This window comes from Bythopirellula sp. (assembly GCF_041737835.1).
Classification (GTDB): Bacteria; Planctomycetota; Planctomycetia; order Pirellulales; family Lacipirellulaceae; genus Bythopirellula.
This window is the reverse complement of sequence record NZ_JBGSQY010000021.1, coordinates 288,358-346,028: the sequence shown is the minus strand read 5'-3', so window position 1 is coordinate 346,028 and position 57,671 is coordinate 288,358. Positions and strand designations below refer to the sequence as shown.

41 protein-coding genes and 2 tRNA genes (2 of these 43 only partly in view) are annotated in these 57,671 nt (G+C 54.9%); 29 read left to right on the top strand and 14 right to left on the bottom strand.

The annotated features are described in order from the left end of the window. The 5 genes from nuoL to AC6T8Q_RS06065 form a co-directional block, all read left to right on the top strand. Positions 1–2,045, top strand: partial view of an NADH-quinone oxidoreductase subunit L gene (gene nuoL / locus AC6T8Q_RS06085; protein ID WP_500678218.1) — the 3' portion only. The gene continues 394 nt to the left of window position 1, outside the view; only the last 2,045 of its 2,439 coding nucleotides appear in the window; its start codon lies beyond the left edge, outside the window; its stop codon occupies positions 2,043–2,045. Positions 2,046–2,147: 102 nt separating this feature from the next. Then, positions 2,148–3,962 carry a complex I subunit 4 family protein gene (locus AC6T8Q_RS06080; RefSeq protein ID WP_500678217.1) on the top strand — a complete coding sequence of 605 codons (1,815 nt, stop codon included), beginning with the start codon at positions 2,148–2,150 and terminating at the stop codon, positions 3,960–3,962. Between the two features lie 43 nt (positions 3,963–4,005). Beyond that, the gene (locus tag AC6T8Q_RS06075) at positions 4,006–5,733 is read left to right on the top strand and encodes an NADH-quinone oxidoreductase subunit N (protein ID WP_500678216.1); all 1,728 of its coding nucleotides are present in this window, start codon (positions 4,006–4,008) and stop codon (positions 5,731–5,733) included. Between the two features lie 31 nt (positions 5,734–5,764). Beyond that, on the top strand, positions 5,765–6,199 hold the full coding sequence (locus AC6T8Q_RS06070; RefSeq protein WP_500678215.1) for a hypothetical protein: 435 nt from the start codon (positions 5,765–5,767) through the stop codon (positions 6,197–6,199). A gap of 45 nt (positions 6,200–6,244) precedes the next feature. Then, positions 6,245–7,018 carry a TatD family hydrolase gene (locus AC6T8Q_RS06065; protein ID WP_500678214.1) on the top strand — a complete coding sequence of 258 codons (774 nt, stop codon included), beginning with the start codon at positions 6,245–6,247 and terminating at the stop codon, positions 7,016–7,018. Between the two features lie 109 nt (positions 7,019–7,127). Here the strand turns inward: AC6T8Q_RS06065 and AC6T8Q_RS06060 are convergent, their stop codons facing one another. After that, entirely contained in the window at positions 7,128–7,454 is a 327-nt protein-coding gene (locus AC6T8Q_RS06060) for a hypothetical protein (protein ID WP_500678213.1), read from the bottom strand. A 389-nt stretch (positions 7,455–7,843) separates the two neighbouring features. Here AC6T8Q_RS06060 and AC6T8Q_RS06055 point away from each other — a divergent pair, with 389 nt between their 5' ends. Together AC6T8Q_RS06055 and AC6T8Q_RS06050 are read left to right on the top strand one after the other, a co-directional pair. Further along, a complete protein-coding gene (locus AC6T8Q_RS06055; protein ID WP_500678212.1) occupies positions 7,844–8,257 on the top strand; it encodes a VOC family protein in 414 nt (137 codons plus the stop codon). A 2-nt stretch (positions 8,258–8,259) separates the two neighbouring features. Beyond that, positions 8,260–9,321 (top strand): M42 family metallopeptidase, encoded by a 1,062-nt coding sequence (locus AC6T8Q_RS06050; protein ID WP_500678211.1) that lies wholly within the window; start codon positions 8,260–8,262, stop codon positions 9,319–9,321. Positions 9,322–9,345: 24 nt separating this feature from the next. On the opposite strand, the gene rsgA is transcribed toward AC6T8Q_RS06050, so the two are convergent. Both rsgA and AC6T8Q_RS06040 read right to left on the bottom strand, forming a co-directional pair. Beyond that, positions 9,346–10,479, bottom strand: a complete 1,134-nt coding sequence (rsgA, locus tag AC6T8Q_RS06045) for a ribosome small subunit-dependent GTPase A (RefSeq protein WP_500678210.1) — start codon at positions 10,477–10,479, stop codon at positions 9,346–9,348. A gap of 81 nt (positions 10,480–10,560) precedes the next feature. Next, on the bottom strand, positions 10,561–11,055 hold the full coding sequence (locus tag AC6T8Q_RS06040; RefSeq protein ID WP_500678209.1) for an FHA domain-containing protein: 495 nt from the start codon (positions 11,053–11,055) through the stop codon (positions 10,561–10,563). A 158-nt stretch (positions 11,056–11,213) separates the two neighbouring features. Here AC6T8Q_RS06040 and mnmL point away from each other — a divergent pair, with 158 nt between their 5' ends. Next, positions 11,214–12,191, top strand: a complete 978-nt coding sequence (gene mnmL / locus AC6T8Q_RS06035) for a tRNA modification radical SAM protein MnmL/YtqA (RefSeq protein WP_500678280.1) — start codon at positions 11,214–11,216, stop codon at positions 12,189–12,191. Positions 12,192–12,244: 53 nt separating this feature from the next. Here mnmL and AC6T8Q_RS06030 read toward each other — a convergent pair. The 3 genes from AC6T8Q_RS06030 to AC6T8Q_RS06020 form a co-directional block, all read right to left on the bottom strand. Continuing rightward, positions 12,245–12,328: transfer RNA gene (locus tag AC6T8Q_RS06030), tRNA-Leu, on the bottom strand. A 95-nt stretch (positions 12,329–12,423) separates the two neighbouring features. Continuing rightward, entirely contained in the window at positions 12,424–12,756 is a 333-nt protein-coding gene (locus AC6T8Q_RS06025) for a rhodanese-like domain-containing protein (RefSeq protein ID WP_500678208.1), read from the bottom strand. A gap of 90 nt (positions 12,757–12,846) precedes the next feature. Continuing rightward, complete coding sequence (locus AC6T8Q_RS06020; RefSeq protein ID WP_500678207.1) at positions 12,847–14,187, bottom strand: DUF1559 family PulG-like putative transporter; 1,341 nt, start codon at positions 14,185–14,187, stop codon at positions 12,847–12,849. A gap of 459 nt (positions 14,188–14,646) precedes the next feature. Here AC6T8Q_RS06020 and AC6T8Q_RS06015 point away from each other — a divergent pair, with 459 nt between their 5' ends. From AC6T8Q_RS06015 to AC6T8Q_RS05995, 5 genes are all read left to right on the top strand, one after another. After that, complete coding sequence (locus AC6T8Q_RS06015) at positions 14,647–17,943, top strand: PD-(D/E)XK nuclease family protein (RefSeq protein ID WP_500678206.1); 3,297 nt, start codon at positions 14,647–14,649, stop codon at positions 17,941–17,943. 28 nt (positions 17,944–17,971) lie between these two features. Then, complete coding sequence (locus tag AC6T8Q_RS06010) at positions 17,972–21,445, top strand: UvrD-helicase domain-containing protein (RefSeq protein WP_500678205.1); 3,474 nt, start codon at positions 17,972–17,974, stop codon at positions 21,443–21,445. Between the two features lie 84 nt (positions 21,446–21,529). Next, on the top strand, positions 21,530–22,795 hold the full coding sequence (locus AC6T8Q_RS06005; RefSeq protein WP_500678204.1) for a CCA tRNA nucleotidyltransferase: 1,266 nt from the start codon (positions 21,530–21,532) through the stop codon (positions 22,793–22,795). Positions 22,796–22,955: 160 nt separating this feature from the next. Beyond that, positions 22,956–23,480, top strand: coding sequence for a hypothetical protein (locus AC6T8Q_RS06000; RefSeq protein WP_500678203.1), 525 nt, complete (start codon positions 22,956–22,958; stop codon positions 23,478–23,480). Positions 23,481–23,510: 30 nt separating this feature from the next. Then, positions 23,511–23,681, top strand: coding sequence for a hypothetical protein (locus tag AC6T8Q_RS05995; RefSeq protein ID WP_496919436.1), 171 nt, complete (start codon positions 23,511–23,513; stop codon positions 23,679–23,681). A gap of 97 nt (positions 23,682–23,778) precedes the next feature. On the opposite strand, the gene AC6T8Q_RS05990 is transcribed toward AC6T8Q_RS05995, so the two are convergent. The 3 genes from AC6T8Q_RS05990 to AC6T8Q_RS05980 all read right to left on the bottom strand — a co-directional run bounded on the left by AC6T8Q_RS05990 (position 23,779) and on the right by AC6T8Q_RS05980 (position 28,269). Further along, positions 23,779–25,482, bottom strand: coding sequence for a hypothetical protein (locus AC6T8Q_RS05990; protein ID WP_500678202.1), 1,704 nt, complete (start codon positions 25,480–25,482; stop codon positions 23,779–23,781). Continuing rightward, positions 25,479–27,299: an ABC transporter permease gene (locus tag AC6T8Q_RS05985; protein ID WP_500678201.1), complete on the bottom strand. Its 1,821-nt coding sequence runs from the start codon at positions 27,297–27,299 to the stop codon at positions 25,479–25,481. The genes AC6T8Q_RS05990 and AC6T8Q_RS05985 overlap by 4 nt, the downstream gene beginning before the upstream one ends. 73 nt (positions 27,300–27,372) lie before the next feature. Next, complete coding sequence (locus tag AC6T8Q_RS05980; RefSeq protein WP_496919439.1) at positions 27,373–28,269, bottom strand: ABC transporter ATP-binding protein; 897 nt, start codon at positions 28,267–28,269, stop codon at positions 27,373–27,375. A gap of 386 nt (positions 28,270–28,655) precedes the next feature. Here AC6T8Q_RS05980 and AC6T8Q_RS05975 point away from each other — a divergent pair, with 386 nt between their 5' ends. Continuing rightward, entirely contained in the window at positions 28,656–29,003 is a 348-nt protein-coding gene (locus AC6T8Q_RS05975) for a hypothetical protein (protein ID WP_500678200.1), read from the top strand. 277 nt (positions 29,004–29,280) lie between these two features. Further along, a complete protein-coding gene (locus tag AC6T8Q_RS05970) occupies positions 29,281–30,915 on the top strand; it encodes a PQQ-dependent sugar dehydrogenase (protein ID WP_500678199.1) in 1,635 nt (544 codons plus the stop codon). A gap of 32 nt (positions 30,916–30,947) precedes the next feature. On the opposite strand, the gene AC6T8Q_RS05965 is transcribed toward AC6T8Q_RS05970, so the two are convergent. From AC6T8Q_RS05965 to AC6T8Q_RS05955, 3 genes are all read right to left on the bottom strand, one after another. Further along, the gene (locus tag AC6T8Q_RS05965; protein WP_500678198.1) at positions 30,948–31,772 is read right to left on the bottom strand and encodes a hypothetical protein; all 825 of its coding nucleotides are present in this window, start codon (positions 31,770–31,772) and stop codon (positions 30,948–30,950) included. 537 nt (positions 31,773–32,309) lie between these two features. Continuing rightward, positions 32,310–33,269, bottom strand: a complete 960-nt coding sequence (locus AC6T8Q_RS05960) for an outer membrane beta-barrel protein (RefSeq protein ID WP_500678197.1) — start codon at positions 33,267–33,269, stop codon at positions 32,310–32,312. Positions 33,270–33,347: 78 nt separating this feature from the next. Further along, positions 33,348–34,433: a DUF1573 domain-containing protein gene (locus AC6T8Q_RS05955; RefSeq protein ID WP_500678196.1), complete on the bottom strand. Its 1,086-nt coding sequence runs from the start codon at positions 34,431–34,433 to the stop codon at positions 33,348–33,350. A 293-nt stretch (positions 34,434–34,726) separates the two neighbouring features. Here AC6T8Q_RS05955 and AC6T8Q_RS05950 point away from each other — a divergent pair, with 293 nt between their 5' ends. Genes AC6T8Q_RS05950 through purQ form a run of 3 tightly spaced genes read left to right on the top strand, consistent with a single transcriptional unit; the run spans position 34,727 to position 39,390 of the window. Next, on the top strand, positions 34,727–35,710 hold the full coding sequence (locus AC6T8Q_RS05950) for a prephenate dehydrogenase (protein ID WP_500678195.1): 984 nt from the start codon (positions 34,727–34,729) through the stop codon (positions 35,708–35,710). Next, complete coding sequence (purL, locus tag AC6T8Q_RS05945) at positions 35,694–38,618, top strand: phosphoribosylformylglycinamidine synthase subunit PurL (protein WP_500678194.1); 2,925 nt, start codon at positions 35,694–35,696, stop codon at positions 38,616–38,618. Before AC6T8Q_RS05950 ends, purL begins: the two co-directional genes overlap by 17 nt. Positions 38,619–38,625: 7 nt before the next feature. After that, the gene (gene purQ / locus AC6T8Q_RS05940; protein ID WP_500678193.1) at positions 38,626–39,390 is read left to right on the top strand and encodes a phosphoribosylformylglycinamidine synthase I; all 765 of its coding nucleotides are present in this window, start codon (positions 38,626–38,628) and stop codon (positions 39,388–39,390) included. A 2-nt stretch (positions 39,391–39,392) separates the two neighbouring features. On the opposite strand, the gene AC6T8Q_RS05935 is transcribed toward purQ, so the two are convergent. Continuing rightward, positions 39,393–40,832, bottom strand: a complete 1,440-nt coding sequence (locus tag AC6T8Q_RS05935; RefSeq protein ID WP_500678192.1) for a hypothetical protein — start codon at positions 40,830–40,832, stop codon at positions 39,393–39,395. 98 nt (positions 40,833–40,930) lie between these two features. Here AC6T8Q_RS05935 and AC6T8Q_RS05930 point away from each other — a divergent pair, with 98 nt between their 5' ends. From AC6T8Q_RS05930 to AC6T8Q_RS05920, 3 genes are all read left to right on the top strand, one after another. Next, positions 40,931–41,968, top strand: a complete 1,038-nt coding sequence (locus tag AC6T8Q_RS05930; RefSeq protein WP_500678191.1) for a DNA polymerase III subunit — start codon at positions 40,931–40,933, stop codon at positions 41,966–41,968. Between the two features lie 302 nt (positions 41,969–42,270). Beyond that, a complete protein-coding gene (locus tag AC6T8Q_RS05925) occupies positions 42,271–44,754 on the top strand; it encodes a sodium-translocating pyrophosphatase (protein ID WP_500678190.1) in 2,484 nt (827 codons plus the stop codon). Positions 44,755–44,849: 95 nt separating this feature from the next. Next, positions 44,850–44,938 (top strand) — tRNA-Ser (locus AC6T8Q_RS05920). 415 nt (positions 44,939–45,353) lie between these two features. Here AC6T8Q_RS05920 and AC6T8Q_RS05915 read toward each other — a convergent pair. Next, positions 45,354–46,370: a peroxiredoxin family protein gene (locus tag AC6T8Q_RS05915; RefSeq protein WP_500678189.1), complete on the bottom strand. Its 1,017-nt coding sequence runs from the start codon at positions 46,368–46,370 to the stop codon at positions 45,354–45,356. 330 nt (positions 46,371–46,700) lie between these two features. Here AC6T8Q_RS05915 and AC6T8Q_RS05910 point away from each other — a divergent pair, with 330 nt between their 5' ends. From AC6T8Q_RS05910 to hemG, 8 genes are all read left to right on the top strand, one after another. Further along, positions 46,701–49,667 carry a TolC family protein gene (locus AC6T8Q_RS05910; protein WP_500678188.1) on the top strand — a complete coding sequence of 989 codons (2,967 nt, stop codon included), beginning with the start codon at positions 46,701–46,703 and terminating at the stop codon, positions 49,665–49,667. Positions 49,668–49,828: 161 nt separating this feature from the next. Continuing rightward, positions 49,829–51,304 carry an efflux RND transporter periplasmic adaptor subunit gene (locus AC6T8Q_RS05905; RefSeq protein WP_500678187.1) on the top strand — a complete coding sequence of 492 codons (1,476 nt, stop codon included), beginning with the start codon at positions 49,829–49,831 and terminating at the stop codon, positions 51,302–51,304. A gap of 19 nt (positions 51,305–51,323) precedes the next feature. Beyond that, the gene (locus AC6T8Q_RS05900; protein WP_500678279.1) at positions 51,324–52,064 is read left to right on the top strand and encodes an ABC transporter ATP-binding protein; all 741 of its coding nucleotides are present in this window, start codon (positions 51,324–51,326) and stop codon (positions 52,062–52,064) included. Between the two features lie 5 nt (positions 52,065–52,069). After that, positions 52,070–53,380: an ABC transporter permease gene (locus AC6T8Q_RS05895; protein ID WP_496919468.1), complete on the top strand. Its 1,311-nt coding sequence runs from the start codon at positions 52,070–52,072 to the stop codon at positions 53,378–53,380. 1,102 nt (positions 53,381–54,482) lie between these two features. Continuing rightward, positions 54,483–54,779 (top strand): type II toxin-antitoxin system RelE/ParE family toxin, encoded by a 297-nt coding sequence (locus AC6T8Q_RS05890; protein WP_500678186.1) that lies wholly within the window; start codon positions 54,483–54,485, stop codon positions 54,777–54,779. A gap of 16 nt (positions 54,780–54,795) precedes the next feature. Further along, the gene (locus AC6T8Q_RS05885) at positions 54,796–55,896 is read left to right on the top strand and encodes a HigA family addiction module antitoxin (RefSeq protein ID WP_500678185.1); all 1,101 of its coding nucleotides are present in this window, start codon (positions 54,796–54,798) and stop codon (positions 55,894–55,896) included. A gap of 9 nt (positions 55,897–55,905) precedes the next feature. Next, positions 55,906–56,472 carry a hypothetical protein gene (locus AC6T8Q_RS05880; RefSeq protein WP_500678184.1) on the top strand — a complete coding sequence of 189 codons (567 nt, stop codon included), beginning with the start codon at positions 55,906–55,908 and terminating at the stop codon, positions 56,470–56,472. Between the two features lie 243 nt (positions 56,473–56,715). Further along, positions 56,716–57,671, top strand: the 5' portion of a protein-coding gene (hemG, locus tag AC6T8Q_RS05875) for a protoporphyrinogen oxidase (protein WP_500678183.1). It continues 469 nt past the right edge of the window; 956 of the gene's 1,425 nt are visible here — the first part of the coding sequence; it begins with the start codon at positions 56,716–56,718; the stop codon falls past the right edge of the window.

Below are 57,671 nucleotides of genomic sequence, written 5' to 3'. Positions count from 1 at the left end.
TCGGCGATCTCAAGTTAACCATTGGCTACTACATCGATGCCCTGACGGTCGGCATGTTCTGTATGGTCACACTCATCGCCTCGTGCGTGCATTTCTACGCCATCGGCTACATGCACGACGAATTGCACGAGCCGTTTGTCGATCACGAAGTCACCCTTTCCAATGGCGAGCATCTCCACCGCAAAGGCCGCTTCTATCGGTTTTTCCAATATCTGTCGCTGTTCTGCTTTAGCATGTTGGGTATCGTCATCGCGGGAAATATCGCGATGGTGTTCTGCTTCTGGGAACTCGTGGGTATCACCTCTTATTTTCTGATCGGCTTTTACATCGAGCGCAAAAGTGCTTCGACCGCCGCCAACAAGGCGTTCATCGTCAACCGCGTCGGCGACTTCGGCATGCTGATCGGCATGATGGCCCTGTGGTCGAGCATCGGCACATTCAACTTCGGCGACATCAAAAACACTGAGGGCCAAGTTGTTGAGGCAGGAGTCTTCAGCCAGCTGCGCACCGCGGAAAACGATTACCACATCGTCCCCCCCCAGGGCATGATCGAAGAAGAAATCCGAGACTTCGGCGAGTCTGCTTCAGCAGGCGGTGAAGAACTCGCCGACACCGAACCCAAAAACCGCGCAGGCCAATGGCTCCTCTTCATCGCCGGCGTCGGCATCTTCTGTGGCTGCGTCGGCAAAAGCGCCCAGTTTCCGCTGCATGTGTGGTTGCCCGACGCGATGGAAGGCCCCACGCCAGTCTCCGCGCTCGTCCACTCCGCCACGATGGTCGCGGCTGGTGTGTACTTAGTTGGGCGCTGCTACCCGATTTTTACTCCTGAAGCGCTGCTGGTGATCGCCTACATCGGCAGCATCACAGCCATCATCGCCGCGACGATTGCCATCACGGCCACCGACATCAAGCGCGTACTCGCTTATTCCACGGTCAGCCAGCTCGGCTACATGATGCTCGCCCTAGGTTTGGGCGGCTGGGTCGCCGGTATCTTCCACTTGATCACCCATGCCTTTTTCAAAGGCTTGTTGTTTATGTGCTCGGGCTCGGTGATTCACGCCGTCCACACCAACGACATGACCTACATGGGCGGCTTGCGGAAGAAGATGCCGATCACCGCCTACACCATGTTGATTGGCTGCTTGGCGATTATTGGTGCCGGCATTCCCTTTACCAACATTGGCTTCAGCGGCTACTTCTCGAAGGATGCGATCATCGAGCAGGCTTGGAACTATGCCGACAAGAGCCCCCAGCATTCGCTGTTCTTGAAGTGGTTCCCCGTCGTGGGTGCCGCGGTCACCGCGTTCTATATGTTCCGCCTCTGGTACATGACCTTCGCCGGCAAGCCACGCGATCACCATCGTTTCGATCATGCCCACGAATCCCCCCGCGTGATGACCACCCCCTTAATCGTGTTGTCGATCTTTGCCATTGCCATCGGCTGGCCGATCTTTGGGGTCTACGACATGCTTGATCAAACGCGTCCGCTCGGCACTTTGGCCACGGCCCAAGGCGAATTGTGGGATGTCGTTGTTCCCAACGAACTTTTGAGTCACGAACCGAATCTCAAGCAACCTGCCGCCATCGCGGCCATCACGGCCGCAGGCACTGGCTTGTTACTCTCGACGATCATCTATCTGTGGGGCTTCTTGAACCCGGCCGAGCTCAAGCAAAGCTTCAAGCCGCTCCACACGTTCCTTTGGAACAAATGGTACTTCGACGAGTTGTATCACTACATTTTTGTGAAGCCCGCCCTCTGGATCGGTGGCTTCGCGGCTTGGTTTGATCGAGGCATTATCGACTCGATCATCCACGGTGCCGCGGCCATCTGTCGTGGGATCTCCAAAGTGGTCGACTTCCTGTTCGACCAAACCGTCGTCGACGGCACGGTCAACACGTTCGCCAGCGGCACCTGGGGCCTGGGGCTTTGGCTCCGCCGCCTGCAAACCGGCAACTTGCGTCAATATGTCATGTTCATCGTCGTGGGGACGGTGCTGTTGTTCGTGGCCATCACGTTCGTCCAGAGCTATTTGGTTCCCACCTGATTGATTTATCACCTGCAATAACACATATCACACGAATCGTTTGTTTTAATTCGCATTATTCGTGGTTAATACGTTCACTTTGAAAGATAGCGGCGACCAATTATGACACTCAGCGACCCCGCGGTTTATCTGAGCCTTTTAGTCTTCCTACCGGCAATAGCAGCCTTGCTACTTGCAATGCTGCCCCGTTTGTCTGACGAAACGTACAGACTCATGAGCTTGGCGGTCACACTGTTTGTGTTCGTCTTGTCGCTGGGATTCTTTTTCAAGGATTCGATTGAGTTTGAAGCCGGCGTGGCCGGAATGCAAAACCTCTTCAACTTCGCTTGGATCCCCACGTTTGGTATTCAATATTTCATGGGAATGGATGGCATCAGCTTCCCGCTTGTGGTGCTGACGACGTTCCTCTTTGTGCTGGCGATGGCTGCCAGTTGGCCCATCAACAAACATGTGAAGGCGTACTGCGTTTTGTTTCTATTGCTAGAAACGGGCGTACTCGGCGTCTTTTTAGCGCTCGACTTCTTCCTGTTCTACGTGTTCTGGGAAGTGATGCTCCTGCCGATGTACTTCCTCATCGGTGTTTGGGGTGGCCCTCGGCGTGAATACGCTGCGATCAAGTTCTTCCTCTATACCTTGGTCGGCGGCGTGCTGATGTTGATCGCGATTCTCATGCTGTATTTCAACAGCGACCTCACGCGACTCAACGCCCAACAACTCGCCGAAGCGGGCATTATCAACGTCACTGAGGAAATCAATGCCGAGCAAGCCCTGTCGGCTTGGCAAGAGAGTGATACTCCGCTGGCCCAGAAGTACGCTGAAATCATGGCTGAAGCTGATCCCACTCAGCGGCGCCAGCTCCATACGTTCAATATTCTGGCCCTTCAACAAATGGGTCAGCACACGGATCTGTTCGATGGCGAAGCCCTTTGGGGGCAGAGTATTCAGTGGTGGGCCTTCCTGTTGCTGTTCATCGGCTTCGTGATCAAGGTTCCCAGCGTACCAGTGCATACGTGGCTCCCAGATGCCCACGTCGAAGCCCCCACGCCAATTTCGATGCTCCTGGCAGGAATTCTGCTGAAGCTGGGTGGCTACGGCATTATCCGCATCTGCTACCCGATTTGCCCCGACGCAGGCTACACCTTGGCCTACTTTGTTTGCTTCATTGGCGTGTTGAGCATGGTCTACGGCGCATTCGCCGCCTTGGCTCAAAAAGATTTCAAGCGGATGGTGGCCTACAGCTCCGTGAGCCACATGGGCTACGTTGTTCTCGGCTTGGGCGTTTGGAGTGCCGTCGCTTCCACCGGATACAACCCCGACTTTTGGAAACTCGGTGCCAACGGTGCCATGTATCAAATGATCGCGCACGGTATTAGCTCGGCTGGCATGTTCTTCTGCGTCGGCGTGCTTTACGACCGCGTCCACCATCGCGATCTCGATAAGTTTGGCGGCATCTTTTCCAGAATGCCCGTTTATAGTGGCATCGCCATCGTCATTTTCTTTGCCGGTTTGGGTCTGCCGGGCTTGTGCGGCTTCATCGGCGAAGTGTTTGTCGTGCTTTCAGTGTGGAAATTCAGCTACATCCTCGCGGTGATTTCCGCCGCAGTTGTGATCCTCACGGCTGCCTACATTCTCTGGGCCATTCAGCGTGTTTATCTTGGCCCTGAGTACAAAGGTCCCCACGGCGAAGCCCTCACGCCAATCACCTCGCGTGAATTGTCGATCGGTATCCCCCTTGTCATTTTTGCCATCGTCTTCGGTGTTTATCCCAACGTACTGCTCAGATACATGCAGCCCTCGGTGGATCAACAGATCGACAATCTGGCCGCATGGACCCAAGAACACGACGAGCGGGCCACCGCGCTCAAGCCCACGGGCAACCGCGAAGGCCAAGTCGCCCAGCTCACCACCAATAACTAATCAGCCGCTTGCGGCTTAGCGACACGAAAATAAAGCAATAACTGTGGAACCTGTCACACTCCAACAAACTGTCGATACGCTCATCACGAACACGCTCGACACGAGCTTGCCGTTGTTCAAGCCCGAGCTCGCGCTGTGCGGCACGATTGTCGTGATGCTGCTGGTTCGCGTCTTCAAAGGGGGTGAGTTGATCCCCCCCTTCGTGCTCGCGCTGATTGGCTCAATCACGGCCTTGTGCTTTGCCTTGCCCTCCGAAGGCTTTGCTTCTTGGCAAACCCTCGAACGGCAAGAGCTGTTCACCGGGATGTTGGTTTACGACACGCTGACCGCCTTTATTCGTGTGTTTCTGCTGATCTTCGCCGTGCTGTTTATCGTCCTGTCACGGCTCACGGGCATCGCCACGCCGAAGGACAGCCAGGATTATTATTGCCTCGTGTTGGGTTCGATTCTTGGAATGTGCCTGATGGCTTCCTCGAATCACTTGATGATGCTCTTCATGAGCGTCGAAATGGCGAGCGTTCCGTCCTATGTTTTGGCAGGCATCGTCAAAGGCCGACAACGCAGCAGCGAAGCCGCTCTCAAGTACGCCGTTTACGGCGCCGGCACCGCGGGCGTCATGCTCTACGGCATCAGCCTGCTCGCGGGCGTGTTGGGAACCGTTCATATCCCAACCTTAGCCATTGAACTGGCTGCCCTCGATATTCCCAATTTGCTCACTTCCGGCGATGGCCGATTGAAGGTGATGGTACTTGTACTGGGAGGCTTGATGCTGGGCGTGGGACTCGCGTTCAAACTCTCCGCCGTGCCTTTCCACTTTTGGTGTCCCGACGTTTTCGAGGGTGCCTCGGCTGAAGTCGACGCATTTCTTTCGGTGGCATCCAAGGCTGCGGCGATGATATTGTTGCTCCGTGTGGGATTGGGCATGGGGCTCGCCCCCGATACAACACCCGTAGAGGCACCCGCCACGGTCGCCGCACTCGTGGCGAATGCCGACGACTCCACACCAACACACAAAGCTGTGCTGGCCAATCAAGTGGATACCGCACCCGAGGCAACCGACGTCGGTGGTGGACCGCTGTCCCCCGTTCGCCGGTTCTTCGTGATCTTGGTTTCCATCGTGGCTGTCGTGACTTGCACGTTCGGCAATCTCGCCGCTTACGGGCAAACAAACATCAAACGCATGTTCGCTTATTCCACGATCGCTCATGCCGGCTTCATGATGATGGCTATCGCGGCAGCCGTGGCCTTGGCTGGCCGTGACGCGCCCGAAGCCCGCGAAGCCGTCTCAGCCCTGCTGCTCTACATAGCCATCTATTTGTTCATGAATCTCTCGGCGTTCGCAGTAGTCGCCTTCCTCCGCAATGCTATGCATAGCGAAGAGATCGCCGATTACGCCGGCCTCGTGCGATCCGCACCACTCGTGGCTGTTTTGATGACCGCCGTACTAATAAGCTTGATTGGTCTGCCGCCACTGGCGGGATTCTGGCCTAAGCTCCGCGTACTGCAATCGCTATACATCACCGGCGGACCATTAATGATGAGCGTGTTCGTCGTCGCGGCGTTAAATACCGCAATTTCGCTCGTCTACTATTTGCGTGTTGCCAAGGTGATGTGCATCGATCCCGAGCCCGATTCCCGCGGCCCCGTGACCCTCGGATTCTTGCCCGCGGCGTTTGTATTTGTCGTTGCCGTGCCAGTAATTATCTTCGGCCTGCTTCCCAATGCCCTGGCCAGTTGGACCGATTTGGCCGTTTCGCAATTGTTCAGTTGAACTCCAGCACCCATTCGTTTTTCATAGCACGATGAATCAAGCATTAGTCTACCCGCTGCTGGCTCAACTGATGGCGATCGTCGCCAAGTCGTTTCCCCAATATTTGCGCTACTCGCGGCCCTACGTCCCCGCCGGTCGTGAGAACATCATGGACACACTCGAATCGATCGCCCGCGATCAGGACGTGCTGACCGACCGCATCGGCCACATGCTCACCGACATGGGCGCACCGCTCCGTTCTGGTGAATTCCCTATGGAATACACCGACACGCACGATTTGGGCATCGACTACCAACTCACTTCGGCCATTGGATACCAGCAGCAAGATATCGATTCAATCCAGCAATTGATCAGCCAGTTGCAGCCCTTCCCAGCCGTCAAGGTTCTCGCCGAAGAAGCGCTCGGCATGGCCAAGGGTCATCTCGAAGCCCTCCAAGAACTGCAGCAGCAACCCGCCGGTGCCTAATCGATGTTAGCCGGTATCGTTCCGATACCGTTAATGCCGTGAATCATGTTCTTCGATACCCACACGCACATCGACCAGGAAGATTTCGACGAGATTCGTCCACAGGTCATCGAGCGAGCTCGCGTTGCCGGTGTCGCTCACATGATTGCCGTGGGGACTACCGTCGCCGCCAGTCGTAAGTGCGTCTCACTCGCTGCTGAATATGCTGGCGTCCACGCGGCCGTGGGCATACAACCCAACTACGTCGCCGAGGCAGGCCCCGACGACTGGCAAGCGATTGTCGAACTCGCCGCACAGCCTGGCGTGGTCGCCATCGGCGAAACGGGCCTCGATCGTTATTGGGATTCGACCCCCTTCGAGATGCAGCAAGATTATTTCGATCGCCATATGCGACTCGCGGCGGAGCGTGATCTGCCGTTTATTGTCCACATGCGCGATTGCGATGCCGACATCATGGCGATGCTCCGCGATGCCCACGCCTACCGTGGCCCCTTGCGCGGCATTATGCACTCGTTCACCGGCGATACGGCGATGGCGGCGGAGTGCGTCTCTCTGGGAATGCACATTAGCTTTGCCGGCATGGTCACGTTCAAAAAATCGAACGACCTCCGCGAGACCGCGGCCAGCGTTCCTTTGGACCGTATCTTAATAGAAACTGATGCGCCGTATCTCTCGCCGGAGCCAAAACGCGGTCAACGGCCCAACGAGCCCGCCCTCGTGCGTTTTACAGCCGAGTGCATCGCCAAGACACGGGATATGACACTCAAGAAATTCGCCGAGATCACCACCGCCAATGCCCATGCACTGTTTCGCGTTTAGCGAACGAAAGAATCTGCGCGTTTAGCGAATCAAAAAACCTGCGCGTTTAGCGCAACAAAAAAGCTCGCAGAATGACTCTGCGAGCTTGTGTCTGATTTTTCGTTTGATTCTACTTCTGCAACGATTGTTGTCTGCTGGAGAAGTTAATCTCATCTGACCTTACACGCTCGGCGACGTAGGGACGGCGAGCCATGGGCATGCCCATTTGTCCCATCTGCATGCCCATTTGAGCACCGTTGTAGTTACCACATTGATCGCAGGGTTCGGCACAAGGAGGATTGCAGTTCCAATCGCCTGTGTAAGTTTCACAACCGCAACCGCCACACGAACACCCTCCACCGCCGCCACAACCACATCCACAGCCCGTGCCGCAGAACAAGTTTCTTAAGCCCACGAGCAGCGGACAATTCGCAAGCGGACGGCGGTGCCCAACCATGGTTCCACAACCGGGAGCACCACAGCACGGATCAACGCAACCGCACCCTGGGTCGGCACAGCCGCATCCTACGTCGCAGCAAGTGTCGGCACAGCCACAATCAGGACACCCACACGCGGGTCCGCACATGTCACACCCGCCATTGCGAGCGCAGTGTAGGCAACCAGCACAACCCATTTGAGATAAACTCGTCAGCAAGAAGACGAACGACAAAAGGCTTTTCGCGGCCATGGTCCTTGAACTCCAGAAAAGTGTGCGCTCTGGCCTGCCCTGGCCGAGCGGATGATCATCGTTGTCTATCGGCGATCCGCCTCGCAGTGGGCCAGAAAATCGTTAAAATCGGCAGAGATTCCCAGTACCCGCTAGCACGCCATTCGCATCACAATTCGATGACTCAACACTCCATCCCGCTGGGCCGCATGGACCACGTCGCTTTGCCGACAAGTGATGCCGCACGGGGTGAACGGTTTTATTGCGATGTGCTGGGTTTTCATACCGTGCCGCGTCCAGCGTTTTCATTTGATGGGCGTTGGCTCGTGCATGAGGCCGTGGGCGTGATGCTTCATTTGATTCATAACGACGACCTCGCCGCCCAGCCCACGGAAATTAATTCCCTCCAAGGGCATTTTGCGATCCGCTGCACCAACGTCGACGCGGCGATTGACATACTTCAACAACATAACATCAAGTTCGTGGAAAAACGACTTCCCGATTACGGTTACCGACAGCTCTTCTTGCACGATCCCGACGGCAACGTGCTTGAGCTTGGCGAGTGGCCCGCCCGAAACAATGAAAAGGAATAGCCATGGAAGCGAGTGCCAAAAAATTCTTTCAGCAAATTCTCGAAACTCCCAGCCCCTCGGGCTACGAGCAGCCCGTGCAGAATCTCGTGCGTAAGTACGCCGAGAGTTTCGCCGACGAAGTGAACACTGACTTCCACGGCAACGTCATTGTCGGCTGCAACGTCGATGCCCCCTTGCGCGTGATGTTCGCCGGCCATGCCGATCAAATTGGCTTGCTGGTTACCCATATCAACGAACAAGGCTTCATTTACACCAACACGATTGGCGGCTGGGATCCCCAGCAACTCATCGGCCAGCGGATGACGATCTACACCGCCAAGGGAGACATCCCGGCACTCATTTCGCGTAAACCAATCCACCTGCTTGACCAGGACGAGCGCAAACAAGTGGTGAAGCTCAAAGATATGTGGCTCGACATCGGCGCGAAAAACAAAGAAGAAGCTGCCGAGATGGTCAAGATCGGCGATCCCGTGACATTGGAGCTCGGTTACCAAGAAATGCGCAACGGCTTTGCCAACTCGCCGGGTATGGACGACAAGACTGGCTTGTGGGTTGCGATGGAAGCCGCGCGGCGGGCCAAAAAACGTGGCCTTAACGTGGCCCTCTTTGCCGTGGCCACGGTTCAAGAAGAAATCGGCCTCCGCGGCGCGGCCACAAGTGCCTATGGCGTGAATCCGCATGTCGGCATCGCGATCGACGTCACCCACGCCACGGATTGCCCCACGATCGACAAAACGCAAGAAGGGGATATCCGACTCGGCGGCGGGCCCGTGATTTATCGTGGCCCCAACATGAACCCTGTGGTTGTTGATGCCCTCCGCGACGCCGCCGAATATGGCGAGATTCCTTACCAACTCGCGGCGAGCGGTCGCGGCACGGGCACCGATGCGAACGCCATTCAACTCGCCCGGGGCGGCGTGGCAGCAGGACTAGTGAGCATCCCCAACCGCTACATGCACAGTGCCGTGGAAATGATTTCGCTCAACGACATCGACGCCGCGGCTGATTTGCTGGCGACCTTTGTCCACAAGCTCGAAGCCGATACCGATTTTATTCCCCACTAGCCGCTCGCGGCCTAGCGCGGAAAATCACGCTTCATCCCCTGCATGAATTTGCAAATAACTTTCATAACGCCGCACGTCGATGTACCCATCAGCAACCGCGTCCTTCACGGCGCATGGTTCCTCATGCGTGTGCGTGCAATCGGGATAACGGCAATGGCTCACATAGGGTCTCAGCTCGCGAAAGAAACCAGCAACTTCCTCAGGGATCACATCCCAAAGTTGAAACTGCCGTATCCCCGGCGTGTCAACGACAAACCCACCCAAAGATAACGGAATCAGTTCCGCCGTCGTTGTTGTGTGCTTACCTTTTTCCGATTCTTGGCTGACGGATTGCACTCGCAGGGCTAACCCCGGCTCGATCGAATTGAGCAAACTCGATTTGCCCACGCCGCTTTGACCCGTGAAAGCCGACGCCCGTCCCCGGATTATCTCGGTAAGGGCCTTCATCCCCCAACCCTTGCCGGCAGAAACTTGCAGCGTCCGATAACCAAGCTGACTGTAAACGCCGATCAGTGGCTCCAGGTCGGCCCGATTCACCAGATCCACCTTGTTGATGCAGATGATCGGTTCGATGCGAGTTTTCTCGGCCGTGATGAGATAGCGATCCAAAAGGTTTGGCTTTAGTCGCGGCTGAGCCGCGCTCGTGACAATCAGCAATTGATCGACATTCGCCACCAGCACGTGTTGCCGCCCGCGACTCGTGCGGCTCAAGACGCCCGTGCGGGGTTCAACACGCTCAATGATCCCTTCGTCTTTGCCGTCGGGCCGCACCCACACGCGATCCCCGGCCGCCACGACGTGCCGCTGATCGGTGCTTAATGTTTTCAGCAATCGCCGCGTTGCACACAGACGGATCATGCCATCATCAAGCTGCACCGCACTATGCAATCCCTGCACCCGCAACACGCGGCCTTGCAAACAAATGCTGGGGTCAATGGCTAGCGATACGACATCGCCCGTCGCCCCTACTGAGACGTCGGCGTTCACCACCGTTCGTTTGCGGGTGAGCTCGCCTTTGCCCGAGACGCTTTGCCCCGTCGCCATGTCCTCGACGGCTTCTTGATTGTTGGCGAAATTCCGGGTCAGATCGTTCTGGCGCGTGCGCACGTTGCGATTCTTGCGCAAGTCGGCTCGAACTTTCCGTTGTTTCTTCGCCATGCAACACATCCCAACAAGAACGCCCAGGGGCTGCAACCCCTGGGCGTTTCAATTTTCAAATGCTCAATGCTTGGAAATAGCTCAAACCGGACGATCCGGCATCTTGAGTTGCTCCTTGTCATCGAGCACGTCGTAGCGGCGGAAACTGCCGTCAGCCTTTTTGCCAGCAAATTGCTGACCCCGTCCTGCGGCGGGCTCCGACGATTTCAAGCCGGCTCGCGACAAGAGCGATTCGGTCATGATTTCGTTCGGCAGATCGTCGGCGGGTGGCGGACCCACGGCACCTAAGTCGGCCGGAGAGTAGTCGATCTCGTAATCATGCTTGGCGACCGACAAAGTGTCGCCCGGATCGATCCGTTTCTCCTGAACCTTGATGCCGTTGACTTTGACGCCGTTGCGGCTGTTCATGTCTCGGATGTACCAATAGCCGCCGTTAACCATCAGGCGACAATGGTGAGCCGAAACATTGTCAAACCGCAATACGATGTCACAGCTTTCGCGGCGACCCACTAGCAGTTGTTTCTTCAACAACGGAATGGGGTCCCCGCCGCCCAGCGGAGTTAGTTCACCATACATGTTGTTATACTCTTGTGGAAAACGTGTCTCGCCCCGATGATGGGTGAAAACAATAAAATAATAACGGTGAGTCGGCGTCGCCCTGGAAATAAACAATGGGCGTAAACCGTCTCGAAAAATACCCATCTGGCCAGTCTTTACTTTACGCAGTCTCTCCCGTGTCGTCAACTAACTCAATACCTGGTAGGGATTTACTGCTATCCTGGCGCGATTCCGGACTTCGCTATTACTCCTACAATCACGCCCTTGCCCAGCGGTTTCAACACCGAGTCCAGAAGGTGAGTCTCGATGCGGGATTCACCTGCCCCAACGTCGACGGCACCGTGGCCAAGGGGGGGTGTACCTTTTGCGACAACCGCAGCTTCAGCCCCAGCCGTCGGCTTCCTCGGGCGGGGATTCTTGGCCAGATTGATCAAAGCATCCTGAGGATGCGAAATCGCTACAAGAACTGTGAGCATTTCCTGGCCTACTTCCAGCCCGCCACCAATACCTACGCCCCCGTCGAGCGACTGCGTGGGCTCTACGAAGAAGCCCTGTTGCACCCCAAAGTCGTGGGGCTCGCAATCGGCACTCGCAGCGACTGTGTTCCCAATGAAGTCCTTGATCTCTTGGAAGAGCTCGCCGCGCGGACTTATGTTTCGGTTGAATATGGCATGCAGACCATGCACGACCGGTCCCTCGACTGGATGAACCGTGGGCATCACCACGATTCATTTCTCGACGCGGTCGAGCGGAGCAAGAACCGCGGCTTCGAGATTTGCGCCCACGTCATGCTGGGCCTCCCCGGCGAATCGCACGACGACATGCTCGCGACGGCCCGAGAACTCGCCCGCGTGAACATCGACGCGGTGAAGATTAACAATCTCTATTGCGTAAAAAACACCCGGCTGGCCGAACAAGTCGCCGCGGGTGAAGTGACTCTGATGGGTCACGACGACTACGTCCGCACGGTGGTCGATTTTCTGGAACTGCTACCGGCGACGATGGTCGTGGAAAGAATCAGCGGCGATGCCCCGCCCGATTATTTTGTCGGACCATCCTGGTGCCTCGACAAAGCCGCAGTCAAACGCGCGATCGAAGCCGAGTTCCTCCGCCGCGATACCTGGCAAGGCAAACTGCACACCACCATCATTTAGCCGAGTCGTCCCGGCTCGGTAATAAGTCGTCCCGACTCGGAAAATAAAAAAAGTACCGGAGACAGGACTTGAACCTGCACGCCCTTGCGGGCACATGGACCTGAACCATGCGCGTCTGCCAATTCCGCCACTCCGGCTGGAAACAACATATTGTAAGGGGGAAGGGGGAAGGCGGAAGGGGGAAGGCAGATTTTCATTTCCGCCTTCCCCCTTCCACCCTCCGCCTTTGGTTTCAGTACCGCGGCACTTCCGGATCGATCTCCAACGACCACGCCTCGATCCCCCCGGCCATCGACTGCACGTCCTGAAAGCCTTCGTTCTTCAGCCAATGCGTCACCCGCAGGCTGCGGACCCCTTTGTGGCAATGCACGACGATCGACTGATCCTTCCACGCCTGAATCTCGGCAACCCTCTCGCCGATTTGGCTCATCGGCAGCAGCTTGGCCTCAGCAATGTTCGTGATCGCGTACTCATCCTCTTCACGCACATCCAATAACAAAAATGCCTCGCCCCGCTCCAGCTTCGCCTTCACATCGGCAGGTGATATTTCGAATTCGTTTCCCATAGATCTTTCATCACTCTCAAAACAAAAAAACGCCGTGGTGCAACCGTAATCGCACCACGACGTTCGTTAACTTAAATCAACAATCCAACATTACGGAAGTTCAACAACTTCGTTGCCAGCACGGGTGCAGATACGTACGTACGTGTTGGGATCAACGTCTTCATTGATGCTCTTGCCGTGGGCATCAGCAAACGCATGCTGAATCGTACCAGGATGACCGCTGGAAGGGCCAAAGATACGGGCACCGCTGACCGAGTTGCCCGTGGGTTGATGCACCCAAGGCTTAGCGTAGATGTTGTTCTGGGCATCGTCGACGACAGGGGGGCCTTGACCATTCACACCACCCAGACGCTTGACGTCGTTACCAACATTCAATGCCAACCGACCGTCCGAGCTAACCAACCAGCCTAACATCGCAGGCGTAGTGGAACCCGTCGTAGGCTGAACCTTCAGGATATCCTCACCACCGTTATTTGGATCGACAGCCACCACATACATGCTCAAACCGCTGATCCAGGAGGCAAAGGTTTCTTCCTTCGATTCGGAGAACAAAACCGTGTTGGCCGTACCATCACGGATACCAGCAAATGTCACCGCCGTCGGCTGACGCTGTAGAGCAAAAATGCTGACCGCGGCACCGCCGTTGACCAAGGTGTCGTTGACGGTGTTTTGAGGAAAGACGATCACGCCATTACCAGCTAGTTGTTTAAAGGCCGTGGCACTGGTCATGCTGTCGTAAAGACTACCAGCTGTGGCGCCAGTATCCGAGGCACGGGTGTTACCAGAGGTCGAACCATCGGCATTGTAGTGGGTTGACGGGATCGCCACGTAATTACCCACGGCAACCTTGGTCAAACCGGTGCGAAAGGTCCCTTTCGCTTCGTTGTTGCCAGGGAAGCTGGGGCAGATAAAAGCTTCGACTTGTTGCTGATAAGCACCACCGTTTTGACCCGAGGGAACATTACCAGCAGCTAATACAGCGACTTCGTCATTCGGGGCATCCAAACCAAATGGGCCGATCCGCAACTTGTTGGAACCGTTACCGTTACCAACGGCCGTTGCACTTGTGACAACGGTGGTTGAATTACGAGTACGGTCATACAGGTTGTTGAGTTCCATTTCAGGCAGCAACTGGAACAACCAGCTGTAACCATCGCGCTGACCACCCGCCAAGGCCGGCCCCGCGTTATTAGGAGCTTGCCGACCTTGAAAGAACCCGGTCGACGCGAACGGGAAAGCCTTCCTACGATCCGCAAAGTTGTGTGTCGCCAGGCTGATCTGCTTGATGTTATTCAAGCACGAGTTGCGACGAGCCGCTTCGCGAGCAGCTTGAATCGCCGGTAGCAACAATGCCACCAGAATGCCGATGATGGCAATCACCACCAGCAATTCTACGAGGGTAAAACCTCGTTTCGTTTGCTTCGCATCCATAATGATGCCTCCTCCAGAAAAAAAGGAATGAGAAAAAATAAGACAACAAAAAATGGCCCACAAAAATAAGCGTGGGCTGTCCCCATTGAGAAAGGAAAACACTTCGATAGGTCCAGCGCGCTCGATCGTACTTGGACCCATTATGTCTTAGCGAAGACATAACGTGTCCATCCCAACTCAGAGTCAAGCGACATACCCAATGCGCGTGCCGGTCTCGATTGAGACGCCAGAACGGCGAGGTGCCTCCCATCTGCCCAGGGACTAAAATACACTTAATAGTTTACGCGAAAAAGAGTTACGCTGTCAATCAAATGGGCGACTTCCGCAGGCGAATCGGATAAGTTATTCCGGGGAGGATGGGCCAACCCGCACGACCCGACAAGAGCCCCCGGACGGGTCGCTTAAGCGACCAATGCCACAAGAAATCATAACATTCGTTGCAAAAAGGACTTCCCCCGCGTGCCAACCCGCTCGGTCAACCTGATCCTCGGCCCCGCCCGTTCGGGCAAAACCGACCGTGCGCTCGCCCGCTACCGGCAGTTTCTCCAAACTTGGCTCGCCGACCTGACACAGCCCGAAGGGGTCTGGATCGGCCCCACCTCCTCGGCGGTGAGCGCCATACGCGACCGTTTGGCCCAAGATACCGCGGGAGCACTGCTCACTCCCCGCACTACCACATTTGCCATGCTCGCCGAGGAACTGATTGCCCGCGGAGGCCGCCGCATAAGGGCAATCAATGTCCTCGAAAAGCAGCGGATCCTCACCCTGCTCATCCGAGAACTGGCCGCGACCAAGCAACTTCGCCACTACGCAACCGTAGCCCGCACCCCCGGTTTCATCCGCCAAGTCGGTGAAGTGATCGCCGACTTGAAACGCCGGGACATCTGGGCCGAGGATTTTCGCAAGCAAAGCCGCACCGACCGCGACCGCGATTTCTCAGCCATTTACTCGGCCTATCAACTCCATTTGTACAAAAACGGCCTCTACGACGCCGAAGGCCGCTTCTGGGCCGCACGCGAAGAATTAACCCAAACGAGCCTCCCGCATAAGCGGGGGGAGTCTCTCCAATTCGGCCTCGTGGTCCTCGACGGCTTCGCAGACTTCACCACCGCCCAGCAAGACCTTTTGCGAATCCTAGGGGAGCACTGCCAAGAACTGCTCATCACGTTGCCGGCAGAGCACGCCAATAGTCGCCACCCGCGCACGCTGCTTTTCGACAAGCCCGATCGCACGCTCGCGCGCCTGCGTGAAACCTTTCCACAACTTCAATGCGAATTCCTCAACGCAACCCACTTCACCTCACCCGGCTTGGCCCATGCCGAACGAGCGATTTTCCAAGATGTGCCCGATAAGACTGCCGCCTCTACGGTCGGCCTAACAATCCTCGCCGCCAACAGCCTTCAAGGAGAAATCCGCGAAGTCGCCCGCCGAGTCAAAGAGATGCTGCTCAACGGCACGGCCACCGCCGATGAAATCGCAGTCGTGTTCCCCTCGCTGCACGACGTTGCGGGGCGAGTTACGCAAGTTTTCACTGATTTCGGTTTGCCGTTCGCATTGTCTTCTCGTCAACCATTGAATACGACCCCTCTCGCCCGCGCAGCAACGAAATTGCTTCAGCTTCACGAGCGCGACTGGCCTTTCGACCTGTTGCTGGACCTCATCTCCAACGCCCAGGGTTTGCAATCCCTGGGCGACGATGGCAGCTACAACACCCAAGCTTCTCTCGAACGCTCGGTCCGCCGGATTCAACTTCCCGCAGGCAAGACATTACTCCTCGATGAACTACGCCGCTGGGCTGCACTCGCTACTAGCGATGTCGAACTTTCACACGAAAAGCAACGCATCGTTCGCGACGCCGTAATTGCCGCTCCGATCCTCAAGCAATGGAGCGATTTACTCGGCACACTTCCCACCAAAGCCACGCTCACCGAGTGGGTCGCACACTGGAAAACCGTACTCACGGCCTTTGGCATCATTCACAAATCCAGCGAAACACATTGGCAATTATTTGAAACCTCGCTTAGCACGATTCAAACAACCGATGACCGACTGGGTGTCGCTGAAGAACAACTCAGCAGCCGCACTTTTCTGGAACTTTGGCAAACAGTTGCGGACGCTGTACCGCTTCCTTCCATAACGGAAAACGTGGGGCGGGTGCGCGTTCTCTCCGCCGAATCCGCACGCAATCTCTCCGCCAAGCACGTCTTTCTGTCGGGCTTAAGTGAGCAGTCGTTTTCCAGCCTCGAATCAACCGGACGTCTCTATTCCGAGCACGAAATCACCCGCTTTGGCACCGAGGCAACGACCGCCGAGCAAAATGCCGCACAGCAAACGGGCGAGTCCATGCCGCTCTTCTACGATGTCCTCACCCGCGCGAACGACACGCTGACGCTCAGCTACGCCGCCCTCGACGACAAAGGCCAAGCGCTTTCACCCAGCCCCTTCGTCATCGAACTTGAGCGGGCACTCGAACCGGCTCGAATTTCAACAATAACGATGCCCCCCGGGGAATTGGTCTCCGAGGAAATGTCGCCATTAAGTCAAAGCGAGTGGCGAACAACAAGCACAGCCGCAGCACTTGTCGGAGAGCGTGCGTGGTTGGCAGGATTGGCATCGGAGTCTAAATCGCGAAATCTCGGCAGTGCCATCCTCCGCGGCATTCACTGCGTTGCCTCTCGCAGCAAGCGCGAAACCTTTGGTCCCTACGAAGGCCTGCTCACGAGCCCGATCGTGCATGCTGCTATTGCACGCCGTTTTGGTAGCGAGCATCTCTGGAGTCCCAGCCAGCTGGAAACCTACGCGGCATGCCCCTACCAATTTTTCGCAAAACAGATTCTTCATCTGGAACCGCTCACCGAACTCACACTCCGTAGCGATCACCTCCGTCGCGGCACGCTGTTGCATCAGGTCCTCGCGGCTGTGCATGATCAACAAGAAGACGTTGAAACGTCACTCACGAGCGAATATCTGATCGAGCGTTTCACCACCGCGCTCCAGCGGGCAATCGAAGCCACTCCGCTCCGTGGGCTGGAAGAAGCCTTGCGCGAAATCGAACGGCGTGAAATTCTCGCCTGGGCTCCGCAATATGCGGAACAAGAAATAAATTATCGCGGCCAATGGCAAAACTTCGAAGAGCCGTTTGCCCCCGCTCATTTTGAAGTTCGCTTCGGCCCGAAAACTCGCGGCGAAGCACTGAACGACGCCGTCTCGACACTAATTCCCTTCACGCTCGACCTCGGTACCGAGCAAATCAAACTGACCGGCCAAATCGATCGCGTCGACATGGGACGCATCCACGGCGTCACGGTCTTCAACATCATCGACTACAAATCGGGGCAGGAGGTCAAACTCGCGGATCAAGAAATCAAAGCCGGGCGACAACTGCAACTTCCCCTGTACGCGCTCGCAGCGGAGCAACTTCTCTTTGCCGAACAGCGGGCCGTCGCACTCGCCACGGGTTATTGGAGTATCAAGTCGACCGGCTTTGCCAGCGGCGGCAAATCGATGCTCGAATTCCGCACTTCTGCCGATCATGGCCTCGCCACATCCGAGCGCTGGACCGGTCTTAACGAAGTAATTCTGGATCGCGTGAAAGAAATCATCGGTGGCATCCGCTCCGCAGAGTTCCCGGTCTACAACGAAAACAAAGAATGCACGCGCTATTGCGACTTCAGCAAAATTTGCCGCATCGCACAAATTCGCAGCTTAGAAAAAGTTTGGTACCCCACCACTCCCGACGAACAACCACCCACTTAGCCGGACCGCCACGCGGTCCGGGGCCACGATGTCCACAGCCCCTCCCAAACTGAATCTCACCGCCGAGCAGCAGGCCGCGCTCTCCGCGCACGATCGGTCGGTGTCGCTTGCCGCGGGGGCTGGTTGTGGCAAGACATTCGTCCTCACCGAGCGATTCCTCTCGTATCTCGATCCCCGCACGCTCGGCCCGATGGCCGAGTTGCACGAACTTGTTGCCATCACTTTCACCGACGCCGCCGCGCGCGAAATGCGGGCGCGTATTCGCAAACGCTGTTACGAACGGCTCCACCAAGCCACCGATCCCAGCGAACAGCAAGCCTGGCGAAAACTATTGCGTTCGCTCGACACGGCCCGCATCAGCACCATTCATTCTTTCTGTGCGGCCTTACTACGCAGTCACGCCGTCGAAGCAGAAATCGATCCGCAATTCGAGCAGCTCGATCAAACCACGGCCGACTTGTTGCGACTCCGCACACTCGACGACCGCCTGCGCCAGTTGCTCCTAGAACGCGACGAACAAGTGATCGAGCTCGCCACGCGGTTTTCGCTGCGAACTCTGCGCGAGCATTTGGCCGTGCTCGTCGGCGAGAATCTTTCCCGAGTGCAGGATCAATGGGGCCAAGCGACCCCCGATCAACTCATCACGGCTTGGAAGCAGCATTTCGAGAAATACACCCGCCGCGAATTGGCAACGGCCTTTGTTGATTCACCTCACGTTGTAACCGTTCGTGAACTTTGCCGCACTGCCCAAGCTGCCTCACCCGAACTGCCAGCACTGTTTACTCGGTTGCTCGAGATCTTCGACACACTGCCAAGCTCGAATGAACCTGCCGCTTTGCTGTTGGAACTTAAAGACCTTGCCCGCGTGCAAGGGGGTCCAGCCCGTAAGAAGAATTGGCAAGACGAAGCAGATTTTGAGCAATTCAAAAACGCCTGCGCGAAAATTCGTGATGCCATCAAAGACCATCCGCTGCTCCGTCCTTGGAACGAAGAACACTTGCAGGAAGCCGCCCGCACTGGTTTGAGCCTGCTCCAACTCGCCGCCGACGTGGCTTCTTGTTACGAGCAGGCCAAGCAAGATCGCAATGTGATGGAATTCGACGACCTGATGCGCAAGGCTCACGAATTGCTCACTGAGGACAAGTTCGTATCTGTGCAAAAGCAACTCGCCAGCAGCACGCGTTTGCTGCTCGTCGACGAATTCCAAGACACCGACCCCACACAAGTGGCCATCGTGCAGGCCTTCTGCGGCGAACGCTGGCGAGAGCAAGGCTTGTTTGTCGTCGGCGACTTCAAGCAATCAATTTACCGCTTCCGCGGCGCCGAACCGGAAGTTTCCGACAATCTCCGTGATTCGCTTCCCAAGGAAAGCCGTCTGTCGCTCACGACAAACTTTCGCAGCCAGGGCGCTATTCTCGATTTCGTGAACGCCCTATTTTGCGATTCCTTCAAAAACAAATTCGAACCGCTGCACCCCAGTCGGCCGCAACTCACGCCGCAACCTTCGATTGAATTCCTCTGGGCCATTGAAGACCCCACCGCGGTCGACGACACGATTCCGCCACAACTCAAGGGAGCTCAGCGTCAACGCTATCTCGAGGCCCGTTTCATCGCTAAGCGGCTCGCCGAGTTGATCGACTCCGCCGAGCCGCTGATCGTTGACCGCGAAACCAAAGCCTTACGGCCAGTGCATCCTGGCGATATTGCGGTTCTGCTTCGTTCGTTGAGCGACGTGCAAGTCTACGAAGCCGCCTTCCGCGAGCAGAGTTTGGAGTACTATCTGGCCGGAGGGCACGCCTTCTATGCTCAACAAGAAATTCACGACGTGCTGCATCTCCTCCGCTCGGTGGTGAGCGTTGCCGATGACTTGAGCCTTGCCGGCGCACTTCGCAGCCCGCTGTTTGCCCTTGAAGACGAAACGCTGTTCTGGCTGACCACACACAACGGATCGCTCAACAAGGCCTTGTTCGCGTCATCGCTCCCCGATGAACTCACCGAAGACGAACGCGCCAAAGTGATTCATGCCGGCAACGTTATCAACAAACTTCGCTCGGCCAAAGATTCGCTGCTTGTGGCCGAACTTTTGAACTACGCCATCGAACTCACTGGTTACGACGCGGTGTTGCTCACCGAGTTTCTTGGGCAACGGAAGCTTGCCAACTTGCACAAGCTGCTGGAGCAAGCTCGTACGCTCGACCGCCTCAACCCCGGCGACGTGAGTGGCTTCGTCACGCAACTGACCGAGTTCGTCACCCGTGCTCCCAAGGAACCGGTCGCCGCCACGAGTGCCGCCGGCGACGTCATTCGCATCATGACGATTCACAATGCGAAGGGCCTGGAATTCCCGCTGGTTGTGGTGCCCGATCTCAACCGCAAATCCCCCCCCACCAGTCGCGAGCCGATCATGGACGAAAAGCTTGGCCCGCTGGTTCCGAGTCTGGAAAAAAATGCGACCGTCGGCTGGGATTTGTATCAACTCGCTGAGAAGCATCAAGAACAGGACGAAAAAATCCGCTTGCTCTACGTCGCCTGCACCCGCGCGGCCGACTATCTCATCCTTTCGAGCAGCCTTAAGGATCCCCACAAGCCGGAGAGCGAATGGCTTAAATTTCTAGGTCAACGATATGACTTGAGCACCGGCGACTGTTTGGCGGAACTCCCTGCCGGTTACGCGACTCCTCAAATTCGCGTCATCACATCGGAACCCACGAGCACGCGCGAACCCACGGCCCGCACGCGCAGCGCCGATCTCGAAAAACTCCTTACCAAAACATACGAGCTTGCCAAGTCTGGGAAAGGTATTGTGCCTCCTGGCGTTGCGCCAATCAAACCTCAAGTTCAAACGCGACGACGATTCTCGTTTTCACGGCTCTCGGGAGTACTCATGCTGGAGCAACCTGAGTTCACACCGCTTGTGGAATCCGAAACTACCCAGCCAGCCGATCCGCTGGCCTTCGGGACGCTCGTACACTCGCTGCTGGAACGTGTTCCACAGAACGCGCCTGATCAGATCAAAGAATGGTGCGAATTTCTCGCGCCGCCACAACTCAACAACCCCGCCACATTAGAAGTAGCGGCCGCACTCGTTGAACGTTTTCTCGCCAGCGATCGCGCGAAAGCCCTCGCAACAGCACGCTGCGTTCAGCGTGAACTCGAATTCCTACTCCCCTGGCAGCTTCCCAAAGAACCCCAAGCTGGCCGGTATCTCCATGGTTACATCGATTGCCTCTATCAAGATCAGCAAGGAGAATGGCATCTCCTTGATTACAAATCGAACCAAGTGACCGCCGATGGTGTCCCCGCGGCAGCCAAGTCCTACGAAATGCAGATGTACGTGTACGCCCTCGCCTGCGAACGAGCCCTCGGCAAGCGGCCGATTGAAAGCGTCCTCTGCTTCCTACGCCCCGGCGAGGAATATCACTTTGTTTGGACAGCGGAACGAACCGCCCAACTCGATGCCGAGCTCAACCACGCGATCACATCGCTATTACAAAATACCTAACCAATCCCAGCCGCAGGCGGGAGCCAACGGTTGAACGAACAACACCGCTGGCTCGCGCCTGCGGGTAAAACAATTCAAAATTTCATGTCCTCCAATTCCCAACGCGAACACGCCCTCGACATCGTCCGCCAACTGCGCGACGCTGGTTTTGAAGCACTCTGGGCGGGAGGCTGCGTCCGTGATTCGCTCTTGGGCCGCGAGCCCAAAGATTACGACGTCGCCACCAACGCTCGCCCCGAGGAAGTTCAAAAGCTCTTCGGCAAACGCCGTACGCTCGCCATCGGCGCGGCTTTCGGCGTCATCGGCATCTTGAACAAAGATAATGTACTCGTGGAAGTCGCCACCTTCCGCAGCGACGGGGCTTATCTCGATGGCCGGCATCCCTCGTCGGTCGTCTTCACCACCGCCGAACACGACGCCGAGCGTCGCGACTTCACGATCAACGGCATGTTCTTCGACCCCGTGGAAGATCGCGTCATTGACTACGTCGGCGGGCAGGCTGATCTGCAGGCAGGCATCGTCCGCGCGATTGGCGATCCCACGGCACGCTTCACCGAAGACAAACTTCGCATGCTCCGAGCGATCCGCTTCGCCACGACCTATAGTTTTAAGATCGAACCCGTCACGCTCGCAGCCATTCAGGTGATGGCGCACGAAGTCAACGTCGTCAGCGCCGAACGAATCAACGCCGAACTCACGCGGCTACTGGTTCACCCAAGCCGCGGCCACGGCTTACAGTTGCTTAACGAGTCTGGGCTCCTCAATCCGCTGTTATCAGAACTCGCCGAGGATGCGAGCAAACAATCTGAAGTCTGGAACAATACTCTGCAATCTTTGGAGCGTCTCGATAGCACAAATGTGGCCACGGCACTCGCGGCCTTGTTTATTGCCCTGCCCCACTCACCGGTTGCCAAAGTCGGTCGGCGTTTCCGCTATTCCAACAAAGAAATCGATCTGGCCGTTTGGCTCACCAAGCAACTTCCTCACGTCCGCGACGCCGAGCAGCTTCCTTGGCCGCAAGTGCAACGAATTCTCACCAACGAACATGCAGATGAATTACTCAACTTGGCCCAGGCGGTTTACGGCGAGCAGCATCCCGGGCTCCTTCGCTGCGTGGAATACTTGGCCCTCCCAATCGAAAAACTCAACCCCGCGCCACTCCTCACCGGCGACGATCTCGTCCGCCATGGATATCGCCCCGGCCCCCACTTCGCGGCCCTATTGACCGCCATCCGCGATGCCCAACTGGACGGCCGGATTGCGAATGAATCGCAAGCTCTTGAGTTGGCGGAAAAACTTATCAATACACGAGAGATTCACCACAAAGGCACAAAGGACACGAAGAATTAAACACATCTCTATGTTCTTGGTGGCCTTTGTGTTCTTCGTGGTAAATTCCGTGCCTAGACGAATCACTCCGCGGCCTTTACCATCGGCGTAGTGCCGGTTTTATTCAATGTGCCTCTTTACCGGCACTCGACTATTCGCCAATTCGAGGGAGTATCCGTTCATGTCGCACGAAATCGCCAACACGCTGGAAATGCTCGCCCAGGTTACACCCGCGGTCGATGGCAAATACATCCTCTACGTAGTGCTGCGGGTACTGCACATCCTCTCGGCGATCATCATGGTGGGCGGATTATTTTACAGCAAAACGATTCTCCTCCCCGCGGGAGTGGACCCTTACGCCGGCCAGCGGCAGGTTTGGGCCCGTTGGGTAGGTTTGGCCACGCTGTTTCTGCTTGCGAGCGGCTTGACCAATTTCTGGAATATCATGACCGCCGCCAAAGCCAACGGCACGCCCCTGCCTTCGACGTATCACATGCTGTTCGGTATCAAGTTTTTGCTGGGGTTGTTCTTGATGTTCCTGGCCGCGATCCTCTCCGGCAAGACGGCGCTCGCCGACAAGTTCCGTCTGAAAATGGGCAAATGGCTGAGCATTGCCTGGACAGTTAGCCTCGCCATCGTGATCATCGGGGCGATCTTACGCACCTTCCACGACAAGTTCCCCCAGATTCAAGCACCACTCAACTAATGACGGCCTCAACTCAAGGCGACACAGCGCATGGATAAGAAAGCCAAAAAACGGGTCGAAGTGCTGCGGAAGAAAATCTCGCAACTACAAGTCTTGCTCGTCGCCGCAAAACAACAGCCCGACGATCCCACGGAACCCGCCAAGCTGCAAGCCGAACTCGACAAGGCCCAAGCCGAATTGCACTCGCTCAAGGAATCGTGAGCCGAGAAAGCGACCCCTAGCCGACCCGCCACGCGGTCCGGGAAACTCTGGCATTGCCCGGAGGTCGTGGCCCTCCGGCTATTGAACTATCCTTCAATTACAGTGACGCCGGCGCCGCTTCTTCAGCTGGACTTTCCGCCTGTGGAGCGGCTGCCTCATCAGCAGGCTCTTCCGTTTGTTCCTGCGTTTCGATCAGCGGTCCTGTCCCTTCGGCGTTCAGGCCCAAGCGGCGGTTGTGCTCGGCGATTGGCTCCATATATTTCCGTTCGCCGTCGCTCGCGATCACTACGTCCCACAGCGGAAAGTTCTTGTCGACTTCTTCATCACCCAGGTCGAGATCCAACTGCTGCAAGATCCTGTTGTAATCGTCGACGTATTCCATCAAGTCGGAACCGGTCGTCGAATCGTCCTTCAGCGAAGGGAATGCTTCGTAGACATTTGCCCACAGATCGAAGCTTTCCTCAAACAACTCGCGGGCCTTCAACAGGTCGGCATCTTCCTTAAACGCCTGGTTACCTAAGTACGCCAGCTCACGGGCTCGCAGCGCGTCGGCCGTTTGCTCGAAGTCGCACCGCGTTTTCCAATACTCGTAGTTCGCCACTTGCCGGTTGTTGTTGATCAAGAAGATTCGGTCGTTAAGCTCCTTGATCCGGTTAGCCAATCGGTTGGCATCTCCCGCTTTGTCTGGATTCTTTTCAGCCACGCGAGCGGCGATCTCATCCATCGTCACCTCAAGCTGTGCCTGTCCGTCACTGGCGAGCATGTTCTGCTGCTCACTGCGCAAATTCTCGGGCACACCCATCGCGGCAAGCATGTCCTTGGGAAGCTTCGCCCGCTTCTCAGCAACGATCTCCGCCCGCACGCCCTTCGCCAGGGTGTCAAACTCCGATTGCAACTTGGCAACTTCCAATTCCCAACGAGTGAGATTTCCCAACTGAATCATCGTGCCCCGCGACGAACGCATTTCGCGGTTGCCGTAATCCTTCCAAAGGTTCGACGCCGTCCGCCATGCGGCACGGGCCCGCTCTTGGAACACGCCGTCTTCTTCAATGGCTTCGGAATAGTTGATCTGCGACATTGCCGGGGCTGCAAAGAAGGTCGTCGGGTTCTTCTGACCTATGCTCTTCTTTTTGTCGTCGACTACCGAAATCGATTCGTCGTAGACGCCCTTTGAAACCAGCCAGTTGTCGCGCTGTTCCTGCGGCGGGGGATTGCCGTCGTGGAAGCTGTTTTGGAAATCGTCGTCTGCCTTGAATAGCCGGCGATACTCAATGTGCTCGTCCGCCCGACCGATTTTATTACCAATGAACCAACCTAACTCGGCGAGCAAATGGGGATTGTCGCGGTTGTACTTGGTCCCTTCCTTCAAAAAGTTAATACCACGCAGCACATAGGCAAAGCGATCACGAATGTCGTCCAACTCCACCGACACGTTGTAGGTCAGGTTCCACGCTTGATACTTCCAGAACGAAATGAAGTAAGGCTGCAACTTGGCAAGTTGCTCCAGCGTTGCGCGGAAGTTAGTCCAGTCTTCTTTTTTCTTGTATTCGTTGGCTTTGCTCCACAGCATCGACACCGCGATGCCGCGCAAACCCAAAGTGGCCATGCGGATCGTTTCGCTTGCGGGATCGATTTCGCCCAAGTCCGATTGGCCGAGCTCATACTCTTTGCGCAATTGGGCCAGCTTGCCGCCATCGTCTTCGAGCGTCGAAGGCGAACCCAGCTGGGAAATGGGAAACAGCAAGATCGCCAACAAGACGACGTAAATAATCTTGCGATGAAATGACGAGTTCTCGTTCATCGTGCGACCTCACGAGTACGCAGCAAAAAGTATCCTAAAATCGACAGCCCAATCACGTAAGCCAGACAGATCGTCAAATCCTGGAAGACCTTATCCGCCGGAACGTCGAAGCCCAACGCCGCAAACGCCACGGTGCTCAACGCTGCAAAGTCTGGCAGCACCTGGGCCATCGTCAACATCAACGACTTGAACACCATGTCGACCCCTTGGATCAACGTGGTGGTGAAGCCTTCATCCAACTTGACGATAATGTTCTTTTGTGTGATCAAACGGTAAAACGATTCCACCGGTCCGCCGCCATACTCGGTTCCCATCGCCACGCCGACAAAAAATGGCCGGAAGAAACCAAGCACGATGAACGATACCGTGAACAGCATCGCCACGGGCCCGCTCAACAGCGTACTCGCGGTGACGCCAATGGCGATCACGATCACCATCTGCACCCAAATGCTCGCGTAGACCTTGATCCAGTTCAACAAGGGCGACGCGTCGGGGAGTCGCAAGTACATATCCGGCTGGGCAAAACCGAAGTACTGGCCCCCTTCCAAACACTGTACGCGGATTTCGAGTTCACCGTTCGAGCTGACAAAGTTTTTGTAGAGATCGTATTCCTTGTCGTCGGTCCCGCGCAGCTTGCGGGGAATGATCCGCTCATCGATTTTCGCATCCAATGCCGTGAAGGGGATCACTTCGCTCGCCAGCCCCGTCTCGGGGTTGCGGACCTGAATCGAACCGGTGATTCCCTTGCCAATCGTTCCTTTGTGCGTGCGGAACACGCGAACGATCAAGCCAATCGGCAAGCCCGACACTTCACCATTGTCGTAATTCAAGGCCGAGGATATATCGTCGAACGTCCAAATTGCGGTCGCCTGAGTATTTCCGTCGACGAAGCTGCGGTAAGTCCATTCGCTACCTACGCTGATGCCACGTTGCTTGGGCACGCCTTGGCGATCGATGAACGTCAGCTTACCCCAGCGTGGCACGCGGGCCCGCATGATACCTTCGGCCCCCAAAACGACTGAGCGGTCGCCCCGCTTCACAATCGGATGGGTGTGGCCATAGTTGTTCAGAGCGATGCCTTCACCCTCGGCATTGAGTTCAACTTCGTGCCGGTGGTAGTTATTACGCGAAGTTCGACCATCCTGCCCGATAAATTCGCCCGCCGCGTTTTGAACTTTCTTTAAGCTGCCGATTTCAACTTCGTGTGTGTGGTCCAGCGACCGAATCACAAAGATGTAGCTGCACACCCCCATGATGAGCAGCAAGATCGTACCCACAAGCGTGAAACCCAATGTGCGGCCCATCACGATTTCGCCCGCTCGCACCGGCTTAGTGACAATCGTGTAGATCGTCTTGTTCTTAAAATCTGCCGGCAAACTGAATGCGCTCAGCAGCAACGCAATGCCCAGCACCAAATAAGTTGTCGCGGTCAGCACAAAGCTGATATACAGTTTCGCCGGATCTTGGTGATCGGTCCGCAAGAACCAACTCGCAAACACGAGGATAATAAAGAACACCACCAGCGCGACAATGACTCGTCGTCGCCAGGCTTCCTGCATCGCCAGTCTTGCCAACGCCCACACCCGGCGCGGAGAGGTTTCCAGCAATTCGCGTACGCCGTTGGTGATCGTGCGGTAAACGATATCACCGCCTCGAAGAAAACCGTGCCGCGCGGCCGCGACAAAGAAGCCCAGCACGAGCCCCAGGAACGAAAGCCCAAGGGCGATCAGCAAGAACCGTGGCAGCGCGCCGATCGAACTGGCACTGCCACTCCACAGCCACTGGAAATACGGAAGGATTTCTTCTTCGAGAATCATGGCGAAAGAAAAATCTTAAACATGGAAAGAGGATGGAGAACGCTGCCAGCGATGCCTTACGCCGAGGTGGCCCTTACGCTGAAGTCGATTGTTCGACGTTGGCACGCCGACCCGGCCGGGCCTCACTATCTCGCACAATCGATAGGAACAACTCTTCGAGCGTTGTGCTCGGATTGTCCATCTCGATCAACTCGCCATGATGCCGCGCGATCACGTCGCGGAGCTCGTTTTGACACTCCGCCGACAAATTGCGGGCCCGAATTTGTGTCACGTCGGCCACAGTGAGCAGCGTATCCACGCGGCCCAATTCTTTGAGCTCACCCTGATGCAAAATCGCGATCCGATCGCACACATCCTGCACGTCGGCCAGCAAATGGCTGCACATCACCACGGTTTTGCCTTCTTCCTTGAGCCGCAGGATCATGTCTTTCATTTCCCGGGTGCCGATAGGGTCGAGACCGCTCGTGGGTTCGTCGAGCAAAATCAATTCGGGATCGTTAATCAACGCTTGGGCTAGACCGATACGGCGGGTCATACCCTTGGAGTATTCTTGCAACTGCCGCTTACGCGCCTTGTCGAGCCCCACCATCTTGATCAGTTCGTCGACCCGTTTTTTGCGGGTCTCAGCCGGCATATCAAACAGCCGGGCATAAAAATCGAGCGTCTCTTCGGCATTCAGGAAGCGATAGAGATACGATTCCTCGGGCAAGTAGCCTAGCCGCTCGTTCTTGGAAACGTCGGTCGCCCGCTTGTTGAAGACGAGTGCTTCCCCTTCGGTGGGGAACAGCAGCCCGAGAATCAGCTTGATCGTGGTCGTCTTGCCCGAGCCGTTCGGCCCCAGCAAACCAAAAACTTCCCCCCGCCGAATTTCCAAGTCGAGGGGTTTAAGAGCCCGCACCTTTTGCCGGCCCCAGAAGTCGCGATAAACCTTGCCCAAGGCCCGCGTCTGAATAACGATTTCGTCGCTCATAAAACCACTTGGATGAGAAAATGAAAAATATAAAGCCGACCCGTGGCGGATCGGAAAGCTCGCTTGGCGCGGATTTGGTCAGTTACCGGTACGTCACCGCTAGCGGAGGTGTTCACCGGCTGTCACCAAGCCCCCGGCAACCCCTCAAAACCGCTGGCCGCCGTCGCCCGAAAGTAAACTGCCAGTATAAGTTACGTCTCGCCGAGCGGCAAGAATGGCCACGGCGTGACGTGGAGCGAAATTGGTCGTCAGAATCCCTAGAATCGAGACTTAATTTCGTCGATTCTCGAATCTAAACGTCTGTAGTACGCTGTTCACCAGAGACCCCCAGATTTTTAGATGGGCTTCCTGCACTTAGTTAATCCGAGCCTCAAGGCTGAAATTTTATGTCGAAGAACTCGATTTTCCTTCCGATTTTACTGATCACGCTGGGAGTGGGCTGGCTGCTGACAACCCTGAATGTTGCTCCTCAAATTAATTGGGTCTGGTCGCTCAGTATCGCGGCCCTGGGCTTATTGACGCTGGTCATAGGTGGCATCGACAAAGTGACGGTCGTTATCGGCCCATTACTTATCTTGACTAGCTGCCTGTCGATACTGCGGCAAACGGGCCGCATTGAGTTTGATGTGGAAGTTCCCATCCTCATCATCATCTCGGGTATTTTGCTGCTTTGTGCCAGACACCCTCTGGTTCCAATCCCAAAGTGGGTTCTCAAAGACACGCGACCCGAATAGTTACATAAGCAATAGCCGCGATTCGACGAATCGCCGGTAAAACCCGGTGATCAAGCTGATCGCTTTTACCAACAGTTTGCCAGCACCTCTGGTTCGGACCGCAAGTTGCAGTCATTGTGGCGGAGCGGGCTACAAGCGAAAATGTGCGAAATAGGTTGCTAATTCGATATGGCGCTAGTTTCCGCAATCTTGTCTGCACTGTGCGTCACAAAACCACGTGTGTCGTGCGACGACCAGCTACTCCATTCTATGCAGCTCAACTAAAGAGGATCAGTCGATGAAGATCACAAGCTATCTTACCGGAATAGGACTGATGCTGATCTGTAGTGCCGCCTTGGCCCAATCCTACCCGTCTCCCATACCGATTAGTTCCTTAGAAGTCGGTATTCGAGACGTGGCTCGTATTCCCAGCCCCGGGAGTGGCAACATGCCTCGCATGAGCGTTGCCACGCGCGATCCGCTCGGTCGCTTGATGGTGAACGACCAGCGTGGTCCCATGTACACAGTGAATGTTACCACCGGGGCAGTCGCTGAATACTTCGACATCCGCGATTACACGGGCACGAATTTGATCTCGGGAGGCGAGCAGGGATTCCAAGGATTCGCCTTTCACCCCGATTTTAATACAACTGGTGCTCCCGGGTTTGGCCGGTTCTACACATTCCACTCCAGTAGCAATACCACTCCGACCCCTGACTTCTCACCAGGAACGGGTCCAGCCACGACCCACGACGAAGTTTTGCTCGAATGGCGCACGGATACCCCCACAGCCGCGACGTTCACTCCCGCGAACTCTTCGCAGCCTTACCGCGAACTGCTCCGCTTCGATAAACGGTACGGGAACCATAACGGCGGCAATGTGGCTTTCAATCCACTCGGAGGTGCCGACCGCAACAATCTTTACATTGCCATGGGCGATGGTGGCAGCGGGGGCGACCCTTTCAACGACGGACAAAATACCAATACCGGCTTCGCCAAGATTCTGCGAATCGATCCCCTCGGCACCAACAGCCCCAACGGTCGGTACGGCATTGTCGCCGACAACGTGTTTGCCGCCGACGGCAATTCGAACACTCGTGGTGAGATCTATTCCTACGGCTTACGTAATCCCCAACGCTTTGGTTGGGACACTGACAACGGTGACCTCTACATCGCCGATATCGGCCAAGGGACTTCCGAAGAGATTAATCTTGCCGTTAATGGCGGCAACTTTGGCTGGGATGTGCGAGAAGGTTTTGGCACCACCGCTGGTGGTTATCTCAATCCGGTTGCCGAATATCGTCACACAGTGACTGCAGCGACGCATCCTTCGCCCCTGCCTGGAAACTGGTCCACTGGCAGTGATGCGATCACGATGGGCGAGGTCTATCGCGGCACGGGGATTCCAGAACTGGATGGCATGCTCATCGCGGGAGACAATCCCAAAGGCCTGTTTTATTTGCTGGATGTCGACAGCGATCCTCTCGACGGTGGTGGTGAAGGGTGGACTGAACTGATCCCCGTGAATATGGCCACAGGCCAAGAGCGACGACTAATTTCACTGATCAACGCCGAACGCGCTAGCCTTGGTCTTGGCAGCACAGGCCGTGCTGATTTGCGATTCAGCGTGAATACCCCTGGCGAAGTCTTTGTGCTCAACAAACAAGACGGCGTGCTACGGATGCTCGTCCCATTAACGACCCCCGGCGATTTCGATGCCGACGGCGACGTCGATGGTCGCGACTTTTTAGCTTGGCAGCGAAACCCGTCGGTCGGCGACCTTGCCGACTGGCAAAACAACTACGGCGTGGGCGGTCTGGCTAGTGGGGCAGCCATACCAGAGCCAACGAGTTTGGTTTTGCTGATAAGCACAGCACTTTTCGCGGTCAGCTGGCGATCTACCCCCAGAGTGGCACGACTCTCAGTGTCGTGATTTCGTAAGTGAGATGACACTTCGCGCCGTGATTAATTTCGACACGGAGTGTCGATCGACAATGGCCGCGATGCCACAAATCCTACGACTGCGAGCATACCCAAGGCCATGCCTGCTGGCTCTGGTATCGTATGGGCTGCAAACGTTGAATTTCCATATCTCATCTGCCAAAACGCGAGTTCGTCCGCATTGTACGGAGAGATTGTTTCGCCACGCTGCCACATCAAGAAATCCCGGCCATCGATATCACCATCTGCGTCGAAATCCGCGCTCACCGGATTGAGATTATCGAAAATGTTCTGCGTAATGCGTGCATACAAGCGTACATCATTGTCAATCGAAGTATGCGTGATCGACGTGTCGCCGAATAAAACTTCCGTATTGATGTTTGTCGCTCCCGTGACAACATGCACGCCCTGCGGTTCGAAGAAGCCACCGGTCGAAATTTGAAAATAGTTGAACCCTTGGTCAACATTAGTTGGCAGCACATTGTTGACCCCGCCATCGAAATTGGCGACCGAATCGATTTGAATCGTCAGATCAACGCCAATACCCACCGGCTTGAGCTCGTTGTTGGCCACCTGCAAGGCACTGTGACCACCAAAGCTGTGGCCAATGAGGACCAAGGTCGCCCGCTCGCTCGCGTTGGCGAAAATCCAGTCTGCCGCCTCGTCTTGTTCGGACCACTCAAAAACTTGACCAAGATAATTCGGAATTCCAGCAGACGCCAAATGGGCATTCAAGTAGTCCATCCCAGCATTTGAGCCCGCCAAGAAGCCCGTGAAGAGCACTACTTGGTTTGTGAGCGCGAAGGTAGCGGAAGCACCGAAGGAAGTCAGGCCAATGACACACAGCATGGCACAGCGATACAGCCATCGCCTGCGTAAGTGATGCCTCAAAAGCAAACAAGTTCCGCCCATCCTTACCTCGTCACAACTGGAACAGCCGAGATTCTGCTCCGAGCATCATAACAGTTTTTCAATTGCGAGAATCTATCTCTTCTCCGCGTCCTCCGTGCCTCTGTGGTGAAACATTCACGAACTATCTTTGGCCAGAAGATTTGGCCACTTCAATTCGTTAAAATACAACTCGCCGCGAGCGGCTTGTGTTCTTTGACAATTGAAACCGCAGAGTGAACTTTTGGAACGCGCTCAATCGCACGTTTTGACCAAAAGTCGACTCGTTTCGGAACATGCGAATGTCGCAAGGACTTGAACGCTCAGCACTTGCGACAGGGCCATGTGACAAAACCCAGGAGTTTCGTCACCAAAGTTGGGACCCCAGCGATCATGACAAAATTCAGCTTGGCAAGGTTTAAGAGGCCGCAAACCAAGCAAACCTCGCCAAGCAGGCAAAGCTGATGGGGGAAGATTGCAGACAAGCAAACGACAGTGCTACCAAATTTTACGGCCGGTACGCCATGGCCAGTACGACTGGGGCCGCGCGCCGAACCGCCATTCCATGCCCGCCGTGAGTTGCAGATTGTTGAGCGTATTGAGCCCATCCGAGCCGAACGTGAGGTTGTCCAAGATTTCCAACCGCCACGCCAACCAAGGAAATTGATGCCACTCAGTGCCGATGCCAAACGGCATGGTCACGAGCGTCACCTTTTCTTCGGTGCCGGCATCGTTTTGGTAGTTAATCCGAGCCATGCCGCCGCCAAGCAATGCATAAGGACGAAATTTTGAATCACCCCAGGGAGAATATTTTATGTCGAAGTCGGTGATGAAATAATTGCCGTTGTAAGGTTGTTCAGCGGCATTAGGTTCCGAAAAATTAGGATGCGCCCATCCCAACCGTAATTCGTAACCCCAGTAGTAATCGAAGTCATAGCCGAGTCGCACACCAGCCATCACTTCGTTGTCCATATTCAATTCGTCGTCGATCACCAGGGGACCAATAAACCAATCCGCATGAAAAGGTCGGTTAAGCCAACTCGTTCCTTCCATCGGCAGCCCCTTGCCGGTGTAACGGCCCGAGGTCGAAGAATGATGCAGCCCAAAGTGTCGCATCCAATCGATCGGTTTGACCGAAGGATCGTTCCATTTCACAAGCGTTTCTTCGGGCTCTTGAGTTTCGTCTTCGACAATCGGTTCCCAACGATCAAACCTCGCGGCATCGGGCGACATGACTTCCACCTCTTCTTCAACTTTGAAGTCGAAGGAGGAGAGATTGGCCCGCGATTGTTCGTCGAAGGGATCATTTTCGGCACACGCCGGCACCGCGGAGAACAACAACACACCACAACACGCATAGCGCACAGCGCTAGCGAGAAAGGCACGCATCGATTGTGTGAAGACCGCGTCCATGCGCATCCACAACGTGATGATAAGAAAAGAAAACGCCCATTTCACGCGGCCGTTTCTAGGAAACGGAAAGCGAGAAATGGGCGGGGATTATGGCGGCGGTGGCGACTGGTGTCAACGCTGCCGCTATTTGACGCTAGCAGTTTCAGCGACTTGCGAATTCTGCGGGTCGGTGATCGTTTGCTTACCAACTTCCACCTGAGTTGCCGGCGGAGCGACGGCAGGTGCTATCACTTCAGCCGAAACCGTCAGGGCGGCCGTGCGGTTCGGACGATCGGTGGTAATCGTTACGGGAACTTTCACCGCACCGGGTTGATCGCCAGGGCGGTAAGTGATCTCAACCAAGTGCAATTCCTTCGATTCTTGATCGGTATTGAAGCTGAAGCAGTTGTCGCCGCAGTTCACGTCGAGAATTTTGAATGGTTTCTTGCCGCGGACAACGACCTTTTTGGTAATCGGTTCGCCAGCTTTCACGTTACCCAATACAAGGGTTTCGGGCGTGACAGAAATCTCCGGCACGACTTGCCCACCAATAAACAAGGGAATCCGCTGGCTATCCGCCCGTTGGTCGTTGGTTATGATCGTGAGTTGGTCCTTGACGAAACCAACCGGTACGTTGTCTTTGAGCCGCACAACCAAGTTGTAGTTCACCTTGCCCATCGTGCGGGGAGCTTCTTCCATTTCGACTTCGAAGAAATCGTTGTCATTGGTGACGTCGACAATCTTCCAGTCGCTGCGGCCGGCATAGCTGACATTAATACGCTGTTCGCGGACTTCGCCCTCGTCGACCTTGCCGAATTCGACAGCACCGGGAGCAATGACGACGTCGCCGCGGATGTTGCCGTGTACGCGGACTTGAACTTCGGCCGGATACGGGGCCCCGAAACTGACGGTCAATGTCGCACCGTGCATACCAACGAATGTGTGAGTATTGAACTTGGCGACGAGATAAGCCTTCTCGTAGGTGCCAATCGTATTGTTCTCAATTGTAGGCGAGGTACAGCCACAGCTCGAACGCACACCCAAAATCTTCATGGGTTGCTTATAGAGATTCGTGATCTCGAAGCGATAGATGGTTTCCGCTCCGCGGGCAACCGTGCCGAAGTCGTGTTCCTTTGTGTTAAACATCTTCTCGGCCCATTCCTGGGCAGGAAGTTGACTCACGGCGAAATTGGCGGCCACAACGAGGGCCAGACAAATAGTGCGCAACATGGCAGATGTCCCCAAAAAACGTGAACGGCCTGATTGCGCAAATCCTTTTGCAACGGGCATTTGAAAACTTTCCCTGCTAGCAAGCAGTACCAAATTATTGTAAGGCGTAGGGTAGTTTACCGCAGTAATTACGTAAGAGCGAAGAAATGATTTAATCAAAACCATAATTTTTTGCTTTTTTAACCCCTTTTGGGTAGAGCAGTTCCTTGAGGCGAACTTTTGCCCACACCGTAGGATCTACCGATTGCAAGGGCCGTACCGTTCGGCCAAGGTCACGCGGCATTTTTTCGGCCGTGTCTGCCCCCCTGCAATCTTCGCGTGCTTTGCTAGAATGCCCCCATTGGTCAGCCGAAAGCCGATTCTGGCCTGAGCATAACAGTTTCTACGAAGCCCAGCCGGGCCAAACCAGCCATCCCACCCACGTTCGCATGCCCAACTCCACGAATGTAGCGATTGTCGGAGTCGGCCTGATCGGTGGATCGATTGGCCTTGCTCTACGTAAGCGCGGGCTGGCAGCAAATGTTACAGGAATCGGTCGAAATCAGGGCACCCTCGATAAGGCGTTGGCCATTGGAGCGATTGACCGGTCAACAACGGATCTCGCTGCCGGAGTGGCCAATGCCGATTTCGTCGTGGTCGCGACACCGGTCAATCTTATTGCGGACACGGTTTGTCGGATCGCTCAAGCGGCTCCTAATGCCAAGTTGATTACCGATGCGGGAAGCACCAAAGGGCTCATTTGCCATGATGTTGACGCCCGGCTCGACCCGTCAGCCCACCGTTTTGTCGGCAGTCACCCCCTGGCGGGTGATCACCGTGCAGGCCCCGAACACGCGCGTCAAGACTTATTCGAAGGAAAAACTGTCGTTGTGACGCCAACTTCCACGACTTCCGAAGAGGTCCTAGAAATTGCGCGGGATTTCTGGCAATCTTTGGGAGCTATGGTCCATGTCATGTCGCCCGAAGAACATGACCAAGCCCTGGCAAGTACCAGCCACTTACCGCATTTGGTTGCCTCGGCTTTGGCCAAGTGCACACCGCAAGAATACCTGCCGCTGGCGGCCACTGGTTGGTCCGACACGACCCGAGTCGCCGCTGGCGATGCCGCTTTGTGGACGCAGATATTTAGCCAGAACAAAGCCGCTATGCTACCCGCACTTGACCAGCTGGTAGCCCAGCTTCAAGAAATGCGAGCCGAAATGGCAATGAGCGACTGGTCGCAACTCCAAGACACCCTCCAACAAGCGAAACAGATTCGAGATGCTCTGGGAAATTGACATCCACCCCTTACCCGGGCTCCAAGACCACGAAGCGCGGCGCGTGGCTGGTGTGGCTGCTGAGATGGGAATTGGCCACAATTTATCCATTCACTCAGCGCGGGGATTTCTGCTGGAAAGCGATTCCCTAGATGCCGCACAAGTTTCGCGGCTGGCTAGCGAGCTTTTTGCCGACGGCACGGTAGAACGTCCGGTCGTGGCCAAGGTTGGAGATATAAATCTGGTTGCTCCGCCTCAAGATAACGGTGCAACCTTATTGCAGGTGCTTTTAAAACCGGGCGTCATGGATCCTGTTGCTCAAAGTGCCGAGGCAGCGGTACGGGACTTCGGCTTTTCGGTCACCGCGTTGCGAACTCTCAGAAAATATTGGATCGCCGGTGCCGAGCAGGAACAACTCTCGGAGATTAGCAACCGAATTCTGGCCAACGACGCCATCGAGCAAACTGCCATCGGCCCCCTCCCTTTTGACCGATTACAACTGGGCAGCGAATATCAATTTCTTCTGCAAAACGTAGCACTCAAGGACTTGGATGAGGCGGGGTTGATGCGGCTCAGCCGCGAGGGACAGCTTTATCTGCAACTCGCGGAAATGCAGACGATCCAAAAGTACTTCGCCGAACTGGGCCGCGAACCGACTGATATTGAATTGGAGACTCTCGCTCAAACGTGGAGTGAGCATTGCAGCCACAAGACGTTGGCAGGACGTATTGCCTACCGCGATGAGAAGGGTGAACGGCAGTTCAACAATATGCTCAAAGAAACCATCTTCGCAGCGACTACTGAGCTACGAGAGCGTTGGGGCAACAACGATTGGTGTGTTAGCGTCTTCCGCGACAATGCGGGGATCGTACGCTTCACCGATGAATTTAACATCTGCTTCAAGGTGGAAACGCATAATCATCCATCGGCGCTGGAGCCCTACGGTGGCGCAAACACCGGCATTGGTGGTGTGATCCGCGATACGATTGGCACCGGCATGGGGGCCAAGCCGATTTGTAACACCGACGTGTTTTGCTTCGCACCTCCCGACACCCCTAGCAACGAACTCCCGCCCGGTGTGCTCAATCCCAGACAAGTGATGCGTGGGGTCGTCAGTGGGGTTCGCGATTATGGCAACCGCATGGGCATTCCCACGATCAACGGAGCCGTCTATTTCGATCCTCGTTATCTCGGCAATCCCCTTGTCTATTGCGGCAACGTTGGACTGATCCCCGTCGACAAATCGTTCAAGCAGGTACAGCCCAATGATTTGATCGTGAGCGTTGGTGGTCGCACGGGCCGAGATGGCATCCATGGTGCCACGTTTTCCAGTGCGGAGCTTACGCACGAAAGTGAATCGCTTTCCGGTGGAGCCGTTCAAATCGGCAACGCTGTTGAAGAGAAGAAAGTCCTCGATGTTCTGCTGGCCATTCGGGACCGTGGTCTGTACACAGCCATAACGGATTGTGGCGCGGGTGGATTCAGCAGTGCCGTCGGCGAAATGGGCGAGGAAATCGGAGCAGAAGTTTGGCTTGACCGCGCACCAGTGAAATACGCTGGCCTATCCTACACCGAGATTTGGATTTCCGAAGCCCAGGAACGCATGGTTCTCAGTGTACCTCCACAATCCTGGGATGAATTTCACGCCCTCTGCGAGGCAGAAGGAGTCGAGGCCACGGTCATCGGCAAGTTTGCTCCAACGGGACGCTTGCTATTGAAATATGGTGAGCACGTCGTCGGCGACTTGGAAATGGACCTGTTGCACAAAGGCCGTCCCCCCGTGATTCGCTCAGCCAATTTTTCGCCTCAAGCAGTTCAAGATATAGAACTGCCAAAATTAGGCAACAATCTTACGAACGATCTTTACCGCATTTTGGGCAGCTACAACGTCGCCAGCAAGGAATGGATCATCCGCCAGTATGATCATGAAGTGCAAGGCGGCAGTGTAGTCAAACCGCTTGTCGGCACGCAGCTCGATGGTCCTGGTGATGCGGCGATTGTTCGCCCTGTACTGTCTTCACGTCGTGGAGTGGTCATTTCTTGTGGTATGAATCCTCGCTATGGGGATCTCGATACCTATCACATGGCCACCAGTGCCATCGACGAAGCGATGCGTAATTGCGTGGCCGTCGGTGCTGATCCTTCGCGGATTGCGCTCCTCGACAATTTCTGTTGGGGCGACTGTGAAAAGAGCGAGACGCTGGGCTCTCTGGTTCGCGCGGCCCTTGCCTGCCACGATTTATCACTTGTTCTGGAAACGCCATTTATCAGCGGCAAAGACAGCCTGAACAATGAGTTCAGTTACTTTGATGAGTCCGGCAACAAACAGACGATTGCCATACCCCCCTCGTTGTTGATCAGTGCAATGGGGCAAATCGCTGATGTGTCGCTTGCCGTTACGATGGATCTTAAGCACACAGACAGCTTGCTGTATCTGGTTGGCACGACAAAAGATGAGCTTGGCGGTTCGCACTTCGCTTTGATCCACGACTTGAAAGGCGGCCAAGTTCCGCAAGTCGATCCCATTATGGCCAAGCAAACGTTCGCGGCGTTGCATCAAGCGATTTCTCAGGGTGTTGTACGATCCTGCCACGATTTGAGCGAAGGGGGTCTTGCTGTTGCCGCCGCCGAAATATGCTTTGCAGGTGACATCGGAGCTGAGATCGTATTAGATAAAATTCCTACGCATGAAACTTTGTCACCCGTAAAATTGCTATTCAGTGAGTCCAACACCCGTTTTCTCTGCGAAGTTCGACCTGATCAGTCCGCGGCGTTTGAAGCTGCTTTGAGCAACGTCCCACACGCTTGCATTGGTCGCACTCAAGCAGAGCAACGGTTGGAAATTGTTGACCAACCCAGTGGCACTTCATGGATCAATACCGAACTATCCGCGTTGAAAGCCGCTTGGAAAGAACCGCTCGCCTGGTAAGAACGATATGACACAACCCCGCATTATGATTTTGCGAGCACCCGGCACGAATTGCGACGTGGAGACCGCGCACGCTTTTCAATTGGCCGGCGGACTGCCCGAAGTATTTCATCTCAATCGTTTGCTCGAATCTCCCGAGTTAGCTACCGAATACCAAATCCTTTGTCTGCCGGGCGGGTTTAGCTATGGCGACGACGTTGCTGCCGGTCGGATCTATGGCAACCAGATTCGCCATCACTTGGCCGACGCGATGCGAGAGTTTCGCGAAGAGGGTAAGCTCATCTTAGGTATCTGCAATGGATTTCAAGTTCTCATCAAATCAGGCCTGCTCGATACGGACGATTCACAGGGACCGGCAGCATCACTAACTTGGAATGATTCGGGAAAATTCATCGACCGCTGGGTTAGCTTACAAACCTCCGGTGATCACTGTGTGTTTCTACAAGGAATCAGCTCCCTTGTCCTGCCGATTGCTCACGCCGAAGGAAAGTTCGTGGTTCGTGACGACGAGTGGCTCAACCGCTTTGAAGAGAATGGCCAGCTAGTTTTGCGTTATGCGGACACTGGCGAGATGCCTTCGCCCTATAATCCCAACGGTGCCGCGGCCGACGTGGCGGGCATGTGCGACTCGACGGGACGAGTCTTTGGCTTGATGCCGCACCCCGAGCGTTTTGTCGATTTCACGCAGCATCCCCAGTGGACGAGGCTTAGTGAACGCGGTGAAGGACAAGGGCTCGCCATGTTCCGTAATGCCGTAAGGTACTTTTCTTGAATTTAAGCAAAGCGTTTGTAACGCGGCTCGATTTCTGGTTTCTCCTTAACGGGTAGTGACTCCGCAAGCCACCAAGCAAACCGTCCCAGCACCCGGCAATACACAAATGCGGTAGCGAGTGCCACGGGAACAATTCCCAACAGCCACTCACGAGCCATCACGAGAATGGCCATGGAAGCTGCAATCCCAATCGCGAGGATGATTGCCGACTCGACATAGAACAATAACCAATGGGCAGGCCGCAGCACGAGGCTTCCCCATACTCGGAGAGAAAAGATCCCCATCGGTGTGTTTTGATGAAACGTTGAAAGCAACAGTACGGGAAAGAAGATCAAGAAGCTGCCGCCCCCGACGGCAAATGAATATTCCCAAGGAACAAATTTCATAACCGCAAACCCAGGGATACAGCTCAACGAGAGTGTGGTGCCGATATGCAGCATCTCCATCAGACATTCAAAGAAGCGGGGGCTGGGTGAAGCGTATAGTTTGGTATGTCCCTCAGAACTCTCGGCCACAATCGCACAGAGAATGGCCGCGGTCGGGCCATACCACATCAGCCCCGTCAAGAAGCCGAAGATTCGACACATTAAGGCGAACATTTGAGCAAAGCCGCTTGCGCTGGCTGTAGGAATCGAGTTAATGAGCAACCAAGCAACCACTGTCCCACCCACCGATAATCCGACCCACCACGTGATCACCGGTTCTCTCACGAGCATCGACAAGACACCGTTGAGCGTTGGTAAGGGCGGCATTTTGGGACGTTCTGCGGCAAGCTTTTCGGCTTCCTTGGCAACTGCCACCTGTCCTTCCTGCTTAATTCGCTCGATATACTCGGGAACGACTTTCTGTCGGGTCGGCGGAGGGGCAGAGAGCTTGTACTCTTCGCCGTCGGGAACAAGTGGCGACTTTTTCTCGACTTCTTTGGGCGGTTCTTTGACCGCAGTGAGTGCGCCACAATCGGGGCACTTAAGTTTGCCACCCACATGCTTGAGTTCGGCATACATCAAAGTGCCGCAAACCCGGCAGTAGATGGGGAACAGCTTGGGTTGTGCGACTCGTTGCTTTTCAGGTTCAGGGGCTTTGTCGACTTCCCACACGTCGTACTGCGGTCCTTGCATGGCCGCTGGGACACGCGGGGCCTCGGGTTTTCTGGGAGTGGGAATAACATTCACGGCGCCGCAATCGGTGCACTTGGCTTTTTTGCCGCTATCTTCGCTCTTGGCGACAAGACGTGTGTCGCAAACCCGGCACCATAATTCGACAAATTTAGGTGGCTCGGGCTGACTCGGTTTGTCATTTTGCTCATCCAAATTGGGAATCAACAGCGATTTTCCGCATTTTCCACAGCGGCATGGCTTGCCCGCCTGAGCAGGATCGTAAGGCAAAACGGCTTGGCAGCCATCACACACGAAGCGGCGATTTGCGGATGGTGGGCCCGACATGAATAGCAAAGTCCTCTCGATCAATCCTAGACGGCTTCTTCCGCAAGTCTGTAATTCGACTTAATCATAGGAGTCGGCTTGTCAGGTGATTTGTCTAATTGTTAGCATCAAATCCCATGTGGCAGGGAATTCAAGGACATGACGCGGTTGTGGAACAATTTCGTGGCAACTTGGCTAGTGGGCGGCTCGCGTCGAGTTATTTGTTCCTCGGCCCTGCTGGGATCGGCAAACGCACGTTTGCTCTCAAGTTGGCCAAGTCACTGCTCTGCACGAATGCAAACGAAACGGACCTCTTGCCCTGTGGACATTGCGACTCCTGCCGGCTCATGGACGCCGGAACGCATCCCGATATCGACGTTGTTGGGTTACCTGCGGGAAAGCGGTGGCTGCCGCTCGAACTCTTCTTGGGTGATCGTGAGCACCGCAACCAAGTCGGCTTGTGCCATAACATCTCACTGCGGCCGATGATGGGTCGCCGTAGGGTGGCGATCATCGACGATGCCGACGGCCTGAAGACTGAGAGTGCCAATTGCCTGCTCAAGACCCTGGAAGAACCCCCGCGGGGGGCGCTGCTGATTCTGATCGGCACGAATCGGAGCCGGCAACTTCCCACGATTCTCTCGAGGACCCAGATCGTTCGGTTCGAGCCCTTGCCACAAGAAGTGGTTAGCCAGTTGCTCCTGGAGCAGGCCATCGTAGAGAACGAATCCCAGGCTAGGGATCTGGCGGCACAATCTGGCGGTAGTTTGCAAAGAGCCACCGAGATGCTTGCCATGAACCTTGGCGACTTTCGCCAGCGGCTGGTTAAACATTTTTCCCAGCCTGGACTCAATAGTGTGCGCTTTGTTTCGATGGTTAACGATTTCGTCAGTGAGGCAGGCACCGAATCCGAGGCCAAGCGGCAGCGGCTAAGGGCGACCTTTGACTTGGTGATTGAACATCTGCGAGATCAGTTGACGGCGGCCAAAGCCCCCGTTTCAACGAATCGCGCATCGGATTCACGCTTACTCGCTGCTTTGGACCGCTGTGTCCTGGCCGAGGAAGAGCTGGACCGCAATGCCAACCAAGCGACTTTGCTGGAATGCTGGTTCGACGATCTGTCGCGACTCTTGAACACGGCCTCAGTCCCACGTTGAACTGTATTTTTCCACGAGGGCTTCCGGTTGACTGTCCGGGTCAGTCGATCTAAACTTCGCTCTTGCTTAGGATTACATTCTTGCAAGCTGTACCGTCGTGGCCGGTTCTTCTTTGAATCGTTCGGTTCAAAATCGTCAAATTCCTGGCTATCCGAGCGGTTCTGGGGAGTTGCGTATTCTATTTTTGGATAGCTCGGAACGTTCAGGAGGGGGACGTTGGATCGCGACGCATCGAGCGTGATTCGGCTAATCGTTCCACCCCAGCTTTGGCCAACTAGACATATTCTTTTTCAGGATTCTCAATGTATCTCTCGATAGTTCGTTGCTTGCTGACGGCGGTGATCGGCTTGGTCGCATCCACGGCGAGCGCTGGTGAAGCGGACCTCATTCTGCCTGACGTTTCCACTCAGGATTTTCTAGGAATCAATGGCCGTCACTGGCTGTTGGGCGGTTTGGTGGTGTGTGGCTTGGGCATGTCTTTCGGACTGTCGATGTTCTTCAAGCTCCGCAATTTGCCCGTGCATCAATCCATGCGTGACATCTCGGAGTTGATCTACGAAACTTGTAAGACTTATCTCTTTACCCAAGGGAAGTTCATCCTGCTGCTTGAGTTGTTCATCGGCGCAGTCATGGTGGTCTATTTTGGTTGGCTGCGACATTTCGAGGCCATGAAGGTCGCCACAATTATTTTGTTTAGCTTGGTCGGCATCGCGGGAAGTTATTTTGTGGCCTGGTTCGGCATTCGTATCAACACCTACGCCAACTCGCGTGCAGCGTTTGCTTGCTTGGCAGGCAAACCGTTGCCGGCCTTCACGATCCCCCTGCAAGCAGGCATCAGCATCGGCACGCTGCTGATTAGCGTCGAGCTGGCGATCATGCTCGCGATTCTGTTGTTTGTGCCCGGCGACTATGCGGGCCCCTGCTTCATCGGTTTCGCGATTGGCGAATCCCTCGGTGCCGCGGCCCTTCGCATCGCGGGTGGTATCTTCACGAAGATTGCCGACATTGGGGCCGACTTGATGAAGATCGTCTTTCATATCGACGAAGACGATGCCCGCAATCCCGGTGTGATCGCCGACTGCACAGGGGATAACGCCGGTGACTCGGTGGGTCCCACGGCCGACGGTTTTGAAACTTACGGCGTGACGGGTGTGGCCCTGATCACGTTCATTTTGCTGGCTGTAGTGCCGCAGCTGTATTACCCCGAGGGGGTCACTGCCGCGACCGCCACGCAGGAACAAGTGGCCGCAGCCGCGGACGCTGCCACACAAGTTCAAGTTCGCTTGCTAGTCTGGATCTTCATGATGCGAATCATGATGATCGCCACGAGTATCTTGGCCTACGCAGTGAATCAGGCTTTGGCCCGAGCAAAATATGCGACGGAAACGCACATGGACTTCGAGGCCCCATTGACTCAACTTGTTTGGATTACGTCGGTCATTTCGGTTGTGGTTACTTATGTGATGTCCTTCTTGCTGATTGGTGGTTTGGGGGATGGCACGCTGTGGTGGAAACTTTCGACAATCATTTCCTGCGGTACTCTCGCAGGGGCGATTATTCCGGAACTCGTAAAAATCTTTACTTCGACCCATTCGCTGCACGTCAAAGAAGTCGTGGAATCCTCCCGACAAGGAGGCGCTTCGCTCAACATTCTTTCTGGTTTGACTGCGGGCAATTTCAGTGCGTTCTGGATGGGATTGACGATCGTGGCTCTTATGGCGATTGCCTACGGCGTGAGTTCATTCGGCCTCGATGTTTTGATGATTGCCCCTGCCGTGTTTGCCTTCGGTTTGGTCGCGTTTGGTTTCCTGGGTATGGGTCCCGTAACAATCGCGGTCGATTCGTACGGGCCCGTTGCAGACAATGCCCAAAGCGTGTTTGAACTCTCCACGATCACCAAAATCCCCGGCATTGAGAAAGAAATCGAACGAGACTTCGGCTTCATGCCAGATTTTGTGAAAGCCAAAACCTTCCTCGAAGAAAATGACGGTGCCGGCAATACATTCAAAGCGACGGCCAAGCCGGTGCTGATTGGCACCGCGGTTGTGGGGGCCACGACTTTGATCTTCTCGATCATCGTGGTGCTGACCAACGGCTTGACCACCGATATGGAAAAACTGTCTTTGCTATATCCTCCTTTTATGCTCGGTTTGATCTCGGGCGGTGCTGTGATCTATTGGTTCACGGGGGCCTCAACTCAAGCCGTCTGTGCCGGCGCTTACCGGGCCGTGGAATTCATCAAAGAGCACATCAAGCTCACGGGTGGCGAAGATCGTGCTTCCATTGAGGACAGCAAGCGGGTCGTTGAAATTTGTACACTCTATGCCCAGAAGGGGATGTTCAATATCTTCTTCGCTCTGTTTTTCATGACGCTCTCGTTCGCTTGTATCAATGCCCATTTCTTTATTGGTTACTTGTTCTCGATTGCGATCTTCGGTTTGTACCAAGCGATTTTTATGGCCAATGCCGGTGGAGCTTGGGACAATGCCAAGAAAATCGTCGAGGTCGAACTCCGTGAAAAAGGGACGCCCTTGCACGATGCCTCGGTTGTGGGCGACACGGTGGGCGATCCGTTTAAGGACACCTCCTCGGTGGCCCTCAATCCGGTCATCAAATTCACGACTTTGTTCGGTTTGCTCGCCGTGGAACTGGCCATCGAGATGAATCCGACGACCAGCGTCGCCGTCGGCGCGATCCTCGGGCTGTTGTCGCTGGTCTTTATCTGGCGGTCGTTCTATCGGATGCAAATTGCCGTGCAAGCGGCCACACCGGCCCTGGCAGAATGAGCTTTTCTAGGCCCTTGCAGGCTTAGGGGTTTGATCTAAAATTTAAGCTCGACTTGGGTCCGAGAAACTCCGATATTTCTCTGGATCGCTAACCTGGAGAGGTGGCAGAGTGGTCGAATGCGCCGGTTTGCTAAATCGGTGACCGGGGAAACCTGGTTCGCAGGTTCGAATCCTGTCCTCTCCGCTTGATTTGTTGGGCTTTGATTCGGTGCATTATCGCCGAATCTTCTGCAAAACCCTCGCTTCGGCGGGGGTTTTTATTGCGCCGATCCTCTTAATACGGCTCAAAGATTCGGAGCGCCACGTCGCTGAATTCTGCACCAAATTCGTGGGGTCCCGCATCGCGGCGCAAAATTGCTGGCATTTTGCTTCGCTTGAAATCAATTTGTGTCGGAATTCTCAGGGCGGTCGCCTAATTCATCGAAGCAAAACTCACCGAATTCACTTCCCAGTCAAATTGATGCCTAACTGAAAATCCAATTGCCAAAGAGCACTCGCACCACAGCGCGAGACCATTGTAATGGATTTCAGCGGCCAATTCTCTCAAGCTATTTGGCCAGTAATAGAAAGAAGTAAATTTAACAAAGTGGACTTTAAGCTCACTCAAAGTTTGGAGTTGATTCGGCGTGCTTCAACAACTCCTTGGCTTCTTTGGCCGCATGAGTTTTAGAAAAATTGTTTACAATCCGCTGGAGTCGCGTAAACGCCTTTTGGCGATCTTTCTCGTCATTCTTCTCCAATAGAATAAGCGCAGCTGCTAGACCTTTATTGGCCCTCTGCTCGTCGGCGACCTCCGGGGCCATACTCAGCTTCTTAAGTTTTGCGGCTTCTTCAGGAGGAAGTGGAAGAGGCGCGAAGCGACGAGCTGTCGCATCGAGCGCTGTATAACGTAACCAGAGGTCGGCACGGTCGATCTTGGCGAGCTGTTCGTTTATTTGTTTTTGCATTTGCTTGTGGATATACCCTTGCATATAAGCAGCGGCTTGGCGGACATGCTCGGACTCTGACTCCAAGCTGGACCTTATCGCACTTGACGCGCTTAACATATCGCCAAATTCCAATCGGCGCGCGGCGAATTTTAGTTCCTCGGGCACTTTATCGTATTTGAATTTCCAAGTGGCTCCTTGAGCGGCGTGCTCGACCGTCATAGGGATATCGTTCCACCAACCCCACATGAAAGTTTGATCCGGCTTAACCATCCTTACATCGGTAATCGATTGGAGATTGATTGCAACCTCTCCGCTGGCCGCTTCGAACGAACGGTCGGGATCAACCAATACGGGCCATGTAATTTTTTGGTCTTCGACATATTCGATGATTTCATTCCTTGAGCACCCTGAATTCACGGCAACGAACAAGACAGGCTGGTCGGCAAATTGTGCCACCTCGTCCATCAACTTTGGCCACATTCTCTTGCACTTGGGACATGTTTCCTCGAAAAACCAAAAAACAACGCCCTTGCCACGAATTTCATCGTAGGTAAGGGGGCTGCTGTTGATCCAGCGCTCTGGCTCAGAAGGTAGTTCAGGCGGACTCTCAGGAAGCGTAATCCCCTGAACTGTGGAGCAGATAACTGCCAACACCAATCCACTAAACAGACAATGCCTCGCGCTCATTGATAAACTCACTTTCGAGGATTTCTATATCTACGAAATAACAACACCAGTATAGTTGCCGCTCAAAAGTGATTGCAACGCTATGATTGCTAGCGTTTTCTCTGCGAATTTTAGCGGTGTAAATGTCTGATACCCGCAGAAGTCTTTAGCTTCTTCAAGTCACCCCATGGTGGGGTCCGAACAAATGTAAAGGTTTACGCTTTGGGCTGACTTTTCCGTCGAGCCTCGGGCGTTGCCGCTAGCACTTGTCCATCCTGGTTCGGGGCCTCACGAACCGTAGCTCTTCTCGCCAATCACAACATGCCGCTTGCCGATTCAGGAAACATCCTGATGCGAACATTTTGCGCGATCACGCGCCGGATGTCGTACGCGCGCTGTGCGATCATGATGTTTGCAATTATGTGTGGGTCGGCCGGTTGCACACCTAGTTATTATAGACAGCAAGCCGATGAAGATGTCGACTGCCTGACTGATCAAAAGTCAGCCATGGCCGGGTACGAACCGGCCAGTTTTCGAATCGACATCGATCCGCGGTCTCGTATGTACGACCCCAACAATCCGGATTGGGAACCGATGCCACCGGATGATCCGACGTCGAATCTCTTGATGCAACGCGTCGATGGCATGAAGGGTTCCAAGCTGTGGAACAAGCTTCCCAAGACGCCCTTCGTTGATAATCCCGCTTGGACGGACTATCTGCCGCTCAATGAGCAAGGGGGCATGATGCTCGATCTCACCGGCGCGATCGAGATGGGGTTCTTGAACTCGCCTCGTTATCAGAGCGAACTCGAACAGCTGTACTTATCCGCGCTCGATGTGAGTTTTGAGCGGTTCCGTTTTGACTATCAATTCTACGGCGGGTCCAGCGTCTTCTACACGGCCGACGGTGAAAATCGTACGGGAACGGGCAATGATTCGAGCTTACTTGAAGTGAACACATCGCGCCCTGGAAATAATCTACGGGTTGAGAAATTGTCGGCTACGGGCAATCAACTTGTCGCAGGGTTTGCCAATTCCCTGGTTTGGCAATTCTCTGGCCCGGATGATTATTCGAGCAATACGCTTCTCGACTTTGCCATGATACAACCGCTCTTGCGCAGAGCGGGCCGCACGCGCATCCTCGAGCGGCTGACTTTGTCGGAACGCAATCTTCTGGCTAATGTTCGAGAAATGGAACGCTTCCGGGAATCCTATTACGTAAGCGTGGTAACAGGCCGCGATCCAGGGCAAGGCCCCTCACGGCGTGGTGGCGTGCTCGGTAGCGGTTTGACAGGTTTTACGGGCGTTGGCGGGACAGGATTTGGTGGCATCGGAGGCGGTGGCGGCTTCAATCAAGGTTTCGGTTCGGGTGGAAACGGTGGGAGTTTCACCGGCGGAGCGGGGGCCCAAGGCTCGGGCGGATATTTGGGGCTGCTGCAAAGCGAGCAAGTCATCCGCAATCAATATGCCAACGTCGCGGCACTACGCGATAGCGTGTTGCAATTGGAAGCGTCCTATGACGCGGGGCGCATCGACCGCTTCCAAGTCGATCTTGCTAAGCAAGCCTTATTCAATGCGCAAAGCCAATTGCTGACCGCGGAGAATCAATACCAGACTTTCTTAGAATTCTTTCTCACGAACTTGGGCATGCCGCCGGAACTCGATGTCAAAGTCGAAGATCCGCTGCTGGATCGGCTCAACTTGCTTGATCCAACACTTGAACAACTTCAGCAACGCGTAAGCGATGTGCTCGATGAGCTGCGTCTATTGCGTGATGCGGAAGAAGGTCGCCCTGCCATCGCCGATGACGATGAATTGATCGTACCGAATATGCCGGCGAGCGATCAGCAACTTGCCGAGGAATTGACTCCCCTGTTGGCTGAAGCGATCGATGTGGAACGCGTGGTGACGGAGCGGATTGGCGCCGTCGAGAATGATTTTCAAGCCTTGGAAGAGGCTCTTCCGAAACGGCGGGAATCGCTCCAAAAGTTGGCTTCACGACCAGAGCTGGCTGAGACTGATATTAATCCCCAAATTTTTAGCGTCGAGCGCCTGGATGCGCAAATCGAGAAGCAGCGACGGGATTTTCAGGCGTTGCAAACTCGGCTGAACGAAACAAGTACGGACTTGCATGATTTGCTGCATTCTGAACCGGAAGCCAATCGCGACACGCTTAACCTCCTGATTCGAGCAGTCACTGAGCTGTCTGGCGAGTTGCTGGAACTTTCACTCGTGCAAGCCAGTACACGACTGGAAGCCGTGAGCTTTGATCCCGTGCAACTCACGAATGAACAAGCCTTGGCGATTGCCGCCTATTATCGCCAAGATTGGATGAATGCCCGAGCCAACTTGGTGGACGCCTGGCGGTTGATCTTCTTCAACGCCAACGATCTGGAAAGTGATCTGAACATCATCTTCAGCGGCGACGTGGGCAACGTGGGAGACAATCCGTTCGACATCCGCAGTTCGCGTGGACGGTTGCGTGTAGGCTTGGAATTCGATGCTCCGCTGACTCGCTTGGCGGAACGCAATATCTACCGGCAATCGTTGATCGAATTTCAACAAGCTCGCCGAACTTACTACCAATACCGCGACAGCGTTTACCGTGATTTGAGAAACACATTGCGGCAGATTCGACTTAACGAATTGAACTTTGAACTGCGTCGGGCCGCCGTGCAGCTGGCAATTTCCCAGGTTGACCTCACGCAGTTACGACTCTCCGAGCCACCCCAACCGGGTGAAGTCGCCTTGTTCGACAACAACACGGCGCGTGACTTGGTGCAGGCCTTGGGCGATCTACTGAATGTGCAGAACGATTTCTTAAGCGTCTGGGTCAATCAAAAAGTCCAACTCTTGAACTTGGAACTTGATCTGGGGGTTATGGAACTCACGCCCAACGGCATGCTCATCGAGAACAATGTGCCGATGGAAACATACTTGATTGGATTGCCGTGCAACACAACGGATATGGGATTGGCAGCGAGAGACTTGGACCTATTAGGCCCTGGGGCCTTGTTGCAGCCAGAGAGTCTTGAACCAGTGATTCCACTGCCTTCGGGAGAAGGGGCTGTAGAAGAGTTCCCCGGCGAGTTGTTGCCTGTTCCCGAAGACTTGCCAGAAATCGAAGAGTCTCTGCCACGCGGTGCTGCCGCCGACGATCAGGTGATTCACGCAAGTGGGGAATTCACCGGTTCGCCCGAGAGTGACAGTTTGCCCAATCCGCTGCGGCTGCCAGTTGGACCGACCGGGGCGGTATCGATTCCGGTCGTTTTGGCGGATTCTCCTGAGGAATCCCACAATCCCAATGCGCAAGAGTGATCTGTCTTTTGGCTTGGTCGAGACCTAAAATGAAAGCACCTTCCTTTTCCTCCGCTCGTTCGCCCGCCGCTGATCAATCGAGGCAGATCGTCATGAATTTATCAGTCGCCAGACAACGATCCTCACGCGCGTTGCGCCGAGGCGCGTCGGGTTTGCTTTCTGTGTTTCTCTTGACACTGATCATCGCCACGCTCGGTGGCGGAGCATGGTGGTGGAACAATCAAGGAACTCAAGAAGATACAACGGATGCCATCTTGCACGAAGTCGGTCGCCGTGATTTTCGCTTGGATATTACCGAACGAGGTGAGATTAAATCTGGCGGAGTGACCGAAGTCCGTTCCTTGGTGAAATCCAAGAGCACAACCGGCACGGCCATCTTGCGTATCGTGCCCGAAGGAACGCAAGTTCAAGAGGGTGATTTTCTGGTCGAACTCGATTCTTCTGCCCTCAAGGAAGAACTTACCACACAAAAGATTAGCTACAACTCTGCCAAAGCCTTGATGGTTGAAGCGAAGAACTTGTACGAAACGGCCGTGATCTCCAAACGGGAGTATCTCGAAGGAACTTACGTTCAGGAACGCCAGATCATCGAAAGCGAAGTCTTTGTGGCGGAAGAGAACCTCAACCGCGCCAAGGAGTACTACGTCTACAGCAAGAAACTGGCCGCGAAGGGGTATGTCAACGAATTGCAGCTCGAAGCAGATCGCTTTGCAGTGGAAAAATCGGAAAAGGAACTCGCGGCCGCGCGAACTAAGCTGAAAGTCCTGGACGAATTTACCCGAGCCAAGATGGTGAAGCAGCTCGAAAGCGATATCGCCACAACCGAGGCCAAATGGGAATCGGAAAAGAACAGCTTTGAGCTGGAAGAAAGCAAGGTTGCCGACCTGCAAGATCAGATCGAAAAATGCACGCTGACGGCTCCGCGCGAAGGAACGGTCGTGTTTGCCCACGAGCGCGATCGCGGCGGCAATGAATCGGTCATTATTCAAGAGGGAGCGATTGTCCGCGAACGTCAGGTGATTGTTCAACTGCCTGATCCGAATTCGATGGAAGTGGAGCTGACGATCAACGAATCGCTAATTCAATTCATGAAAAAAGGGATGCCCGCACGAATCGTGCCGGTCGGTTTCGGTGGTGATGTGTTGCGTGGCGAGGTCGTGAAGATCAATCAATACGCCGAGCCAACGGGCTGGCGCAAGGCGAACGTCAAGGAATACAAAGCGACGGTCAGCGTTCAAAACCCACCCTTGGGGTTGCGGCCAGGCATGACGGCTTCCGTTACGGTGCTCTGCGAAGAAATCGATGATGCGATGCAAGTTCCCGTTCAGGCAGTCTATTCGCACGGCAATCAGTATTACTGCTTTGTCTTTGCCAACGGCAAGTGGCAAGCTCGGCCAGTTGTCACGGGACCGACGAACGAGAAGTTCTACGTCATCGAAAGCGGCCTTGAGGTCGCTGACCGTGTGGCGATGAATCCCAAGTCGCTGCTCGATAAAGTTGATCTGCCAAAAATCGCGCCGGAGCGGCAACAACGGGCCGTGGCGCAAAGCCCCCTCGCCGACGCGGCGGAACCCGCCAAGTCCGATGTCAGCACGGCCCAAAAACCTGCAGCCACGGGTGAGAGCGCCGGTGGCTGATCCTTCGATTGCCTCAAACATGGTTTCCACGAGCCAGGAATCTGCCGGCAAGTTCGACGCCCAGAATCTCCATGGGCGGCCGCTCGCGGCGAGTATTCGTGATCTTCACAAGGATTACGTTCTCAGTGGCGAAACGGTCCACGCTCTGCGAGGCGTTTCGTTTGATATTCCAGTTGGTGATTACGTTTCGATCATGGGTCCATCCGGTTCGGGCAAAAGCACGTTGCTCAATTTGCTCGGGTGCTTGGATCGGCCCACGTCGGGAACATTCTTGCTCGGCAACGACAACGTCGCCTCGATGAACGACAACCAACTTGCCGAGACCCGCGCTCGGCGGATCGGATTCGTCTTTCAGTCCTACAATCTCCTTCCTGCCCTGACGGTAGTGGAAAATATCGAAGTGCCGTTGTATTACGGGGGACAACTCACGCCGCAAACTCGGGCGCGTTGCTTGGAACTCGCACGGATGGTCGGCCTGGAAGCTCGTTTGGGCCATCGTCCGGCACAACTCTCGGGTGGCCAGCAACAGCGTGTGGCCATCGCCCGGAGTTTGGTCAACGACCCGAAGTTCATCCTTGCCGACGAACCCACCGGAAATTTGGATTCCAAAACAACCGACGAAATTCTGGCACTGCTGCAAAGTCTCAACGACGAAGGCCGCACGATTATCATGGTCACCCACGAGCCCGACGTCGCCGAAAAAACCCGCCGGGTGATTTGGCTGCGCGACGGCCAAGTTCTCTCGGATGAGAGGCATTGATACTCATGGCAATGTGGTGGCGGACAATTCAGCTCAGTGTCAAAAGCGTGTTTCTGCATCCTCTGCGGTCGGCGCTGACGGTGCTGGGTATTTTCATCGGCGTGGCGAGCGTGATCTGGCTGCTGGCGATGGGCGAAGGCATTGGCCGCGCCGCACAGGAACAGATCGCCAGCCTCGGTGCCAACAACATCATCGTCCGCACGATCAAGCCCTCGAGCGATGACGTCGAAGATGGCAGCTACGGCCTCACACGCAGCGATTACGTCACGTTGCTGGCCACCATCCCGACGATCTCCAAAGCTTTGCCGATTCGTACGGTAAGCCAGGAATTTCGCTACCAAACCCGCGCCTTTGAGGGTCGACTCGTCGGTTGCACGCCCGACTACGCCGAAGTCACTCGGCTGGTGCTCGATGAAGGTCGTTTTCTCAGCGACTCCGATCTGGAAGGCGAACGGAATTATTGCGTGCTGGCTGCCGAAGCCGCGCAGCGTTTGTTTCCCTCGGGCAATGCCCTTGATCAAAAAATCATGGTCGACGAGCAGTTCTACTCCGTCGTCGGCATCATGAAACCTCGCGCGCCTTCAGCCGGCATCGGCGGATCGCTCGCCGCGGAGGACTATTCCAACGACGTCTATGTGCCGATCACCACGCTCTGGCGGCGGATCGGCGATATGATCGTTATCACCAAGCCGGGCCAGTTCCAACGCGATTGGCTCGAAGTGAGCCAAATCACGCTGCAAGTCGCCAATCGCGACGACGTGCTGAAAACGGCCGACCTCGTCCGCTACACACTTGAACGGAGCCACACGCTCGCCGATTTCGGCGTCACCGTGCCGCTTGAGCTTTTGCAACAAGCCGAAACGACGCGGTTGATGTTTATTCTGTTCCTCGGTTTGATCGCGGCGATTTCGCTCGTCGTGGGTGGTATCGGCATCATGAACATCATGCTCGCCACGGTCACTGAGCGAACTCACGAAATCGGTATCCGCCGCGCCCTGGGGGCAAAACGCCAGGACATCACGCGGCAGTTTCTCGTCGAAAGCACGGTCCTTTCGTTTGCCGGCGGGTTGTCGGGCGTGTTGGGCGGGCTCTTCTGCCGGCCAATTTCGCTGTTCCTGCGCGGTCAAATGGAAACTTGGTTTCCGCAACAAATGTCGACCCTTCCCGATTTGATCCGCAATGTCGAACCGCAACTGGTGACGTGGTCGATCCCGCTGGCGTTCATCATCTCCCTCTTGGTGGGCGTCGTCTTCGGCGTCTACCCAGCCCTCCGCGCCGCACGGCTCGATCCGATCGAGGCGTTAAGGCACGAGTAGCGTTCGTCGCTAAGTTCTTATTTTCTCATTTCAAGACTTCCAACTTGTCCAACTCTTCCAACTTGGCAGGGTCTATTTCGATTTTGTCAGTGTTCATATTTTTTTTAAGTCATTCTGAGAGAGAGCCTAGGTCCGCCGGAGGCGGAAAGAATCTAGCCTCCCCATCCACTCTTCCTTTGACCCCTGACCTCCGGCCTCTGGCCTCTTCCTGCTGCTTTGCCAGGTTTGCGAGGTTTGCTTGGTTTGCGGCCGCTTAAAACTCGCCAAGCTGAGTTTTGTCACGCTTCCTGGGGTCCCAACTTTGGTGACGAAACTCCTGGATTTTGTCACATCGCGATGTCACAAGTGCTGAGCGTTTCAAGTCCTTGCGACATTCTTATGTTCCAAAACGAATCGACTTTTGGTCGAAACGTGCGATTGAGCGCGTTCCAAAAGTTCACTTTGCGGTTTCAATTATCAAAGAGCACGTCTAATAAGTGGCGAGCACCATTATCGCGATTGGGAAGCGCTCCGCCACAACGATTTTTGGCCACTTGGAATTCTCACGCAGAGGCGCTGAGTTCGCGGAGAGAAACCACGAATGAAACGAATTGCACGAATAAGAATGTGGGGTCAGAGGCCGGAGGTCAGTGTCGGAAGAACCTGAGCCCAAACGCGCTAGCGTGGGGTTCTGCGCCGCGGCGGCAGAAGTTGGGTGGCACTGCTGGCTTGCCCAGCAGTGTATTCTCAGCGAAGCAGATAAACACCGTAGCCTGGGCCAATGTCGAATACATCACACCGCGAGGAGTCCGTCTTCGAGTTCACGGACCTTGCGTGTGGGGTGAGCGTGTCGAATGAGTTCGGCAAAGAAGCTATTTGTGAGGGCTGTGATTGAGAATTCCAACCACATTAAGGCAAGTCATTCTCCGGTTAAGCAGGCGCAGCGATATTCATAAGTCTTTACTGTATAAGCCATAACGCCAAAAAAAGCACTCAGCCGTTAAAGACGCATTTATACTTTTACCTTTTGGGCCTAAAGGTAAAATTCTTTATTGACGACATTATTTACTGGCCGTATGATTAAGTAAATGGATTTCACCCCTGAAAAGGTCCGACGGCTGTCATGGAAGTTGAGTTTGCCAATCCCGAGTTGGAAGCAATGGAGGAGGATGGTGTCGATTGCAATTTCGACAACGCCATCGGTAAAGGCTACCGTAAGGTACTCAACTTTGTGCGAGGGGCAGTGGATGAGCGTGATTTTCGCACCATGCGGTCGCTGAACTTTGAAAAACTTCAGGGCGATAGATCACATCAGTATTCATTAAGAATCACTAAACAATGGCGACTTATAATCGAGATTAAAAAATCAACACCCAAGAACATAATCGTGTTAATAGGTATCGAAGATTATCACAAGTAAATGAGGAGGGCTAACAATGACTGCGATGAACAAAGCCTCATTTGCTCCAGGCGAATATATTAGAGACGAACTTGAGGCTCGTGGTTGGACGCAGGAGGCATTCGCTCATATTTTGGGCCGTCCACTAAAGACCGTCAATCAAATTATCACTGGCGTTAAGGCCATTACTCCACAGACCGCAAGGGAACTCGCTGCGGCGTTTGGCACCACCGCCGAATTGTGGCTCAATCTGGAAAGCGCCTATCGGCTTGCTCAGGAAAAGCCAAATTCCGACGCTGTCGCGAGACGTGCAAAGCTTTATGAATTCGCCCCTGTAAAAGAAATGATCCTGCGGAAATGGATTCCCGATCTTGAGGATGTTTCTGCGTTAGAAGCCGCGGTAAATGATTTTTTTTCGGAACCGTTTGAAGTTGCTGCCAGAAAATCGACTTCTTACGAGACGGATACACCGGCTCAGCGTGCATGGATGTATCAAGCACGCAATATGGCTCGAAAGATTGTGGATGTTTCGCCATATAGCGAGCCCAAGGCTCGCAAGTATTTAGATGAACTGCGTGCGCTTGTCACAAGTGAGCATGAAGTGCGTCATGTTCCAAAGTTGCTTGGGAGAATGGGAATACGCCTCGTGTTAATTAAGGGATTGCAAGGCGCAGCGATTGACGGGGCTGTATTTTGGCTCGACAAGAAGTCTCCTGTAATCGCGTTATCTCTGCGATATGATCGCATTGACAACTTTTGGTTCACGTTATTTCACGAGCTTAGCCATGTTTTACACGGCGATGCAAGCATAGATGTTAATTTGGTTGGTCCAAACAGAGTAGCGACAGCCGACATTTCGGAGGTCGAGCGACGAGCAAATAAGGAAGCAAGTAACTATTTGGTTCCGAGTGAAAAAATTGAATCGTTCATTATCCGACATCGCCCGCGATTCTCGAAAGTAAAAATTATTCAATTTGCAAACCTTCACGGAATTCACCCTGGTATTGTCGTGGGACAACTTCAGCACCGGGATGCAATAAATTATTCGCATAGCCGAGAAATGCTGCCACCCGTGCGCAGCCTCATCGCCCCTAACGCACTTACGGATGGGTGGGGTCATTCCTCGCCAACAGAGTAGGGAGTAAGAATGACTACTATCGTACGCAAGAAAACAGACCAGATGATGGATATCTATGATCTGTATTTACAGGCAGGCGGAGATGAACCAATTGACTTAAATAAACTGGCAGACTTCGCCATCAACAACGATCATTGGTCTAGAACCAATTTAGCGGATTTACGTCGCCAATTATGCAAACGAGAGTTTGCCAAGGCATTTAGAGAGCAATATCACATTGACCCGCAGGGCCGTCATGTACGGACTTTGCATGCAATAGTTAAGTGTGATGGCGATACCCAGAAAACTTTCTGGGGCGATATGCGCAAGGTAGACGAGGTCTATATGACGGATGCTTTTCAGCGCCGCCGGTCCCAAATTGTCGGCGACTGCACGCAACTGAAAATAGATGTCGATAGCTGGAATGACAATAATACAGTTGGCGGGAGCTACCAATTATTACTGAACTTCACTGATGACGTAGCAGAGCGAACTCAGCCCACAACCTACTCACCAAAGAAGCCGCAAGAAGCTGAGTTAATCCCATTGCCTAAAGGCCCATTCGCGAAGAAAGTCGCTAGGAACAAGCCAAGATAATCCACCGCCCCTCGCAATCCTCAACAAACCGATCCCGGTGATACCGAAAGTTTTCCCAGCTGAGCGCGGAACTCTATCGAGATCGTCGTTTGGTTGATCAGCCATGAGACCTCGGCTACAGGTTGGGAAGAATCCGCGGTCACAGACCACGGTTACAGGCACGTTTCGCCCCCGTGGACAGAGTTGGCTTGCTCGTGAGACAATAGAGGATTCAGCTTCCTCCATCGTGCCAGTGAGTCCTTTTTGTCTGCCTCTCAATCCCCACCGCCACTGAAGTTTGCCGTCCTGGGGGGCGGGATCTCGGGACTGACCGCGGCGTATCGCTTGCGCACGTTGTTGCCTCACGCACATGTTGAACTGTTTGAAGCGAGTGACCGACTCGGTGGCGTCCTTTCCACACAGCGCGTCGGGGATTTGCTTATCGAGCTGGGGGCCGACAGTTTCATCACGAAACAACCCTGGGCCGTTGAGCTTTGCGAGGAATTGGGGATCGCCGATGAATTGATTCCCACCAACACGCAGCACCGTCGGGCGTTGGTTTGGCAGGGCGACCGGCTGCATCCCGTGCCGGAAGGTTTTGTGTTGATTCGGCCGCAGCAAGTCGGCTCGATTCTTAAAACGTCGCTCTTGAGTTGGCGGGGAAAAATTCGCTTGCTGGCCGAGCGATGGCGGCGTCCTCCTCGGTCGATCGAAGGCACAAACTTTGATGACAATCTGGCCCGCTTCGCAAGCAAACGGCTGGGTAAGGAAACATTTGAGCGTTTGGTCGAGCCGTTGGTCGCGGGGATCTATACGGCCGACGCCACGAAACTGAGCGTGGCCGCGACGATGCCGGACGCGATCGAGGTGCTGCGCAAGCATCACACGCTGTGGCATCTCAAAGAGAATGACCAGGAAACAGCGAGCGGCGCGCGGTATGGAAGTTTTGTAACGCCCCGCGGCGGGGTGGGGCAACTGGTGAATGAGCTTGTCAGCCAAATCGACGATGAATCGATTCACGTGGATCGTAAGGCTTCGCTGATTTCTGGGGACAGCGATAAAGGTTGGTGGATTGATTTTTCCAACGCGGCGAGTGAAGGTCCTTTTGCGGGGGTTGTCGTGGCTTTGCCCACGCCCCAGGCCGCACCGATTGTGCATAACATCGATCCGGTCCTCGCTGAGTTGCTCGGCAGTATTTCTTATGCGAGTAGTGCGATCGT

Coding starts and splice junctions, on each gene's coding strand:
- AC6T8Q_RS05900 (WP_500678279.1), top strand. CDS start 51,324: ATGGTTTCCACGAGCCAGGAATCTGCCGGCAAGTTCGACGCCCAGAAT.
- AC6T8Q_RS05910 (WP_500678188.1), top strand. CDS start 46,701: ATGCGAACATTTTGCGCGATCACGCGCCGGATGTCGTACGCGCGCTGT.
- purL (WP_500678194.1), top strand. CDS start 35,694: ATGCTCTGGGAAATTGACATCCACCCCTTACCCGGGCTCCAAGACCAC.
- AC6T8Q_RS06065 (WP_500678214.1), top strand. CDS start 6,245: ATGTTCTTCGATACCCACACGCACATCGACCAGGAAGATTTCGACGAG.
- AC6T8Q_RS05885 (WP_500678185.1), top strand. CDS start 54,796: ATGACTGCGATGAACAAAGCCTCATTTGCTCCAGGCGAATATATTAGA.
- AC6T8Q_RS05975 (WP_500678200.1), top strand. CDS start 28,656: ATGTCGAAGAACTCGATTTTCCTTCCGATTTTACTGATCACGCTGGGA.
- AC6T8Q_RS05915 (WP_500678189.1), bottom strand. CDS start 46,370: ATGAGCGCGAGGCATTGTCTGTTTAGTGGATTGGTGTTGGCAGTTATC.
- rsgA (WP_500678210.1), bottom strand. CDS start 10,479: ATGGCGAAGAAACAACGGAAAGTTCGAGCCGACTTGCGCAAGAATCGC.
- AC6T8Q_RS05925 (WP_500678190.1), top strand. CDS start 42,271: ATGTATCTCTCGATAGTTCGTTGCTTGCTGACGGCGGTGATCGGCTTG.
- AC6T8Q_RS06080 (WP_500678217.1), top strand. CDS start 2,148: ATGACACTCAGCGACCCCGCGGTTTATCTGAGCCTTTTAGTCTTCCTA.
- AC6T8Q_RS06000 (WP_500678203.1), top strand. CDS start 22,956: ATGTCGCACGAAATCGCCAACACGCTGGAAATGCTCGCCCAGGTTACA.
- AC6T8Q_RS05880 (WP_500678184.1), top strand. CDS start 55,906: ATGACTACTATCGTACGCAAGAAAACAGACCAGATGATGGATATCTAT.
- AC6T8Q_RS05895 (WP_496919468.1), top strand. CDS start 52,070: ATGGCAATGTGGTGGCGGACAATTCAGCTCAGTGTCAAAAGCGTGTTT.
- AC6T8Q_RS06055 (WP_500678212.1), top strand. CDS start 7,844: ATGACTCAACACTCCATCCCGCTGGGCCGCATGGACCACGTCGCTTTG.
- AC6T8Q_RS05980 (WP_496919439.1), bottom strand. CDS start 28,269: ATGAGCGACGAAATCGTTATTCAGACGCGGGCCTTGGGCAAGGTTTAT.
- AC6T8Q_RS05965 (WP_500678198.1), bottom strand. CDS start 31,772: ATGCTGTGTGTCATTGGCCTGACTTCCTTCGGTGCTTCCGCTACCTTC.
- AC6T8Q_RS06050 (WP_500678211.1), top strand. CDS start 8,260: ATGGAAGCGAGTGCCAAAAAATTCTTTCAGCAAATTCTCGAAACTCCC.
- AC6T8Q_RS05995 (WP_496919436.1), top strand. CDS start 23,511: ATGGATAAGAAAGCCAAAAAACGGGTCGAAGTGCTGCGGAAGAAAATC.
- AC6T8Q_RS06040 (WP_500678209.1), bottom strand. CDS start 11,055: ATGTATGGTGAACTAACTCCGCTGGGCGGCGGGGACCCCATTCCGTTG.
- AC6T8Q_RS05955 (WP_500678196.1), bottom strand. CDS start 34,433: ATGTTGCGCACTATTTGTCTGGCCCTCGTTGTGGCCGCCAATTTCGCC.
- AC6T8Q_RS05985 (WP_500678201.1), bottom strand. CDS start 27,299: ATGATTCTCGAAGAAGAAATCCTTCCGTATTTCCAGTGGCTGTGGAGT.
- AC6T8Q_RS05990 (WP_500678202.1), bottom strand. CDS start 25,482: ATGAACGAGAACTCGTCATTTCATCGCAAGATTATTTACGTCGTCTTG.
- AC6T8Q_RS05935 (WP_500678192.1), bottom strand. CDS start 40,832: ATGTCGGGCCCACCATCCGCAAATCGCCGCTTCGTGTGTGATGGCTGC.
- purQ (WP_500678193.1), top strand. CDS start 38,626: ATGACACAACCCCGCATTATGATTTTGCGAGCACCCGGCACGAATTGC.
- AC6T8Q_RS06005 (WP_500678204.1), top strand. CDS start 21,530: ATGTCCTCCAATTCCCAACGCGAACACGCCCTCGACATCGTCCGCCAA.
- AC6T8Q_RS06010 (WP_500678205.1), top strand. CDS start 17,972: ATGTCCACAGCCCCTCCCAAACTGAATCTCACCGCCGAGCAGCAGGCC.
- AC6T8Q_RS06070 (WP_500678215.1), top strand. CDS start 5,765: ATGAATCAAGCATTAGTCTACCCGCTGCTGGCTCAACTGATGGCGATC.
- AC6T8Q_RS06025 (WP_500678208.1), bottom strand. CDS start 12,756: ATGGGAAACGAATTCGAAATATCACCTGCCGATGTGAAGGCGAAGCTG.
- AC6T8Q_RS05890 (WP_500678186.1), top strand. CDS start 54,483: ATGGAAGTTGAGTTTGCCAATCCCGAGTTGGAAGCAATGGAGGAGGAT.
- AC6T8Q_RS06020 (WP_500678207.1), bottom strand. CDS start 14,187: ATGGATGCGAAGCAAACGAAACGAGGTTTTACCCTCGTAGAATTGCTG.
- AC6T8Q_RS06060 (WP_500678213.1), bottom strand. CDS start 7,454: ATGGTTGGGCACCGCCGTCCGCTTGCGAATTGTCCGCTGCTCGTGGGC.
- AC6T8Q_RS05970 (WP_500678199.1), top strand. CDS start 29,281: ATGAAGATCACAAGCTATCTTACCGGAATAGGACTGATGCTGATCTGT.